The organism is Bradyrhizobium sp. i1.15.2 (genome assembly GCF_040548425.1).
In the GTDB taxonomy this organism is placed as follows: domain Bacteria; phylum Pseudomonadota; class Alphaproteobacteria; order Rhizobiales; family Xanthobacteraceae; genus Bradyrhizobium; species Bradyrhizobium canariense.
The window spans coordinates 55976-110100 of record NZ_JBEPRQ010000024.1 but is presented as its reverse complement, the minus strand read 5'-3'; the positions used below and the strand labels follow the sequence as shown (position 1 = coordinate 110100).

General features: G+C 58.6%; 49 protein-coding genes (1 of these 49 cut by a window edge). 31 read left to right on the top strand and 18 right to left on the bottom strand.

Annotated elements, in window-relative coordinates; all coding sequences use genetic code 11:
* Positions 1-968: 968 nt before the first annotated feature.
* Complete coding sequence (locus tag ABIB80_RS30825) at positions 969-1160, bottom strand: CsbD family protein (RefSeq protein WP_007595434.1); 192 nt, start codon at positions 1158-1160, stop codon at positions 969-971.
* Positions 1161-1452: 292 nt separating this feature from the next.
* On the opposite strand from ABIB80_RS30825, the gene ABIB80_RS30820 reads away from it, so the two are divergent.
* Complete coding sequence (locus tag ABIB80_RS30820) at positions 1453-1722, top strand: hypothetical protein (RefSeq protein ID WP_007595436.1); 270 nt, start codon at positions 1453-1455, stop codon at positions 1720-1722.
* Positions 1723-2172: 450 nt separating this feature from the next.
* On the opposite strand, the gene ABIB80_RS30815 is transcribed toward ABIB80_RS30820, so the two are convergent.
* A complete protein-coding gene (locus tag ABIB80_RS30815; RefSeq protein ID WP_007595438.1) occupies positions 2173-2421 on the bottom strand; it encodes a PilZ domain-containing protein in 249 nt (82 codons plus the stop codon).
* 528 nt (positions 2422-2949) lie between these two features.
* On the opposite strand from ABIB80_RS30815, the gene ABIB80_RS30810 reads away from it, so the two are divergent.
* The gene (locus tag ABIB80_RS30810) at positions 2950-3123 is read left to right on the top strand and encodes a hypothetical protein (RefSeq protein ID WP_354128945.1); all 174 of its coding nucleotides are present in this window, start codon (positions 2950-2952) and stop codon (positions 3121-3123) included.
* Between the two features lie 156 nt (positions 3124-3279).
* On the opposite strand, the gene ABIB80_RS30805 is transcribed toward ABIB80_RS30810, so the two are convergent.
* Complete coding sequence (locus ABIB80_RS30805; protein WP_035993372.1) at positions 3280-3519, bottom strand: hypothetical protein; 240 nt, start codon at positions 3517-3519, stop codon at positions 3280-3282.
* Between the two features lie 241 nt (positions 3520-3760).
* Between ABIB80_RS30805 and ABIB80_RS30800 the strand changes: the two genes are divergently transcribed.
* The 6 genes from ABIB80_RS30800 to terL all read left to right on the top strand — a co-directional run bounded on the left by ABIB80_RS30800 (position 3761) and on the right by terL (position 13281).
* Complete coding sequence (locus tag ABIB80_RS30800) at positions 3761-4027, top strand: hypothetical protein (protein ID WP_354128944.1); 267 nt, start codon at positions 3761-3763, stop codon at positions 4025-4027.
* Between the two features lie 4810 nt (positions 4028-8837).
* On the top strand, positions 8838-9002 hold the full coding sequence (locus tag ABIB80_RS30790) for a hypothetical protein (RefSeq protein ID WP_161494791.1): 165 nt from the start codon (positions 8838-8840) through the stop codon (positions 9000-9002).
* A 179-nt stretch (positions 9003-9181) separates the two neighbouring features.
* Positions 9182-10030 carry a hypothetical protein gene (locus tag ABIB80_RS30785; RefSeq protein ID WP_085359872.1) on the top strand — a complete coding sequence of 283 codons (849 nt, stop codon included), beginning with the start codon at positions 9182-9184 and terminating at the stop codon, positions 10028-10030.
* A gap of 59 nt (positions 10031-10089) precedes the next feature.
* Positions 10090-11436 carry a DNA modification methylase gene (locus ABIB80_RS30780; RefSeq protein WP_085359870.1) on the top strand — a complete coding sequence of 449 codons (1347 nt, stop codon included), beginning with the start codon at positions 10090-10092 and terminating at the stop codon, positions 11434-11436.
* Positions 11429-11845 (top strand): DUF5681 domain-containing protein, encoded by a 417-nt coding sequence (locus ABIB80_RS30775; RefSeq protein WP_354128943.1) that lies wholly within the window; start codon positions 11429-11431, stop codon positions 11843-11845. Before ABIB80_RS30780 ends, ABIB80_RS30775 begins: the two co-directional genes overlap by 8 nt.
* Positions 11842-13281, top strand: coding sequence for a phage terminase large subunit (gene terL, locus ABIB80_RS30770; RefSeq protein WP_354128942.1), 1440 nt, complete (start codon positions 11842-11844; stop codon positions 13279-13281). The genes ABIB80_RS30775 and terL overlap by 4 nt, the downstream gene beginning before the upstream one ends.
* A gap of 58 nt (positions 13282-13339) precedes the next feature.
* Here terL and ABIB80_RS30765 read toward each other — a convergent pair whose 3' ends face one another.
* A complete protein-coding gene (locus ABIB80_RS30765; protein ID WP_354128941.1) occupies positions 13340-13735 on the bottom strand; it encodes a hypothetical protein in 396 nt (131 codons plus the stop codon).
* A gap of 246 nt (positions 13736-13981) precedes the next feature.
* On the opposite strand from ABIB80_RS30765, the gene ABIB80_RS30760 reads away from it, so the two are divergent.
* From ABIB80_RS30760 to ABIB80_RS30740, 5 genes are all read left to right on the top strand, one after another.
* Positions 13982-14842: a YqaJ viral recombinase family protein gene (locus ABIB80_RS30760; protein WP_354128940.1), complete on the top strand. Its 861-nt coding sequence runs from the start codon at positions 13982-13984 to the stop codon at positions 14840-14842.
* Positions 14826-15968: an ERF family protein gene (locus tag ABIB80_RS30755; protein ID WP_354128939.1), complete on the top strand. Its 1143-nt coding sequence runs from the start codon at positions 14826-14828 to the stop codon at positions 15966-15968. Before ABIB80_RS30760 ends, ABIB80_RS30755 begins: the two co-directional genes overlap by 17 nt.
* Positions 15965-16534 carry a hypothetical protein gene (locus ABIB80_RS30750; protein WP_007595464.1) on the top strand — a complete coding sequence of 190 codons (570 nt, stop codon included), beginning with the start codon at positions 15965-15967 and terminating at the stop codon, positions 16532-16534. The genes ABIB80_RS30755 and ABIB80_RS30750 overlap by 4 nt, the downstream gene beginning before the upstream one ends.
* Positions 16535-16695: 161 nt before the next feature.
* Positions 16696-16995, top strand: a complete 300-nt coding sequence (locus tag ABIB80_RS30745; RefSeq protein WP_354128938.1) for a helix-turn-helix domain-containing protein — start codon at positions 16696-16698, stop codon at positions 16993-16995.
* A gap of 209 nt (positions 16996-17204) precedes the next feature.
* The gene (locus tag ABIB80_RS30740; RefSeq protein WP_354128947.1) at positions 17205-17915 is read left to right on the top strand and encodes a molybdate ABC transporter substrate-binding protein; all 711 of its coding nucleotides are present in this window, start codon (positions 17205-17207) and stop codon (positions 17913-17915) included.
* A 206-nt stretch (positions 17916-18121) separates the two neighbouring features.
* On the opposite strand, the gene ABIB80_RS30735 is transcribed toward ABIB80_RS30740, so the two are convergent.
* Positions 18122-18472, bottom strand: a complete 351-nt coding sequence (locus tag ABIB80_RS30735; RefSeq protein ID WP_007595479.1) for a hypothetical protein — start codon at positions 18470-18472, stop codon at positions 18122-18124.
* A 503-nt stretch (positions 18473-18975) separates the two neighbouring features.
* Between ABIB80_RS30735 and ABIB80_RS30730 the strand changes: the two genes are divergently transcribed.
* From ABIB80_RS30730 to gmd, 5 genes are all read left to right on the top strand, one after another.
* Positions 18976-19401 (top strand): cupin domain-containing protein, encoded by a 426-nt coding sequence (locus ABIB80_RS30730; RefSeq protein WP_354128937.1) that lies wholly within the window; start codon positions 18976-18978, stop codon positions 19399-19401.
* Positions 19402-19678: 277 nt separating this feature from the next.
* Entirely contained in the window at positions 19679-20662 is a 984-nt protein-coding gene (locus ABIB80_RS30725) for an ABC transporter substrate-binding protein (RefSeq protein ID WP_354128936.1), read from the top strand.
* A 936-nt stretch (positions 20663-21598) separates the two neighbouring features.
* Positions 21599-22069 (top strand): Cif family virulence factor, encoded by a 471-nt coding sequence (locus ABIB80_RS30720; RefSeq protein ID WP_035995222.1) that lies wholly within the window; start codon positions 21599-21601, stop codon positions 22067-22069.
* 59 nt (positions 22070-22128) lie between these two features.
* Positions 22129-22884 carry a transglutaminase-like cysteine peptidase gene (locus ABIB80_RS30715; protein WP_354128935.1) on the top strand — a complete coding sequence of 252 codons (756 nt, stop codon included), beginning with the start codon at positions 22129-22131 and terminating at the stop codon, positions 22882-22884.
* A 205-nt stretch (positions 22885-23089) separates the two neighbouring features.
* Entirely contained in the window at positions 23090-24181 is a 1092-nt protein-coding gene (gene gmd, locus ABIB80_RS30710; protein ID WP_007595490.1) for a GDP-mannose 4,6-dehydratase, read from the top strand.
* Between the two features lie 123 nt (positions 24182-24304).
* Here gmd and ABIB80_RS30705 read toward each other — a convergent pair whose 3' ends face one another.
* The 3 genes from ABIB80_RS30705 to ABIB80_RS30695 form a co-directional block, all read right to left on the bottom strand.
* The gene (locus ABIB80_RS30705; protein ID WP_354128934.1) at positions 24305-25612 is read right to left on the bottom strand and encodes a WcaI family glycosyltransferase; all 1308 of its coding nucleotides are present in this window, start codon (positions 25610-25612) and stop codon (positions 24305-24307) included.
* A 58-nt stretch (positions 25613-25670) separates the two neighbouring features.
* Positions 25671-26645: a GDP-L-fucose synthase family protein gene (locus tag ABIB80_RS30700; protein ID WP_007595492.1), complete on the bottom strand. Its 975-nt coding sequence runs from the start codon at positions 26643-26645 to the stop codon at positions 25671-25673.
* 753 nt (positions 26646-27398) lie between these two features.
* Positions 27399-28427 (bottom strand): ABC transporter substrate-binding protein, encoded by a 1029-nt coding sequence (locus ABIB80_RS30695; protein ID WP_354128933.1) that lies wholly within the window; start codon positions 28425-28427, stop codon positions 27399-27401.
* A 359-nt stretch (positions 28428-28786) separates the two neighbouring features.
* On the opposite strand from ABIB80_RS30695, the gene ABIB80_RS30690 reads away from it, so the two are divergent.
* The 7 genes from ABIB80_RS30690 to ABIB80_RS30660 all read left to right on the top strand — a co-directional run bounded on the left by ABIB80_RS30690 (position 28787) and on the right by ABIB80_RS30660 (position 38531).
* Positions 28787-30151: an undecaprenyl-phosphate glucose phosphotransferase gene (locus tag ABIB80_RS30690; RefSeq protein ID WP_354128932.1), complete on the top strand. Its 1365-nt coding sequence runs from the start codon at positions 28787-28789 to the stop codon at positions 30149-30151.
* A 47-nt stretch (positions 30152-30198) separates the two neighbouring features.
* The gene (locus ABIB80_RS30685; protein WP_354128931.1) at positions 30199-31692 is read left to right on the top strand and encodes a lipopolysaccharide biosynthesis protein; all 1494 of its coding nucleotides are present in this window, start codon (positions 30199-30201) and stop codon (positions 31690-31692) included.
* Positions 31689-33218 (top strand): O-antigen polysaccharide polymerase Wzy, encoded by a 1530-nt coding sequence (wzy, locus tag ABIB80_RS30680; RefSeq protein WP_354128930.1) that lies wholly within the window; start codon positions 31689-31691, stop codon positions 33216-33218. Before ABIB80_RS30685 ends, wzy begins: the two co-directional genes overlap by 4 nt.
* An 8-nt stretch (positions 33219-33226) precedes the next feature.
* Positions 33227-34288: a glycosyltransferase gene (locus ABIB80_RS30675; protein WP_354128929.1), complete on the top strand. Its 1062-nt coding sequence runs from the start codon at positions 33227-33229 to the stop codon at positions 34286-34288.
* Positions 34288-35379, top strand: coding sequence for an acyltransferase family protein (locus ABIB80_RS30670; RefSeq protein ID WP_354128928.1), 1092 nt, complete (start codon positions 34288-34290; stop codon positions 35377-35379). The genes ABIB80_RS30675 and ABIB80_RS30670 overlap by 1 nt, the downstream gene beginning before the upstream one ends.
* Positions 35380-35477: 98 nt before the next feature.
* The gene (locus ABIB80_RS30665; RefSeq protein WP_354128927.1) at positions 35478-37397 is read left to right on the top strand and encodes a right-handed parallel beta-helix repeat-containing protein; all 1920 of its coding nucleotides are present in this window, start codon (positions 35478-35480) and stop codon (positions 37395-37397) included.
* Positions 37398-37445: 48 nt separating this feature from the next.
* Positions 37446-38531, top strand: coding sequence for a glycosyltransferase family 4 protein (locus ABIB80_RS30660; RefSeq protein ID WP_354128926.1), 1086 nt, complete (start codon positions 37446-37448; stop codon positions 38529-38531).
* A 613-nt stretch (positions 38532-39144) separates the two neighbouring features.
* On the opposite strand, the gene ABIB80_RS30655 is transcribed toward ABIB80_RS30660, so the two are convergent.
* From ABIB80_RS30655 to ABIB80_RS30625, 7 genes are all read right to left on the bottom strand, one after another.
* Positions 39145-40005: a class I SAM-dependent methyltransferase gene (locus ABIB80_RS30655; RefSeq protein ID WP_354128925.1), complete on the bottom strand. Its 861-nt coding sequence runs from the start codon at positions 40003-40005 to the stop codon at positions 39145-39147.
* A 120-nt stretch (positions 40006-40125) separates the two neighbouring features.
* Positions 40126-40806 (bottom strand): hypothetical protein, encoded by a 681-nt coding sequence (locus ABIB80_RS30650; protein WP_354128924.1) that lies wholly within the window; start codon positions 40804-40806, stop codon positions 40126-40128.
* Positions 40807-40855: 49 nt separating this feature from the next.
* Positions 40856-43111 (bottom strand): polysaccharide biosynthesis tyrosine autokinase, encoded by a 2256-nt coding sequence (locus ABIB80_RS30645; RefSeq protein ID WP_354128923.1) that lies wholly within the window; start codon positions 43109-43111, stop codon positions 40856-40858.
* A gap of 279 nt (positions 43112-43390) precedes the next feature.
* Positions 43391-44017, bottom strand: coding sequence for a hypothetical protein (locus ABIB80_RS30640; RefSeq protein ID WP_354128922.1), 627 nt, complete (start codon positions 44015-44017; stop codon positions 43391-43393).
* Positions 44018-44159: 142 nt separating this feature from the next.
* Positions 44160-45644, bottom strand: a complete 1485-nt coding sequence (locus ABIB80_RS30635) for an O-antigen ligase family protein (RefSeq protein ID WP_354128921.1) — start codon at positions 45642-45644, stop codon at positions 44160-44162.
* Between the two features lie 28 nt (positions 45645-45672).
* The gene (locus ABIB80_RS30630) at positions 45673-46221 is read right to left on the bottom strand and encodes a hypothetical protein (protein WP_354128920.1); all 549 of its coding nucleotides are present in this window, start codon (positions 46219-46221) and stop codon (positions 45673-45675) included.
* Positions 46222-46409: 188 nt separating this feature from the next.
* Positions 46410-47612, bottom strand: a complete 1203-nt coding sequence (locus ABIB80_RS30625; protein WP_007595512.1) for a polysaccharide biosynthesis/export family protein — start codon at positions 47610-47612, stop codon at positions 46410-46412.
* A gap of 405 nt (positions 47613-48017) precedes the next feature.
* On the opposite strand from ABIB80_RS30625, the gene ABIB80_RS30620 reads away from it, so the two are divergent.
* From ABIB80_RS30620 to ABIB80_RS30610, 3 genes are all read left to right on the top strand, one after another.
* Positions 48018-48464: a hypothetical protein gene (locus tag ABIB80_RS30620; protein ID WP_354128919.1), complete on the top strand. Its 447-nt coding sequence runs from the start codon at positions 48018-48020 to the stop codon at positions 48462-48464.
* Positions 48465-48538: 74 nt separating this feature from the next.
* A complete protein-coding gene (locus ABIB80_RS30615; protein WP_007595516.1) occupies positions 48539-48814 on the top strand; it encodes a hypothetical protein in 276 nt (91 codons plus the stop codon).
* Between the two features lie 149 nt (positions 48815-48963).
* Complete coding sequence (locus tag ABIB80_RS30610) at positions 48964-50244, top strand: hypothetical protein (RefSeq protein WP_354128918.1); 1281 nt, start codon at positions 48964-48966, stop codon at positions 50242-50244.
* Between the two features lie 10 nt (positions 50245-50254).
* On the opposite strand, the gene ABIB80_RS30605 is transcribed toward ABIB80_RS30610, so the two are convergent.
* Positions 50255-50878, bottom strand: a complete 624-nt coding sequence (locus ABIB80_RS30605) for a transglutaminase-like cysteine peptidase (protein WP_007595520.1) — start codon at positions 50876-50878, stop codon at positions 50255-50257.
* A gap of 192 nt (positions 50879-51070) precedes the next feature.
* On the opposite strand from ABIB80_RS30605, the gene ABIB80_RS30600 reads away from it, so the two are divergent.
* Positions 51071-51808 (top strand): metallophosphoesterase family protein, encoded by a 738-nt coding sequence (locus tag ABIB80_RS30600; protein WP_007595522.1) that lies wholly within the window; start codon positions 51071-51073, stop codon positions 51806-51808.
* Positions 51809-51991: 183 nt separating this feature from the next.
* Positions 51992-52531: a hypothetical protein gene (locus ABIB80_RS30595; protein WP_354128917.1), complete on the top strand. Its 540-nt coding sequence runs from the start codon at positions 51992-51994 to the stop codon at positions 52529-52531.
* A gap of 40 nt (positions 52532-52571) precedes the next feature.
* On the opposite strand, the gene ABIB80_RS30590 is transcribed toward ABIB80_RS30595, so the two are convergent.
* Positions 52572-52967, bottom strand: a complete 396-nt coding sequence (locus ABIB80_RS30590) for a hypothetical protein (protein WP_007595526.1) — start codon at positions 52965-52967, stop codon at positions 52572-52574.
* A gap of 196 nt (positions 52968-53163) precedes the next feature.
* Here ABIB80_RS30590 and ABIB80_RS30585 point away from each other — a divergent pair, with 196 nt between their 5' ends.
* On the top strand, positions 53164-53556 hold the full coding sequence (locus tag ABIB80_RS30585; RefSeq protein ID WP_007595527.1) for a hypothetical protein: 393 nt from the start codon (positions 53164-53166) through the stop codon (positions 53554-53556).
* 323 nt (positions 53557-53879) lie between these two features.
* Here the strand turns inward: ABIB80_RS30585 and ABIB80_RS30580 are convergent, their stop codons facing one another.
* Positions 53880-54125 carry the 3' end of a hypothetical protein gene (locus ABIB80_RS30580; RefSeq protein ID WP_245285922.1) on the bottom strand. 360 nt of this gene lie beyond the right edge of the window, so 246 of the gene's 606 nt are visible here — the last part of the coding sequence; its start codon lies beyond the right edge, outside the window — the gene reads right to left on this strand; it ends in the stop codon at positions 53880-53882.

Below are 54125 nucleotides of genomic sequence, written 5' to 3'. Positions count from 1 at the left end.
CGCTGCGACGATGAAGCCGAAAACCGAGGAGTCCGACGAGCTCTAACGGTTAACTGGAAAGATCAGCGCGCTGCGGCCTACCGCGTAGGGTTACCGATCTGCTGGACGGTCGTCCGGAAATCAAAACCTGTACGTGCCTTTAGGTCCACGGCCAGTTTCCGGCGCTGCGTGCGGAGATCATCCAGAGCCCTCCGATTGTTCAAGCGAACGTAACCGTCCACAATCAGCTCGATTGCGTTTGGCATCCCACCCCCTGTCGTGATCGACCGGCGCCGAACCGCTTACCCAGCAACACGCTTCAAAACTTCAAAACGGCATCTCTTCGCAAATTGTGTGCAGCAGCCGTCAAATGAGACCCTATGATCAGACCCAAGTCGACCTCACGCCAGGAGAGCAAGGGGGCTGCACATTCAATGGAAGACCGGCTCCCAATATCGCAATTGCGCGTTGTTCATCCCTTTGGAGATCGGCACATGAGATGCCGTCCATGACGGGTCTCCGTCGCAAAAGAACTATTTAAAATCCAAACGCGCGACCGATCTGCCGCAGCATAGCCATGGCCGCGTCGGTGTACCGACCGTGGGTTAGGTATTGATCCACTTGCGCTGTACTGATCAGCGCAACAACGAAGACCGTGAAGCCCTTAAGCATTCGGGCGTCTCCTGAAAGAGACCGCCAACCGGGCGTGTCGAAGTAATAGACTGTTCTCAGAATGCGCTGCCGCATAATGCGACTGTATGTAAATGGTGACAGTGACCGGTAACCAATCCCTTAACCGGCGTTAGGTGCGCCGCCCCATGGACGAGGCGAAGGCGCTGCAAGAGCCGTTGCTCATGTGCTCAAGGTCGTGATGCGAGAGGTAGGAAAGGAAGATAAAGCCGCTGCACAGAGGCGCGCGGTTCCTCGATAGCGCAAACAAAACCGCCGCCCAGAAGAAGCGGCGAGTGTTAGTCCCCACATAAGGGAAGTCACTTCTTCATGGCGTCTGCTGCATCCCGCGCGGCATCCTTAACGTCACCGGCGGCGTTGTGCACGGCGCCCTTGGCCTTGTCGGCCCTACCTTGTCTTTGGAGGTCCTTGTCGCCACTCAGCTTGCCAGCACCTTCCTTAATCGTGCCCTTGGCCTTATCGGCGACGCCTTTCACGTGCTCGCGATCCATAACGCGCTCCTTCACTCTTTAGATCTTTCGATGACGCACAACGCGCGAGCAAGTTCAGCGTTCCGAGTAGCCCTGTTCACCTTGGAATTTCGCATCAGGCACCCGTGTGCGCTCCAAATCTAAATTCGACCTGGTGCTGACCTGTGTTTGCACCAGAACTCGTGGAACCTCGAAATCTCGGGTGAGTTACAGAACCGGAGAAGCGGTAATCTAACCATGCGCCCAGTAGCACGGTGGATTTCTGTTTATCCGTTCGTCCTCTATTGGGCAGTACTTAAACAGAGAGGTGACAATGAAAGCATCCCTTCTTGCTGGCGCGCTCATCGTCGGATGGGCTGCTCCAGCACTTGCTGACGAGTTCTACGTCGTGCAAGGACCTAGCCACAACTGTACGATTACCACCACGCGCCCGGCGGACAAGGAAGTCGTGACGCAGATCGGTCCGATGGCCTTTAAGAGCCGCGTCGAAGCTGAAGACCGCATCAAGCAGACCAAAGTCTGCGACGAAGGCACCGTTGGTAGCAGCACCAGCAGCACGACCGTTATCAAAGAGAAGCAATGAATTCCTGATCGAATTCTGGCGAACTTCGAGAAAGATCGCGCCCGGTGGGCGCGACCTTTTTGTTTGCAGATGCCGCGCTATTTCAGATCGTGTATTCGCCTCCCGCAGAGGGCTCGACAAATTGGTTGGCGGTTGCCTCTACATCACATCCATGCGGCATTTGGATGACTAACCGGCCCGCCGCGCGAAGACACGTCCGCTAGTGCGGCTTACTCGACCCTGCTGCTTATGGAAGCGTTGCAATCGACTGTAAACCGCAAGGCGAGTGCGGCCTAGCCACTGGCCGATCCCGCGTGCAGTCATGCCACTGTCGAATAGCGCAAGAAGTTGCGCTTCTTCCTCGGGGGACCACGAACGGATTTTCCGGTCTATTGTTTGACATCGCCCATCCATGCCAGCGAAACAACCGCGAATTCCATTGTAGGGCAGAGCTAACTGACCCTTCTCCGCCTAAAGATCATCCTCGAACGAGACCCCGATAAGATTTCCACTCGACCAGACTAGGCGGCAACTTCGGATGATGCGATCTGTCTCGAGCATTAGTTTGAATGTGGAGGCCACGTGCCGCTTCGACGGAAGCTCAACTGATGCCCCTTCTTCCGACATGTTGACCACGCGGCAGCGTAAGCTGGCGCCGTCGCCTGAAATGTAGGCGACCTCGTCCACATCGATGCGCTCCAGCTTTCGACGTTCTATCATTTCATTATAGCCGCAACGAGATCATCTGCGCCCGATGTGCACCTTGTCTCTAGCAGCCTAAATTGTCGCGCGATCTGTGTTGCTAGGTCTGATCGTTCCTTACCGAGAGCTTTTCTTTGCTCAAGCATGTCGTGTCCGTCACGCTCGAGCACCTGGATCAAGATGGTTTGACTTTCGATATAAAGCTGCTTGGTTGCGATTGCTCGAGCGATAGCCGCTAGTTCATCATTGCAATCCGAAGTCATTAGCAATCTCATGGCTGGCCTGCCGGCGAGTAAAGCTCCATCCTACCTGGCCTTACCTGCGAAAACGTTACACTTGATGCGGTGGAGTCCCAGCAGCCCGGCGCCTCCTTTGCCGACGGATTAGTCTGAAGGCGCACACGCGACACATTCTCCCGTTTGTGCGGCGCCAAAGGGATTTGCCGCCTTACGTTGTCCGTACTCTTACGGACGTTGCGCATCCGAAAGCTTTGACGTCTACTTCTGATTGTTTTTATGACGATCTTGTTTCCCGACGAGAGGGCCCATGAGCGTTAAAGCCATGATGGCGATGATCCTCCAGAACCAACTGGCCTTGCGAGGCGTGCATTCGCTGAAGGCGTCTGACTACGACCAGATCGTAGAACTTCTGATTGAGCAGCTCAGAGAGCTGGAGCTGAGCTTGGCTGTGCGAGAGATTGCCGACAAGCCCCGGGAATAGCAGCAGCACCCGATTTTTTAAGGGAGGACGAAGACGAATGCGGAGATTATTGTTCAGACACCGGTGCCCAAAGCCGACAACCGCTACTGGCTGATCCGATAGAACAGTGGCGGATACCCGGCCAATCGGGTCCAGAGCCACGCGTTGGTGCGGCCTTCAGTCAGATTTCGTCCGTGCAGCAATCTCTTTGACCTTTGTCAACGTTCGTTCGAATTCGGATTTGAGATATTGCTCGTGCGCCAGGTCTGTTGGCTTCAGCAGAAATGCGACTTTCACGAAAAAGCGGTTCAACAGCGAAGTAATTAAAAGATTGTCCGAGTGTTTCGACCGGAGCGCCGTAAGTCGGCGACGCATCTCGATGAGATCAAGCGTTTCGTGGTCCGGCTGCTCTCTCAAGTGAAGCTCGCGCGACTGTCCAGCGTCGAAGTCGCTGCACCGAATATAATGGTGCGGCGACTTCGCTGGGGTGGAGCGGACAAGGACAATGTCCCTGTGCGCAAACCTAGTCCTCTAGCGCGCGGCAGCAATCACGGTCTGGAATTAAGCTTGATGTTCGTGTTGCAAGTTAATTCTGGAACTGAGCGTAGGGCGAACAATAGGAGGTATTGAATTTCGGATGCACTGCCCGGGCTGTTCCATGTTGAGCGCAAAGTGGACACTCCCCATCTGCTGCTTTGCCGAGCTGTCTTGCGAATTCTTGTCTGAGGTCTTGCGTCTCCCAATGTGCACCATCGCTCCTGACGATCTTCTTGGCGCGCTCGAAGGCGTGGCTTTCGGCTGCATCGTCGCCGACGCGGACATCCTAAAGACGTTGGCCGTCTTCCGGCTCGGCCCCGGGGCGATCATCGGCGGCTCGTACGTGACGCCTTCGTCTCTCGTCAGAGAGGCAAGCCGGTCCAATTGATTAGCTAATCCGGTGAGGGTCCTTGCGACGCTCTTCAACAAAATTGCTCGTTCGGTGGAAATAGCGGATGATTTAGCAAGGGCCTTGTATTCAATCGCGAGTTCTTGACGTCGGGCGGCAACATACAACCAACGGCCGGTCTGTCCGGTAGCGGACACACCCACCTGACCTGAGGCCGGCTCGCGGCCTTTAAATAATAAAAGGAACTTAATTTGTTTAATTGCTTTAAATTTCGTTCGGCTTAATATCCGCACGCCACCAACCGGAGCTCAGCATGCCAAGCGCCACAGAAGACGAGGATCGCCGCGAGTTCTTAAAGACCTGCGGTAGGTTTGCCGTCGTGACGCCTCCAGCGATGACGCTCCTGCTATCAACATCGCTGACGTCTAACGCCATTGCGCGGTCTGGCGGGGGCAGCTCGCATGAGCATCACCACCATCACCACCATCATGACGATTAAGGCAGTGGCATTTCGATAGGCGGTGCCTTGGGCAACGCCGTAGGCGATCATGCCGGCCTTACGCCGTCGCCGGCATGGAGTGGGCGGCCCTGGGGCGCTCCTGAAGCCCCCCTGCGCTCCAGGGCGCTTTCCCCTCACAGGCACATGACCCTAGCCGGGCGAACATCACCGGCGCGCCTCGCTCCGCGACCAGCAGCACTTTCATTCTGGCCGATCGCCGACCAGCAGCCCACCTCGCTTGTTGGGCGCGAATCTGCGAACTGTATAGGCAGGCATAGGCGTGCAACAGGCTGGGGGCCGCTGGCGCGATGGAACAGTCACGCTACCCACTGGTGAGAAGGTGGACGCCGGAAGATCATCAGCGGCTGATCGCTCTGGCCGCCGCAGGAAATCGACCCGACGATATCGCTCGCGCGCTGGGATAGGAGAACTGCGCGGCTGGTGCACGATAGTTCGAATTTCCATAAGACGAACATCGAATCATGGAAATCGAACCCGTTTTCAGGCAACTCCCGCTAACTGGTGGTTCGGGAACAAAAATGCCCGATCGACGCGACGATATTCCGTCTCGGCAAGTTGGCAACGAATGTCACTCGTTACGCTTGATGCTACCGAGATGCGTTAAACCTGAAACTGCTGACCAGAAATGGATCTGCACGTGAGGCCGGCTAGCTATACGAACACGCGAGATCGAAAAGCTCCGAATACTGACGATGCCAAACCACGAACATAATACCGCAAATGTTCGTTGCGAGTTGCGGCCTTCTGTTTGAGCTGTGGAGAATAGTGAAAACCAGAAGAATTAAGAGCGCAGCTCGCATTTAATCCGACGCAGTGAGTCGGAGTCCCTGAAGTGCCGGACATTTGGTTTCCACTTCTCGCGACCGCCATCGTCGGCACACTCCTTTTCCTGGCGTTCCGACGATAGCCCGCCGTGTGGCAATGAATCCTCAGCGGCCGCTGAAATTGCGGTTCCCTACGTGATGCCTTTGACTGTGCATAAACAGGAAGGTTCACTTCCAAGACAGGAGGTGGACGTGAGTACCTGGTTGCTCATTTTTCTAGTTATTTTGAGCGTGGGCATTTTAATCGCCCACGCTATCGACGCGATGCGCTCCTGAATCGCCGGACGTCACTTGCCATTTAATTGGATTTTCGTGAAGAAGACCAAAATCGCGCACTTGTCTAATCCTAAGCGCTGCTCCGGCTCGAAATAGAGCGGCTGAGGGCTGAGTCTTCCCGCATCGCTCGTCAAAGAGGCAGACTGGTGAGTCGAGAAGCAAGACAAAGGAATGCATGTTGTTTTTGCACTAACGAGGCGAAGGCTGCCTTCGCGCAGCTATGCAAGTCGCAAAGCGTTCATTGTTCAGACGCCTAGCGGCCAAGTTTGCTCTCTCAAGAGAGAAGAAACCCCGTGGATCACCAGCCGGAGAGCGAGACCGACATCCGGCTCGCGCCTTACGCAATCGAAGTACTGCTACCAGAAAGAGGGAGAACCACCGCATGAAAGCCGCGCAGATCGGCCGGTATTCGCAATGCTCAGCAGATGCCCTGAAACTAACCTCCTGCGAAACGATCAACCGCCCGATGGCAAAGAGCCGCGCGAGCCGATATCCCGCGCCGGAGAGAGCCCCGTGTTGAGATCCACGCTCCTCCGCTTCCCCGCGCCAGCGTTTCGCGGCGCTCGCTTCCAGCTGTCGAACCCCGGGACCTTTCGAGATTAGGTAGCCAAGGCCAAGCAGAGATATCGTCGTCATCGGCCGAAACGCGCGATCTGCCGATTTTCCTTGGCGCGGGATACTACATCCGGCTGATCCAAGCTAACGCGCGCAGATCGCGGCGGTGCCGGGGCCGTAGACGGGCTGGCGGTGTTTTGTGCGATCGCGAGATCCAAGGCCCGGCCTTGTCTGCGGCGGCAGTCGCCTGGAAGTCGTCCATTTTGCGAATTCGAAAACCGTGAGGCCCGAGCGGCAGGCCAGCAGCAATATCTTGCTTGCCCCTCGCAGCAACTCGACGCGTGGCGATCCGCGGAGGGAAAGCATACAGCGAATGTGCGAAAGCGAACAGACCTGATGGGTCAATTTGACTAGTCTCGCGGTGGTCCCAATTGCGGGCCACGTCTTCTGGGGCAGTACCATAGAGGGGCGTGCAATGGACGCTCGTGCGCGACTGGATGGTTGTCATTTCGCTCTGCACCAACATTGTGAGGCACTCGCGTCTCAAGTATCCGAACTTGAGACCCTTAGAGACCGAGTAGCCAAGGCCGAGCGCAGAATCGTCGGTGCGACACGCGAAACTAGAGCTGGGAAGGCGGTTTATGAGGGCAGCGCGGTCGGCCCGGCCAGCAACGCGATCATCTGATCAGCGTAAGGGTCCGGGCTTTCAAGACTGACTTCGCTGCTACCCGCCCCAGCCGGGGGCCGGACTGTGGACATTCGTGATTACCAACCGCAATTTGAGCAGATGTCCCTCGATGAGTTGTGGGCTCTCTACACGGATGTCGATCAGATTCTCGCCGCGAGGATCGTTGCCAAAAAACAAGAACTCGACAGGCGACTCCAACAACTCCACCAAACTAATGGACCGGGCGGTTCATCAGAGCTCAATGTCCGCGCATCATCGTCGGGTCGCGACCGCCTCTGACAAGGGCGTCGCGCTTGCCGCAAACCCTGCGCGCGAGCGAGGCGCCCCGCCTACGGTGATCGGGCCATCGATCAATGTCTGCTGGCGGTCGCTTCAGCTTGTGGCTGCACCTGTCGTCCTGGCAACAGACCAAGAGACCGCGGCCCCGAACCAGCTGATGTCCATAACCGGGAGCAATGAAAATGCAACACCACAGCATCGCCGACGTCAGCTGCGTCATTCTTCAATGCCTGGATGCATATCAAGCCGCTGACGTTGAACCACTCGTGTTGAAGTGTTTCCCGGATCTCGACCGGCATACGCTTTGGCAAGCCTACAACTTAGCCTTGGTGGCATACACGTCAGGCACAGGCCTTCACCACCAACGACAGCAAGCGGCAGCCGCGCAATGACCGAATTTGGAAAAACGCTCGTGCCTGCGACGTGCTAAGCACCGCAGGACCGAACCGCATCACAGATCAACAGGTGGCGTACCAGCGATCCGGAAACGGTAGTAGAGGCCAGGTGCCTGCGTTATCATTCGCGACCGCAGGCATGACGTCGATGGTTGTCCGCCCACTCGAGGCACGCACCAGGCGCACGCCCGCGACGATGGGAGCATTGACCGGAAGGCGTCCGGCTCAGATCACGCCCACAATGATCAAAACTCCGACCTCGACCAATAGGAGCGTACCCGTTGCCGCGGAGATGAAAAACAAATCACCCAATGACAGGAACTGCATGATTCCCCTCCCAATTTGCCAAAGAAGCGGCCCCTACATCCTTTGGACGGCGTGAGCAGGGGCAAGATGATGGGGCCGCTTCCAAGGAGGTCCTTGACGCGTGCGTCCGGCGCCAAGCATTAGCATCTTAATCCAAATTTAAATCTCGTCCATTATTTAATTTGTTTAATTTCATTTTATTAGTTAATATTTAATCGGCGCGGCGAGCGATCTCTCTGCTCGGGCGCGCTAGTCGAGCGGCGGGCTCGGGCCTGACCTATATCGGGCGGCCTGCCGCATGGGGTTGGAGGGGTTGGTATCGAAGCACCGGGACCGCCGGTGCGGTCGGCAGAAGCACTGGCAGGTAAGAACATACAACATCCCCGATGTGCAGGAGAGCTTTGAGCCTTCGATGATCAGCGCTGTCGCCGAGCCCACGCGCTGGCTGGTTCGCACGCCTGGCGGTCTACGGGTCGATTGCAGCGCTTCCGCATTACGGACGTGTGTTCGCGCTAGGGGCGGGTTGGTCGTAGGTCCTGGCGATTAAACTCGCCGCCGCCCCTCCTGAAAGGGTGTGAAGACTAACCCGCTGCACTTGGGCTTCGCCGATGCAATCAAATCGCAGGTGTGCTGGTCGCCATCTCGATCCGTTCACGCTCATCTTCATGGCGGGCCGACTGCACGCGTCGGTGTAGCGCCGCCCGCGAGTCGGTCGAACTTGTCCCTGAGCCTGTTGTTTGCCGTCGACGGCAAAAACCTGGAGCTGGGAGCGGTCCAGAAATGCGCCACCCCGTGTAGGTTCGCTGCGACCGCCGCGGCCGCAAAGGCCCGCAACGTTTGGCTTGGCTCGCATGGGACCGGTCGTGCGCGAATATGCATACACGAAGCCCCGCAAGCGTCCGCAACGCTTGCATCCCACTTTCTCCTCGGTCTTCGGGCACAACTCAGGATGGCACCCGTAAATTTCCCAATGTCGCCCGTTTCGGGCCGGCCCGAAGATCACGCGATGAAAATCTCGAAGCCGAAGGAATGGAGCGACCTCGAACGCAAGAAGCTTTCGGCGATGATCCGCCGGCGGTACGGCGCGGCGGAGATTGCCGCAGCTCTTCGCCGGCATGTCGGCTCAGTAAAGCGCATGGCGCGAGAGATGGGGTTGCTCCTGAAAAAGTGACGAGCGGGAATTCGTCGTGCACCACCGTGTTTGTCCGGCCTTGCCTAAGCACGATTCTCGCGGAATCTTGTATTCTGAACCTGAGAGCTTTCACCTGATGCAGGGCGGTGGTAATGCTGAGGCGCGCTGATCCAAGATGGGGTTGGTCCGGACTGGTCCGACTAAACGGTTACGGACAAATGCACGGGCCGGGCAGCGCCTCCGACGGTTTTCTGCACAGCGACGACTTATTTGGCACTTTGATGCGGATATTCCCTGGCCGTTTCCACGACGGCCATGAGGCGGATATTCGCAAGGAGCTCGATTGGCTTCGCGAACTCATCCTGAAGGATGACAGGCGGTGGCGAGCTAAGCAACCAAGCCGAGCCCAAATTAACGCGGCGCTGGATGATATCGCTCGCTCCGTCCGCCAGTTTCTCACCTGCGCGCAGCACGTTGAATTCGATTGGCTCGCTGGGAATCCGCCGACCGAACCCGCAGGTCGCCTGAGCGTGGCCTACTCTTTTCCAAATCGACTACGAGCGCTTGTGCGCAGCGCCAGGCGGGCCGGCAACGCTGAGCTCCTCATGGTTGCCGATGCAGCCGATCGTCTCGCCGAAGATCTTACGATGCTGAACGAGCCTTCACAGAGCAGGATCTTTCGGTACCTGCCCAACACGTGGGACTACGAGGTGCGACAGTTCGCTGATACCGTGCGGATCGCGCAACGACTCGAGCTTGCGACCCGTACAGCGCTCGAAACCGGCAAAAAGTCCGGTGGCCCGCTCCCGCGGCCCATGCTGCTGCACGTCGTAATTTCGCTCGGCGAGCTGGTCGAGCGCTACGGCGGCACCTTCGCCCACAATCCCTACCGGGGTTTGGAGTATAAGGGCGAGGTCAATACGCCCGCCGGACATTTCGTCTTGCAATTCCTGCAGAGCTGTCTTCACATCACCGAACAAACTGTCTGCAGCCTGATGGCCGCTGCCATCAAGCGGCGAAATCGCACCCGCGATCGCAAATCGGGGATCAGGGCCACGTCCTTCTAAGTGCATTCTGCGCGCCTCCCGCCAATATGCCGATAGGCATATCGCACACGGAGGCTCTCTTGGAGAACTACACCCGACCAACCAATGGCGATGCACTTCGCCACGATTTGAAAGCCGTTCACGTTCGGATCGGCGACCTCAAGCCGCCGCCCGGCAACCAAACCCGTCGTCACCCCAAGCGACAAATCGATACGCTGGCGACAAGCTTGGGGGAGTACGGTCAAGTTTTTCCCATTCTCGTTGACGCGATGCTACGGGTGATAGCGGGATGGGCGGTCGTTGCAGCGGCCGCGCAGATCGGTCTGGATCATGTCCTCGCCGTCACCATTACCGATCTCAGCGAGGCTCAGCTGCGAATGCTGAGGCTTATGCTCAACCGCGTAACTGAAGAGGCCAGTTGGGACGTCGAGGCTCTGCGTCTCGAATTGAGTGAGCTCCTGACCATCGACCCACAGATCGACCTGCAACTAACCGGATTTTCGATGGGAGAACTCGACGTCGCGGCGTCCGATTCAGAAGATTGGGAGGACGACTTGCCCGCACCCGATGCCGAGCCACCAATCACCAAGCCCGGCGATCTCTGGGCACTCGGCGATGAGCATCGCATACTCTGCGCCGATGCAAGAAATGACGAAAGTTACCGTCGGCTCCTGGACGATGAGTTGGCAGACATGGCGTTCGCGGATGCGCCGTACAACCAGAGAATCGATGGCCACGTATCTGGCAAGGGGAGAATCACCCATGCCGAGTTTGCGATGGCATCCGGCGAGATGTCGACGACTGAATTCGAGGCGTTCTTAGCGACGAGCTTTGCCCTGCTCGCCAGCTTCACCAGGGATGGCGCCATTCATTTCCTTTGCATGGATTGGCGCGGGATCGGACCGCTGCTGGCTGCCGCCACTCCCATATACACGGAAATGAAGAACGTGTGCGTTTGGGCCAAGACAAACGCCGGCATGGGATCGCTGTATCGGTCGGCGCATGAACTCGTCTTCGTGTTCAAGAAGGGGCGCGCGCCACACGTCAATAACGTGCAGTTGGGCCGGAACGGTCGAAATCGCTCGAACGTGTGGAGCTATCCCAGCCAAAACACCTGGACAAATTCGGCCAAGGGCAAGCTCTCGCTGCACCCGACCGTCAAGCCAGTCGCGCTTGTGGCCGATGCAATCCGCGATTGCACCAACGAGCACGACATCGTGCTCGATCCGTTCGGCGGCGCCGGCACGACACTGATCGCCGCCGAACGGACCCGGCGCCGGGCACGGCTGATCGAAATCGACCCCAGCTACGTCGATGTCACGATCCGCCGCTGGCAGCATCTGACCGGCAAGGCGGCAGTGCACGCCGAGACCGGCGTGCCGTTCGGCCAAACCAGCCCGGCGAAGCTGGAGCGCGCCAGTGGCTAAAAAATCGGATAAGGGCTCTGGCTATGGCAAACCGCCCCAGCACACCAGGTTCAAGCCGGGGCAATCCGGCAACCCGCGTGGTCGGCCGAAAGGCAGCCTGAATTTTACCACCGACCTGAAAACCGTCCTATTGGCCCCGGTCGCGGTCAACGACGGCGGCAGATCACGACGCGTCACCACGCAAAAGGCGGCATTGCTTCGCTTGCGGGAAAAGGCGCTCAAAGGCGACGTCAGGGCGCTCGACAGATTCCTCTCCCTCGCGATGGCGATGAGTGTCGGCTCCGCGGAAGAGACCGCGACCAGCCTGCCGCCCGAAGATCAGGCCATCCTCGAGGCATATCGCCGAGACGTCTTGGCCAACGCCGATGCGACGACTGCAAGCCAACGCGACGAGGAGGACGCCACATGATGCCGGTGTTGGCGGCATTGCTGCGAACGGATGTGCGGTATTTCATCCATCGGGCCTTCGCGACCGTCTTTCCCGGCAGCGACTACCTGGCGAACTGGCATGTCGATGCCATTGCCCATCAGCTCATGCGCGTTTACGACGGCGATTGCCCTCGGCTCCTCATCAACCAGCCGCCGCGGTCGCTCAAATCGCTGTCGGTTTCGGTCGCGTTCGTCGCCTGGTGGCTGGGCCACGACCCCAGCCGCCGCATTATCGTGGTCAGCTACGCCAGCGAGCTGTCCGCCGAGCTGCACCGCCAGTTCAGAATGGTGATCGAGTCGGGCTGGTATCAGGAGCTGTTTCCGGCCATGCGCCCGGCCAAGGATACCGGCACTGAACTCGTGACCACGGCGGGCGGCAGCCGCTACGCAACCACGGTCGGGGGCACGCTAACCGGTCGAGGCGCGGACCTCATCATCATCGACGATCCGCTCAAGGCGGAGGAGGCGATGTCGGAGTCCGCGCGCAACCGCGTCACCGATTGGTTTGGCGGCACCTTGGTCTCGCGATTGAACGACAAGGAGGACGGCCGCATCGTCGTGGTGATGCAGCGCCTGCACGAAGATGATCTCGCCGGTCATCTGCTGCAAGCGGGCGGCTGGCATCACCTCGATCTGCCGGCCATTGCCATCGAAGATAGCGACATCGCCATCGGTCACGATCGCCTCTTCCGCCGTCGCACAGGCGACCTCTTGCACCCGCGGCGCGAAAGCAAGCCGGTGCTGGAGCGGATCAAGGCCGAAATCGGCAGCCTGCAATTCTCGGCGCAATACCAGCAACGGCCGGTGCCACTCGAGGGCAATTTGATCAAGCGCGCCTGGTTTCGCTGGTTCGATCAGTTGCCGCCGGCGGGGACATCCGACTATGTCGTGCAGAGCTGGGACACCGCCATGATGACCGGAAAGGCCAACGATTACTCGGTCTGCACCACCTGGCGCATGATCAAGAATGACTACTACCTTGTCGATCTCTACCGCGGCCGGCATCAATATCCCGACCTGCGGCGCGCCGTGGTCGCGCTGGCGATACGATATCACGCAGACGCGGTTTTGGTGGAGGACGCCGGGCCCGGCATTGCGATGTTGCAGGACCTGCAACGCAATACGCCAACCGGCATGCCGCGCCCGATTGGCATCAAACCCGAAGGCAGCAAGGCCGACCGTATGGCGGCACAATCCTTCCGGATCGAGGCCGGACAAGTGCATCTGCCGGCAGAGGCGCCCTGGCTGGACGACTATCTGTTGGAGCTGCTGGCGTTTCCCCACGGCAAGCATGACGACCAGGTCGACAGCACCTCGCAATTCTTGAAATGGGCGGGCAATCACCCGATGTTCGATGACATCGAACTCAACATCATTTCGGTCGGCCGGGAGGGTTATGGCTATGGTTTTCCATGACCGGTCGCCGGGCAGCTACAAGATCGAGAGTTTCTCCAGAACGAAGCCAATCGCAATTCTACACCCGCGGTGCCTTGAGCGAGTGAAGCGCGCGCTTCTGCGCGGCCAGCGCGCTACGCTCGTAGCGTTCCAGGCCGTTCAGCCGTCGTGCAATGGCGTCGATCGGACCATCTAAGAGATGGGCCAACAGCGCCTGGCGGACCCGTCGCACCCGCCATAGGTCGCACTTGGCATTCGCAAGGGCGGCTACCGTGTCCGATCCAGTGTCACAGCCGAGGCCCGCGCTAACTGCAATCATCAGCGTTGCGACCTCCGGCTCGTCCGGCTTGCAACTCCTGGCGAGCCCATGGCGCAACGCGTTGCGGCTGGACCTTGCCTTGCCGCCCGCCGTTGTCGGGCCCGTGCTGCGCTTGGCATTGGCGCGATTGGCTTCGCTTTGTCGAATTGACGACATGTCGAGCTCCTCGGCCGGGGGCTAGTTGCGGCACCTGGAAAGGTGGCCCTAAGATCCTGACTTCTCAAGGATTTTCCAGCCCAAAGAACCGCTAAATTGCTGCAGAAAGGACTGGCATTCCCGCGCCAAAGGAGCGTTAATCATTAAACCGGCCGGCAGGCCCTTGGCCCCGGTCTCTCCCCTCGCAGTGGCGGGGGTTTTGGTGGTGCGGCGGCAAGCCGCGTTTGCCAAACCAAGGAGAGACCGGTGACCCTGATTGCAACCGATGGCGCGGAGACGCCACATCGCATCGTCAAGTTCGACCCTATTGACCGGCGCGCCTTTGTCGGCGGCTCGGATGCCCGCATCATCATGGGCAATGATCAGGACGATCTCACGCGGCTGTGGCGCGAAAAGCGCGGCGAGATCGCGCCGCAAGATTTTGCGCACAACCTCATCGTCCAGCTCGGCAGCGTGACCGAAGACCTCAACCGCAGCTGGTACCAGCGCGCGTCGGGCGTGACTATTACGGATATTCAGAAGCGGATTCGCCATCCCGTCCACAGCTGGATGGCCGCCACCCTCGATGGCATCGTCGCAGAAACCGGCGCGGTGTTCGAGGCCAAGTTCATGTTGCCCTGGGCCTTCACCGAGGAAGCCGCGGCCGACAAACACATGGCGCAGCTGCAGCACAACATGTGGGTGGTCGCGGCGCGCGCGGCCGTGCTCTCGATCATCACCGGCGGCGGCAAATGGGTCGAGCTCACCGTGCATGCCGATCCGCTCTACCAACACCTGCTGCTGACGGCGGAAAAGAAGTTCTGGCGCTGCGTGCAGAGCGGCGAGCCGCCGCTGCTGTTTGGGATCGAGGCGCCACGGCCGCGGCTCGCCGCCGTCAAGGTCGTCGACATGAGCGCGTCCAATCTGTGGGCCGCATGCGCGGCGACCTATCTGCGCACCCGCGATGCCCATGGCGAGCACGAACTGGCCAAGACCGAGCTCAAGAAGCTGCTGCCCGAGGATGCCAAGGAAGCGTTTGGCCACGGACTTCGCGCCAAACGCTCCAAAGCCGGCGCGATCAGCTTTGATCCGGTTGAGATGGAGCGCGTCCATGCACCAGGCCAGTGAGCATATCGGGGCGATCGCGGCGGCGCTGGCCCGCGCCCAGGCCGAACTGACCAACCCGGAAAAGACCCTGACCGCTCAGATCCGCTCGCCGTTCCTGCGCGATGACGACCGCACCTTTCGTTACGCCTCGCTGGCGAGCGGCCTCGACATCGTGCGCAAGACCTTGAGCCAGCAGGAGATCGCCGCCATCCAGAGCACCCGGGTCGAACAGGTCACCGGCCACATCCATCTCACCACCCTGCTTGCCCATTCCTCCGGCGAGTGGATCTCCTCGGACTGGCCGGTCTGCGCCTCAAGGGACATTGAGGCGCCGCACCGCATGGGCGCGGCGCTCACCTACGCCCGACGCTACGCCCTGTTCGCGCTGGTCGGGATTGCCGGCGAGGATGATCTTGACGCCCCGGATGCGGCCGCTGGTCCTCCCGCACCACCTAACCCCAAGGCCTCGCCCGGCAAGGGCGCTCTCAACCGTGCCCCGGTGCTGCGGCCGGGCGAGTCCGCCGCACTCCGCGAGCAGCTATTGCGCCAGCTCGAAGCGCTGCCCGCCAGCACCGATCTGCTCAGCTGGGCCATGGCGAGCCTCCCGCTCAAGAACAGCCTGCAGGAGCCGGATGCCCGGCACGTCGAGGCAGCTTATCAGGCCAAGCTTGAGGACGCTGGCCGTGCTCAGGCCGAGCAGACGGCCGACCTGAATGGCACGCCAAGCCTGCCAGCAGCGCCTGCTGCTGACGCCGAGGCCGCGCTGCAGCCAGCGCTACCCGAGGCCGGGCTCGCCTATCCCAAGGAGCCGTCCCGCAAACGCAGCAAGACGCACCTGTTGTTTGTTAGGGGGCAGCCCTGCCTGGTGTGCCGGCAAACCCCGTGCGATGCCCATCATCTGAAATTCGCTCAAGCCCGGGCGCTCGGCCGCAAGGTCAGCGATGAGTTCACTGTCCCCCTGTGCCGCGCGCATCACCAGGAGCTGCATCAGCACGGCAATGAACGGGCGTGGTGGGCGAACCTGCAGATCGCGCCGCTGCCGGTGGCGCAGGAGTTGTGGGCGGCAAGCCCCGTCCACGATCCCGCCAACGTCGCCGTCGGCGCCGCGTCGCTTGCGGCAAACCTGGATTCGGAGGCCGCCGGATGAACGGTCTGTTCCAAACCGCGCGCGAGCTCACCGTCACGACGCTGCCGGTCGAGTTTGAGTCCTTGGCGTCCCCGCCACTGCTGCTGCCGGGCGAACAGCTCGAACACTACCAGGCGCTCCAGCAGGCGATTTTTACCGACCTCGCGCCGCGCTCCGCCATCGAATGGCTCCTCGCCATTGACGTCGCCGAACTGTCCTGGGATATCCAGCGCTACCGCATGTTGCGGCATAAATTACTCGAGACCTATCGCCAAAAGGCGGTTGAGGCGGCGCTGCGGCGCATCGACATGGTCGGAATTGATCCCGAGTTCGAAGCGGAGGCCGAGACCTACACGCTACAAAATGCCCTGAGCTGGCGGTGTGATCCCGTCGCTGCGTCCGAGATAGAGGCGCGGCTGAGGACCTATGGCTTCGACCAACGCGCCATCACCACCGAAGTCTACGTGCAGGCCCGCGAGGTCCTGGTCTTGTTCGAGGGGCTGCTCAACGCAGCACAAACCAAGCGCATGCTGCTCCTTCGCGAGATTAGGAATCAGCGTTTCCTCAGTGGACCGCTGCGCCGGTGACGCCGCTCGGTTTCGGCCGATCCCTTTGACGCCAAAACGTCGTGCCCGCTCGATCGGTGTGTGGGTGGCGTCGCAGCTACGGGCATGAATCCGCGCTGTGACGGCCGTTTCTACACGGCAGTCAGGACCACACGCGCTCGACAGTCGCGCGCGCCTCGAAATTGATCGATGGTGGCGCGTTGGACGACGGTTCGGTTGCTGCACTCGCCGATCGGCTCGGGGTAAGCTCGCGCCACCTCGCGCGTCTGTTCGAGCGGTATGTCGGGGCCAGCCTGCAGCAGGTAGCAAAGACCAGGCGTGTACAGCGGGCGAAGCGCCTAATTGACGAGACAAATGATCGATGGGCCCAGATCGCCTACCGGGCCGGCTTTGGCAGCGTGCGCCGGTTCAACGCCGCCTTTCGGGAGCTCTCTGGACGCTCCCCGTCCAGCATTCGCCACCGCCGCAAAGTATTCGCGTGAGACAGGCATCGCCAGCGTTGGTCAGCTTCTGGGCCCTTAGCCGACCCGCCGTGTGAATGCGGTTGGGGACTGCTTGTGACCCATCTGAGACATTAGGCGTTTAACCTAGAATGGCGTAGCGTCGACGTGCGATCAACGCTCAGTTCATATTGACTTGTGGGAGTCACATGAGGACGTTTTCTTTCGCGGCAGGGGGCATCTTGGCCGTGATGATGCTGTCATCGGCTACGACCTCAGCTGAGTTGAGGGTTCTGGCCGGCGGCGCCATGACAGCAGTGTGGGCGGGTCTCAAGCCGAAGTTCGAACAAACCTCGGGCCACAAGCTTGATATCTTCTTCGGCACCACTCCGAACCTGATCAAGGAAGCTACCTCCGGCAAGCCGTTTGATGTCGGTGTCGTGCCGGTTGAGGTGATGAGGGACGCTGGCGCGCGATCACATTTCGCAGCCGGGCCGACGCTGGACATAGCTCGTGTCGGCCTCGGTGTCGCGGTTCGCGCCGGTGCGCCGAAGCCCAACATCTCCACGTCCGACGCGTTAAAAGCTGCCTTGCTCAATGCGGAATCGGTCGCCTCAATTCCGGAAAGCGCAACCGGCTATTCAATAGCGAAGGTATTCGAGCGCCTCGGCATCACCGAGCAGATGAAAGCCAAGATGAAAGCGCAGCCGACGCCGGCACAGGTCGTCGCTGTGGTCGCCAAGGGCGAGGCTGAACTCGCGCTGTTCCTGATGAACGTCTTGACGGTGCCGGGCCTCGATGTGGTTGGCCCGTTCCCTGCTGACTTGCAGCAGGATGTCGTATTCACGGCCGCGCTCGGTGCGGGCACGAAGGAAGCCGCAGCCGCGAAGGCGCTCGTCGACTACCTGAAAACGCCGGACGCCATATCGGTGATCAAGAGCAAAGGTATGACGCCGGGGTGAAACAATCAGCTGCTTCGTGGGGCAACGACGTTCAATCGACGCTGCTACAGCGGATTGCTTAACCCGCTGGTGCATGTCGGCTGATGGCCCGTGGCTGACCCCAGCCCGGAGCGCGGGGATGTCCGCTTCGGGCAACTGATCCGACCAAGGCCATGCTGGCTGGAGAGGGCAGCCTTTGACCGAAGCGGACTACCTTTTAAAGGGCATTAAGTCATACTGCCAGGCATGAAGCATCGGACGCGCGGATGGCCGTCTATGTAGTGCCTCCAGACCATTGTGCGGCCGAAACGGTTTGGTTGTGTGATAACCGCGCCGTCAGGTACGATCACCCATTCGTCGTCAATGAGGACGCGGTAACGCCCACGAGTGGACTCCCAATCCGCATCGGACACTATGTATCCGTCGGCATCGGTACAGCACTTCCCAAATTCGCTCTGCAGGCTTTCGAACCATGGCTTCAGCGGAGAGTGGTCGTATCGGCCATCGTCACGTGCCAGTACGGGTGTCAGTAGCAACGCTGAGCCAAGCAACGATGCCGCAAGTTTCGCTGGAAACATCTCTTTGCCTCCGCGATATTCACCGGCCGATCCGCTGGCTTGGTGCGGCTTAGGCTGGCAACCCGGAAACTAAGTCCGTTGCAACTGCCGCTGATGAGTGACGGTAGCCAAAATCGCTCGACGCTGTGATGGGACAGTTCATCCCCATCGTCTACTGACGTGAGTCCGGCAATTCGAGCGAAGGTTCAAAAACGACAACAGTTCAACTAAAGGCCAGTGCAGCTGCTTCTTTGGCCCAGCCTGTCAGGACGGCTTGGGTCGACTCGGCCAATTGACCGCTGCTGGGCCATCGGCGAAGTAGCAGCGCACCGGTTGAGGTCCGCTCAGTGAGGCATGGCGGACCAGATTTGCTCGCGTTGAGTTCTTCGCATTTTGACCCATGCCAGACATCATTGCCCAATAGACATGCCCAAGGTCCGACCATAGGCTTTCTGCTGATACTTCGGTGCGGATGGGCTGAGCCGTCCCGCGATCTTTTCTATGGCGTCACGGAAGGCACGACAATGGCTGAACTTATCAAGGTTGGCGAAATGCAATTGCGGTTTCTGCGCACCAAGTATGATACCAGCGGGGCGCTTGATATGTTTGAGGTGGTGATCCCGCCCAACTCCCGTATGCCGGTCCCGCACCATCACCGTGACTGGGAAGAAACGATCTATGGTCTTGAGGGCGTCATCACCTGGACGGTCGCCGGCAAGCGCATCGAGATCAAGCCCGGAGACGATCTCTTCATCCCGCGCGGTGTTGTCCACGGGTTCGTCAACGAGACGCAGGCGATTGCGAAAATGCTTTGCGTTCTCACGCCAGGCGTTCTCGGGCCGGAATTCTTCCGAGAAATGGCCATAGCCATCGGCGGCCCTGCGCCTCCTGATCCTGCCCGGATGGGCGAGATCATGAAATGTCACGGCCTGATACCTGCGCCATCTTAATTAAGTAGGCCGGCTGCATTCGCGCTCTGCTCGCGAACCGCGTGCTATTTGTGAATGTCGCTTGTTGGCCCGAAGGCGAAGATCGCCATCGTGTCCCGCACGTCGGGGCCAGAGCGGACCTCGAGAACACGCTGGCAAATTGAGGCGAATGACCCAAAGCCGATCGGTCCTGCACCGCATTTGCGATGCAGCATTTGCATCGGGTGCGACGATGTGCACCGGCTGCCACAACTAACACCTGATAACATTTAACCGGCTCACTATCTTCGAGGCCCAAATGAGGCGACGGGAGCTCATTGCGCTTTTCATGATTGCAGTAGCGATGTCGCCGTGTGCGGTATACGCCCAGAAGAGCCCGCTTCCGATAGTAGGCTACCTTGGCTTCGATTCCGCTGAGAAAAGCAAGGAACTGCTCGTCGCTTTTCGCGGCGGGCTGCGCGCCAAGGGTTTTGTTGAGAATCAGAACGTCGCAATCGAGTACCGCTTCGCCGAGGGAAAGTATGATCGGTTTCCGGAGCTGATAGCTAACCTCGTCCAAGGCCGTGTTCAGGTAATTGTCGCCGCCACTGGCACCAATGGAGTCTTGGCGACAACTTCCGCAACAAAGACAATCCCCATCGTGTTTGCAATTGCCATGGACCCTGTATCCCTTGGCGTCGTTTCCAGTTTGAACAGGCCCGGAGGCAACGCCACCGGTGTGAGCATGTACACTCCACAGCTTACGGCCAAGCGACTTGAGCTCTTGGCCGAGTTGACGCCGGGAGGCGGTTCGATCGCCGTGCTGATCAATCCGACAAACCCTAACGCAAATGTGGTCGCCTCAGACGCTGAGGCTGCCGCTAAGTCGCTCGCGCGGGCGATTCACATTCTGAAGGCCAGCACAGACGAGCAAATTGCTGCTGCCTTCAAGGAGATCAGAGACCAGCAGCATGTTGCACTTCTCGTTAGCCCAGACGCATTCTACATCGCGCGGCGAGAAAGACTTGCCGCGCTGTCCGAGCAAGGTCGGATTCCTGCGATCTACGAGTGGTCTCTTTTCGTAAAATATGGGGGACTTATGAGTTATTCACCGCGCATCACCGATGTTTCCTACCAGCTTGGCGTTTATGCAGGAAAAATTCTGAACGGCGCTGCACCCGCCGATCTACCCGTCGAGCAGCCTACTAGGTTCGAGTTGGCGATCAATCTGAGAACTGCAAAGATAATCGGCCTTACCATCCCGCCCCATCTTCTCGCGCGCGCCGACGAGGTGATTGAATAGCGGGCAAGCTACGTCCGCTCGTGGGCCCATCGGCGACCTCGGAGCCCATCCGCTCTTCGGCCGATGTTGGCGGTAAACCGCACATCAGGCAGCCAGCCTCTTAATGAGTACCTGGGGCCGTTTTGAACTTTCGCTCCATCGTTCAAGCCGGTCCACAACCATGTTTAGAGGCATTGCCATCGCGCTATTTGGAATGGGCATCTTTTCGCAGCTTGATCGAGCGTTCTTCTATGGCCGCAATACCGACGCCGTGCTCAAGCTTGCGCGGTAGATTGGCCGAGGCTTTGGGCTGTAGGTTAGCCGCGCTGCGCTCAAGATCGCTCGGGGACTACTTCTTCAACAGCAGTCCCAACGTTCGCGCCATGCGCCTCACCGATCCGGCGTGGCGACCGAGATCGGCGGCTATCCTCGATGTGCCAACTCCCTGCCGGGCCAGCCTGACCAACCGTCGGACCTCCTGCTCGGCCCATTGCTTTGGCTTCGGTGTTTTCATGATGCGGCGCTCGATCCGCACCAGTTAACCAGCGAGCGTTATTACCGACACTTGGGAAATTTACGGGTGGGCTTCCTGCCTGAGGCCGGCCCTCGCCGTTGAACGGCAATTTAGGCGCCTTGGGCCGTAGCGAGCTTGTCGTTCGTCCTAACCATGATGAACAAGTAGGCCATCGTGGCGTCGAGCAAGACACTTTCATCTGTCAAATGCGTCAACTTGCCTGTCTTTCCCGACCGCATTCGCCGCATTCTCGAAGGAATGCCGCCTCCGTCGTCGATGATCAAAGTTGGCGCGCGCCAAGCCGTGCAAAGTGGCATATACTCGCAAGCCGGTAGTATTACAGCCTAACGAAAGAATGCCCCTCGGAACAAATGCAACGCGACGTCCTACGTCAGGAGGACGTCGCGATGCAATTGTGCATCACAACCAGAGGGGAAGTTGTTATGAAGCGACGTTCATTGCTCTTGGCATTGTGTTCTTCCGCTTTCATCTCTGCACCGGCACTGGCCGATGAGGTCAAGCAGGAGGCCGAAAAATTAGCCGTCGCCTACACCGACTGCGTCGCCAAGAAAGACGCGGGCTGTGTCGCTGCGCTCTATACAAAGGACGGGGTCCAGATCAACCCGGGCGGTGTGTTTTCCGATCTTAAGACCGTATACGAAAACAACTTCAAGAACGGCACCGATCATATAGAGATCAGAGTCGGCAACATGTCGGTCATCAACAACGATCTGGTCGTTGCCAACGGCGAGACCGACATCTTCGGTAAGGACCCTAAGAGCGGCGACGCCACCCAGGTCACAGTGTTCTGGGGCGGCATCGACATACGTGAAGGCGGCGCTTTAAAAATCCGCCAGTTGACCGTCGGCATGAAGCCGCCTCCAGCTAAGGAAGCCAGCGCCGAGAAGAAGTAGGACGTCATCCTGTCGTAAGTCACCACGCGCCCATCCTCTTTGAGGGTGGGCGTTTGATCTTGCTGCACGTCGCTCCGAAAGCGAAATACGTTGCCTCGAAACCCACACACCCACACCGCTCGCGCGATATCTGCAAGTGGCCCATAACGGCGCAGATTGAGGCATCGACTGCCTCACATTTGATATCGCGTTTTCATTATTGCGTCGCAATATACAAGGATCGTCCAGCCCATCATGAGGCCGATGCGATGATCCGACATGCTGCACGCATGCTGGTGCTGGCGTGTTGTGTTAGCAGCCGGCCCGCCTACTCCAATTTCGACACACAGGAGGTCGTCCCTCCGCTTTCGTTCACGCTGTTCTGTACAAAGTACCCTGAAGATTGCCAGGAACAGCAGGACCGTCGGATAACAGGCTTCCGCTTCCGAGGGCAGCGCTGGCGCGAGCTCAATCAAATCAATTCAATTGTCAATTCTAGCATCGCGCCCGAGAGTCTGTTGGTAAGCCGGAATGACTATGAATGGCAGATCTTTCCCTATGATGGAAACTGTGGCGATTATGCCGTTACAAAACGCCATTTGCTGCTCCAAGCGGGCTGGCCAACCTCGTCTCTCCTTTTGGCAGAAGTTGTTATTCGCAACACAGGAGAGCATCACCTCATTTTGCTCGTACGAGAAGGAAGAGTCAGTTTCGTTCTCGACAATCTGAGCGGGGCGGTCGTCCAGCTCAACGAAGCCTCGGATCAATACGTCTTCCTGCGCACGCAATCGGGTCTGAACCCTCAACTCTGGATGCGCGGTCTTGCGAGATCTTAGCTGCTCGCCTGCGGTTCGAATTCTGCCACGTTCGGGAATTCAGTCATCCCGAGAGCTTGGGGTATTAGGCCCTTAGCCGGCCCTCCGAAGTTGATACGGCTGGCTCGTTAATAATAGCGCCCAATCAGCTCAAAAATACTCTGCCGCGGGTAGCAACGGGACAGGCTATTGGGTAAGAACACGCATCCAGTCTGTGAGAATTTGCATGACCAAAAAGCGCGCATTAATTACCGGTGTTACGGGCCAGGACGGGGCCTACCTGGCCGAGCTGCTTCTAGGGAAGGGCTATGAAGTCCATGGCATCAAGCGCCGGACCTCCCTCTTCAATACCGATCGCATCGATCATCTTTATCTCGATCCACACGAGCCCGATCCGCCGTTCCGGCTGCACTACGGCGATCTGACGGACTCCTCCAGCCTCATCCGGATAGTTGCCCAGGTACAGCCTGACGAAATTTACAATCTGGCTGCGCAGAGCCATGTGGCCGTGTCGTTCGAGGAACCCGAATACACTGCGAATTCCGATGGGCTGGGGACGCTGCGGATTCTCGAAGCCATGCGCATCGTGGGGCTCGAGAAGACGGCCCGCTTTTACCAGGCATCGACTTCCGAACTATACGGACTGGTTCAGGAAATTCCGCAGAAGGAGACCACTCCTTTTTATCCGCGCTCTCCTTACGCAGTCGCCAAGCTCTACGCCTATTGGATCACGGTGAACTATCGCGAAGCGTACGGCATGTATGCTTGCAACGGCATCCTGTTCAATCACGAGTCTCCTGTTCGCGGTGAGACCTTCGTTACCCGAAAGATCACGCGAGCACTCGCGCGAATCCATTTAGGTCTTCAGGAGCGCCTGTATTTGGGCAATCTCGACGCGCTGCGCGACTGGGGCCACGCCCGCGACTACGTCGAGATGCAGTGGTTGATGCTGCAGCAGGAGAAGCCGGAGGATTTCGTCATCGCCACTGGTGTGCAGCATTCCGTGAGAGACTTCGTTAATATTGCGGCCAGCGAAGTCGGAATAAGGATTCGCTGGGAAGGCAGCGACGTCGATGAGAAGGGCTATGACGTCTCTACCGGCAAATGTATCGTCTCGGTCGACCCTCGCTATTTCCGGCCCACAGAGGTCGCAACTCTCTTGGGAGATCCCGCGAAAGCGAAGCAGAAACTCGGATGGGAGCCAACGACCTCCTTCGAGTCTCTGGTTCAGGAAATGATGAAGGAAGACCTCGAATCGGCAAAGCGCGACGAACTGATCAAGCAGCACGGATTCAGATACTTTCCGCGTCACGAGTGATCCTGAGGCAGATCAGCGCCGTCACCGCGAGCGGGCCGGAGGTAAGCGCTCATCGCGACGCTCACCTTTGGCTGCTCTTGTTCGTCAGCAGACGTCATTTCTCCGCAGTCGAGGCCAGACGCCTCAGGGCAACCGAACCGCATCCTCCACTGGAAGTCCAATGTTGTCGTTAGCGCTTGTCGGTCCGATTCCCATCGCCCCTGTCGACTTGCGCTCGTCCGCCATGACTTCCGACCACCGACGAACAATTGTTTGTCGGTCCCACCGATCAAGGGCTCGCTTTCTTCCTTCCTCCCCGTAATGTTCGCGGAGGGCGGATGCCTCACTAAGCTCGCAAATTGCGGCTTGAAGAGCGGACGAATCTCCAGGTGGAGTCACAAGGCCCGCGCCGATGACTTCCGCCGCAAGCCCCGTACCCTCTTCGGCCATGGCGATGACTGGCCGAGCGGACGCAAAGATCGCGCCAAGCTTGGAAGGCAACACCAGATCGGCCGCCTCCGCCTTCTGCGGAATCAGGTGGAAATCGGCAGTTGCCAACAACTCGTTGAAGCTTTCCTTGGGCTGAAGCCCGAAAAAGTGGATGTTGGAATGCCCGGCGGCCAATTGCTCGAGCCTCGTCTTATCTGGTCCGTCGCCGGCAAGAATAAACCGAATATGTGGATGGCTTTGCTCCAACCCGATCGCGGCCTCGATCACGAATTCAAGCCCTTGCTTTCTCGACATCGTTCCGGAGTAGAGCGCAACAATGTCGGTCTCGCCAAGCTTGAGCTGCTCGCGATATTTCGTCATCCGCGAGGCGGGGCAGATCGCCCGGGTATCAATCCAATTTCTGACCTCAACTGCTTTATCGAAGTCCACGCCTTTGAGGATCAGGCGATCCATCATCGGCTGAGAGATAGTCGAAACATGATCGAAGGATTTGAGGATCGCTGCTTCAGTTCTAAGCATCCATTTGCGCAAGGAACCATTGCGCAGCAGACCAAGATCGAACGCTGCATCGACCTCGAAATCCTGAATGTGGAGCCACGATTTCGCGCCGACGCGACGAGCAACGAACGAGACGAAGGCAGCGGACATCAGAGACGGGGCTACCGCGATCATGACGTCTGGTCGCCAGGAGAGCGCATTCGCGAGGGCCGGCACTGCGCTCGAGAGTGCGAAGGAGGCATGATGGATAAGTCGCTTCGCCCCTGACGGATGTTCGGGCACATAGATCGGCGTACGCGTGACCCGAACGCCATCGATATGCCTCGTTCTGAAGTAAGAACTACTGAAGCGGTGCGGAATCTTCCAGGCGGGATAATACGGCGGAGCCGTGATCACCCTGACCTCGTGACCTTCGGTGACGAGGCTTTCGCAGAGCTCGCTATTGTATTTTGCCACTCCGATCAGATCGGGGGCATAATTGATGCCGACCAAAAGAACCCGCATAAAGGCGCAATCCAAGTAAGTTTTTCAGAGATTAAACTATTGCAGCAGAATAGCTGGCTCAGCTGGTGGCGCTAACCTCCAAATGACGACCGTAGCCTTTTAGAAAATCCGCATACGCAGCAGCGAGACCGGCGCGCAAAGAAGTATTTGGCTGCCAACCAAGCGCCCGCACCCGCGAGCTATCGAGCAGCTTACGCGGCGTACCGTCCGGCTTGGACGTATCGAAGACCAGCTTGCCCCGATAGCCCACCACGTCTGCAACCGTTGCCGCAAAATCTCCGATCGACAATTCATCGCCGCTACCGACATTGATCGGCTGGTCGCTTGAATAGTTCTTCAGAAGGAAGATACACGCGTCGGCGAAGTCTTCGACGTTGAGAAACTCGCGAAGCGGCGTGCCCGTGCCCCAGACACTCACGCTCGGTGCTTGCGCGAGCTTTGCTTCATGGAAGCGGCGGATCAGCGCGGCCGGTACGTGACTGTGATCGGGGTGGTAGTTATCGCCACGGCCGTACAAGTTGGTGGGCATCACCGAAATGTAATCGTCCCCATATTGGCGACGATAGGCCTGGCACATCTTGAGACCCGCGATCTTCGCGATGGCGTACCATTCGTTTGTCGGCTCAAGCGGCCCAGTCAATAATTCACGCTCCGCAATCGGCTGCTTGGCATGCTTGGGATAGATGCAAGACGAGCCCAGAAACAACAGGCGCTGAACGCCGATGGCGTGACTTGCGCGGATCACATTGAGTTCGATCGCTAGATTTTCGCAGAGAAAGTCGACAGGAAAGCTGCTGTTCGCAGCAATGCCTCCGACTTTTGCAGCAGCGTGCACCACCGCGTCCGGACGGTTGGATTCCAGCCATCGCAGCGTCGGCTCTTCCTTCGTCAGATCCAGCTCGCGACGATCGGCAACAAGCACCGTGCAATTTTCGGAAGCAAGACGCCGCACAATGGCTGAACCGACCATGCCGCGATGACCCGCGACGAAGACCCGCTTGCCCGAAAGATCGTAGGTAGAAGCCCCTGTCATACATCCCCTCTTCGGTCACACCTATGCGGAAAAACCGACAGTACAGCCCATTCACGCGGCGCGCTGATGCGTCAAGCAAGACTCGTGCGCGTTCTCACTCGCTAACACAATCTTCACCATCGAGCAGCCCGCCTAACACGGCGAGGATATTAATGGTGAACTGCAGCAGGGTGCACAAACTCAAAGCAGGCCATTGGCGACAAAATAGACAAGCAGCCGCGCGAGCCGCACGGCTGCTTGTTCGATAAAACATTATTTAGTCCAGCGGATCAGTACGCACGTCGGAGGATGGGACCCTCGGGGGCGCAGACGCGATCCAAATACCAGCCGTACGGAGTCTCTACCCGAACGAGCGGACAGTGACGCGACGGCACATAACGGTATGGATAGGGTTGTGCCCAAAAGGTGATCGGCGTTACCTGGGCGGCGCCCGTGAGCAAAGCCGCGCTTGCAGGCATCTGCATGCCGGCACTTGCGCCGCTCGCTGCACACAGGGAAGTGGCCAACGCCAAAAGCCCGACCCGCGCAAACGTCTTGAACATTTGTAAAGCTCCTTTGCCCCAACGAACTCATCAGCGAAGCCACTCAGCCCTGCGAGAACTGCTTCGGCGGCACTGTGCTTCGTCAATCACCCCAGAAATCGCCGTGAAATAGCCGAAACAGATTACCAAGGCCCAGGGGAGGAACGCAACCGATCCGACGCACCGAATTTATGCTCGAAGCGATATGGCGCAGAACTGTGGCTTCTTGGCCCTAGTTGTCTCCGCTCCAGGCGCCGGGCGCGCCAAGATCGGGCGAGCGACGATAAACGTCCCGAAGAAACTGATAGTTGACTACCTGGGCGAGCGGCACCTCCTCCTCACCCAGCTTCGCGAACATCAGAATGTCCCGAAGCGTCCTCCAGCGGCTTTCGTCGTAGTCGGCGATGCGGCCACCGGTTGGCAAGATGAGGCTCCGCTGCTGCTGCAACTCGGCTTTCAGGCGGTCCGGTCCGAGCCTTTCGGGAGCAAAACTGGCGAGAACAGGCACGCTTCGTGCATAATCGCCATAGGCGAACTGCCAGCCGCGGATAAGACCTTGGAGCACGTCGGTGATCACGGATGGACGGTCATGAACAAGATCGTTGCTGGCGAAATAGACCAGCCCCGGGACATGAATACCGTAGTCCTGCGGCTTGATCACATTCAGCCGGATGGAGCCCACACCGGACGGACTTGGCTGGTCATCGAGGGCGGCAATGATGGCATCGACCTCGCCGGCGCGGAGCGCATCGAAGCTGTCGCGATCGATCACCTTTGTCACTTGACTGCGTGGCAGGCCGAGCTGCGCCATCATCGCATCGAAGATTACGTCTCCTTCACTCGCCCTGCGATAACCGACGCGTTTGCCGACCAGGTCGGGCGGACGGCGCAACCCAGAGCTTTCCAGGGTGAAAATCGCAATCGATGTGTCGAGGAAGCTTGCGGCGAACGCCGTCACGGGCACGCCGCGCCAAGCGGCCAGCAGAAACTTTTGGCCGCTTGTCACGCCAATGGCATGCTCGCGTGCGATCGTCTCGACGAAGTTCGGGTCATCAGGGTGCGGGCGCAACGCGATCTGGGAAGTGAAAAAGCCCTGCTTGAGCGCGATCAATTCGCCGGCAAAGCGCGCCGCGTAGGGTCCGTCGAGGAGCAGACTTGCCGCGGCCGCGGGGTTCGATGCCTGCCGCGGCGGCACCGAATCCGGGCGCAGCGTGATAAAGGCCAAGCCCAGCAGGGCAACGGTCGCAAGGCCGATCGCCACATAACGGCTGAACCTTCGCCTGGATCGCCGCCGGGACCGGGTCTGAGGCACTGAGAGCTTCCTAACGAACTGTGACATTTAACATATTGGGCAGGGGCAAAGATGCGCTACTATCAAGCCATTGGGGTAAGGTTACTTTTTCCTTCGCCTTGTTTTAATTGCGATTCTGCCCGATAGCACGGTGTATTCGGATAGTGAATTGATCGTAAGTGAGCATTAGCGCGATGACACTTTTATCGGCTCGACCGGCTTCCGCTCCTGATTCGGCTGCGGAAATTCGCGTGGTGGAGCCAATTTCGCCGGCACCCCAAGGTTTTGCATGGAATTTTCTTCGCCCACTGGTTGTGGAACGGCTGGTAATGGTCGTCGATGGCTTGCTGGTGGTGCTAAGCGGGCTCGGCTGCGCGGTCGCCTATCACCTCTACACGCAATCGGCGCTCGGCAAGGCGAACGTCTACGCCGCGGCCAGCGTCGTGGTTGCAATCAACTTCATCCTGCTGACCACGGTCCAGCACGGCTATCGCCTCAAGACCCTCACCAACCTGCCGCGCGCGTTTCGCATCACGGTGACGACCTGGACCGGGCTGTTCGGCGCGCTGCTGGCGATCGCCTTCACCATGAAGGTCAGCGAAGACTTTTCCCGCGGCACCACGATCTCGTTCTACCTGGTCGGCCTCACGGTGCTGCTGGCCTGGAAGCTAGCTGCCGGGCGCTGGACCGCCAGGGCGCTTGCCACCGGCGCGTTCGCCAACAGCCGCGCGGTGATGATCGCCGAATTCGGGCTGCCGGCGGCCTCCAACACCATGATGGACCTTGCCCAGCACGGCTATCGCCTGATGCGGATCATGGAGATCCGCTCCACCGACCTCGCCTCGCCGCTGTTGCTGTCGGCGATCGCGCCGCGCTTTGACGAGCTGATCGCCTATGCGCGCGAGAACCGGGTCGAGCACATCTTCCTGCTGATGAACTGGAGCCGGCAGCACGCGATCGACAGCATCCTGGACGCGCTGAAGGTGCTGCCCGTTCCCGTGCATCTGGTGCCCGATGCCCACGCCGCGCGCTTCCTGCGCTATCCGCTGCAATCGACCGGCCACACCTTTACCGCGGAGCTGCGCCGCGCGCCGCTGTCCTGGAACGAACGCGCGCTCAAGCGCACGCTCGACCTCGCCGGCACGGCCCTGGCGCTGATCGTGTTCGCCCCCGTGATGCTGGTGACCGCCGTGCTGATCAAGGCGACCTCGAAGGGCCCGGTGTTCTTCCGCCAGACCCGCCACGGCTTTGGCGGCCGCGCCTTCAAGATCTTCAAATTCCGCACCATGCGCGTGCTCGAGGACGGCCCGAAAATCGTGCAGGCGCAAAAGAACGACCCGCGCGTGACTGCAATCGGCAAATGGCTGCGCAAGACCTCGATCGACGAGCTGCCGCAGCTCTTCAACGTGCTCAAGGGCGACATGTCGCTGGTCGGCCCGCGCCCGCACGCGGCCGCCCACAACACCGAATATGAGCAGATCATCGGCAACTACGCCTACCGCCACCACGTCAAGCCCGGCATCACCGGCTGGGCCCAGGTTAATGGTTACCGCGGAGAAACCCGCACGCTCGACATGATGCAGAAGCGCGTGGAGTATGATCTGTGGTACATCAATAATTGGAGCGTGGGACTCGATCTCAGGATCATTGTTGGAACGGCCTTCACTGCTTTTCGTCAGCACAAGGCATACTGATAACTCTCCCTGCGCGTGATCTGATTCGGGCGGACAACCACCTTCCTATGAGCGGAACCAAATTAAATGCCATCGCGCTATACGCAAATTTTGTTGTGATGGCGCTGCTGGGACTTGCGATCAATCCGCTCCTCGTCCAGAGCCTAGGGGCAACCGATTTCGGAATCTGGAAATCTCTTCTGCGCTTGCTCGACCTTTCGGGGGTGGCCGACGGCAGAGCTACCCAGGCGCTGAAATGGATCATTGCCCATGGATCCAAAAGGGATGACGAGCTAAACCTACGACGAGCAATCGCCGCGGCCATCCTGATGTGGCTCTTTTGGCTTCCGGTTCTCCTGTTCGCAGTTTCAGCAGTGGTCTACTTCCTGCCCTCGCTTATCACCGGCATCACCGCTGATCATCTTACAATTGCGAGAGGGGCTGCACTGGTGCTCGGAATCAATGTCATTTTGAGCGCAGTTGTTGGCATTCCTGACGCAGTCTTGTTTGGCACAAACCAGGGCTATCGTTCGATCATTCTGACCACCGCATTTCTGATTCTAAGCAATGGACTGATGCTCGTTGTCGCGCGAGCAGGCTACGGGCTAACCGCTCTTGGTCTGGTTACCTTGGGCAGCACGGTTCTAAACGGCACGTTTACCTGGTGGGTGGCCCGAAGGCGGGTCAAGTGGTGGGGAATTGCCAAGCCAAAGCGCAGCGACGTTACACGCTTCGCCGGTTTCAGCAATTGGACGCTGGTTTGGGCACTTGTTCAACTGCTTCTGCTTTCAAGTGAACTTCTCCTCATCAGTGCCCTGTCGGGACCCGTCGCGGTCACAAAATACACGTTCACCTCCTATTCCATTCAATTCGCGCTCTCGATTTGCCTGATGACTGGCAGCGCGGTTACACCGAGACTGGGCGCGCTGATTGGAAGTGGTGATCTCAACGCGGCGGGAAGGCTTGTCGGTCAAACGCGCGAAATTTTGCTAACCGTGATGACTGTGAGTGGCGCGTGCATCCTGCTACTGAACAAGACATTTGTCTCGACGTGGATCGGACCTCAGTACTACATGGGTGACACACTCAACGCTCTGATGGTGATCGCTTTCCTGCAACTCGCACACATAAGATTGGAGGCACAGGTCCAGGACGTGGGACTGAACATTTCGAAGAAGGTTCTCGTTGCATTGGCAGCCACGCTCGCCAGCTTGCTACTGGCAGGTCTGCTTTACATTGCATTTGGCTCGCTTGAGAGCATCTACCTCGGCTTAATCATTGGCCGCTTCCTCGCTTCTATCCTGCTGCCTCGGCTTGTCTCCGGTCTTGTTCCGATATCTCCCTACTATTGGCGCGGGATTGCAGTCTTGAGCACTGCTGTCGGGGGAGCGATACTCGCTGCGCCCTTTATCAACCCGCACGGCTGGCTTGCCCTGTTGTTGACGGCCGCAGCGGCATTCATCGTGCTAGCTGGCATCGCTCTGGTACTCGTCGTCTCTCCGGAGACGCGATCTCTTGTCTATGGACGAACCTTCGCAGTTCGCGAAAGAATGATGCAATGAACCGTACTCGTCCAATCCCGCATAAGATGTCTCTCCTCGGTCAAGCCCTGCTACTCGGCTGCTTGACCTTCGCGTTATACGCGATCCCATCCGGAATTGACGCTTACGTCGCTTGGCCGGTCATTGCACTGTTCTACATCTACTTTATCCGTTCATTCTTCGCGACCGTACGGATAAGACCAGACATTCCTGTGTACACGACAATCGAAACTCTCTTTCTGATGTTCTATTTCTTGCTATTCATAAATCCATACCAGATGCATCTTCTGGGATGGTCGGACCTTCGAAATAACTCTTTTCTTCCTTTTGTATATGAGGACGGATCGAACCAAGCACTTGTGGCTTCAGGAATCGGGTTCGTCGCATTTCACCTAGGGATGAGCATCGCCACTGGTTCCAGGCCTAGACCTCCTACCGAGGCTAATGACGCGAAGGAAGGACAATACTACGTCGGTTTTGGATACATAGTTCTGATACTCCTCGCCGGATTCATTCTCATTTACGAAGGAGCGGGCTTTCAGAGCGCGGACGAAGGTCGGTACACCAAGGTAACGAACGGCGGCGCCATAGCCGATGGCATTTACTTGATCATCACAATGCTCTGCATTGTCGGTGGATCGCGAGCTATCGCATTACTCGCCCAGAGAAAATCGCTGGAATTTCCAATTCTACTCATCCTTCCAATCATTGCTTTTTGGTCGGCGCGAATTCTGATTCATGGAGATCGCAACTCATTCTTTCTGATTGCAATTGCAGCGGGGGGCGGCTTCTTCACGTTTATACGCCGCACATCCTGGATTGCCTTGATGGCATGCATCCTTGCGTCACTCGTGGTCTATGGCGCGGTTGAGACCGTTAGGCTGTCGCAGGATCGATCTTTTTCGAGTCTGCTGGAGAAGGTGTTCGAAGATCGCTCCAATGAGGAGGCAAACCGCAGCAGCAGCTTCAGTATCACCACAGCTACGCTGCGAGCTACTTTCGACATAGTCCCCGAGCGCCTTGACTATGGATATGGGAAGTACAAGTTGATCGGATTCGCTGGGATCGTCCCGTTAGTTCGCGGCCTCTTACTCGGCAGCGAAACTCGCCTGACCAACACAGCGGAGGTTCTTTCCAACTATATGCTGGGCCCCAATGCCGGCTGGAGTGTTGGATCGAATCTACTCACTGACGTGTATATGGATTTTGGCGTAATTGGCATTCCAACCTTACTTCTGCTGGCCGGACTGTTTGCCGGGGCAATCCAGAAGAATGCAATGCTCACGCCCTGTTCCACGCGCACTATCGCCTTCTATCTTCTTGTACTTGGAAATTTCGCAGAGCTATCGCGCTATACTCTCGACTTTCCGGTTCGGATGCTTACGTGGACCTTTCTGCTTTTTAAGGTATATGACCTCCTGATGTGGATGCAGGGCCGGGCCCGGCCCGACCGATCCCAAAGAGCGAAAACTCAGGGAACGCCCGCCAACAGAGCGCCACGTAGCACCGTCACACATCTGAGTCTGCATGCCGACCGCCAGAGATAATTGCCTCAATGAAACCAATTCGCGTCTGCTTTCTAATACAAGCCATGTCAGACGGTGGCGCCCAAAAGCAGTGCATCTATCTTCTCAACGAATTGGCTCGGAGAGACGATGTCGAATTGCATTTGCTCTATTTCTTTCCAGGCGTACACGATGCTCTCCTGAACCGAGAGAAAATCATAATCAAACAGATCCCGGTTAGATCGAACTATGATCCATTGAACATCCTTCGCTTGCGACGGGAACTTGAGCAAGTACGACCGCAGGTTCTTCTCTCCTGGCTACACGCTTGCGACACCTACAGCTTCTTCTTGCGATGGTCCATGCCTTCGCTTCGCTGGATCATGACCGAACGGAATTCATTTTATGTCCGAGATGTCAGATTTTGGCTCCGGCGTCATCTTGGAAGGTATGCAGACGCTGTCATCGCCAACTCACCCCAAGGAGACGCATACTGGCAGGCCGCCAACGCCCGCGGTCGCCGTTTTGTTATTCCAAATATCGTACAAACACCTCAGGTCGGCGCGATCGATCGCAGCAACACCATTCTTCACGTTGGACGATTAGAGCCCCAAAAAAACGTTGAGGTGCTCATACGAGCCTTTTGCACGCTTGCAAAACGTCGAGACGACCTATCCTTTCTGCTAGTAGGAGACGGGAGTCTTCGGCCAACTCTGGAAGCCGTCGTTCGCAAAGAGGGAGTGAGCTCTCGGGTCGCATTCGCGGGATTTAGAACAGACGTAGCCCGGTACATTGCGGCTGCCCGCGCGTTAGTAAGCATCAGCCACTACGAGGGCCTCCCTAACGTACTCCTCGAAGGAGTGTCAGCAGGTGCACCTATAATTGCTTCCGCTATTCCGGAACACGTTGAGCTACTCGGCTCGAAATACGCCTATTACGTTCACGATCGCAGTTCGCCGGAGGAATGCGCCGACACCATCGAACTCGCCCTCCGGGCTGCCGATCCAACCGTTGATCTTGAATTCGCCCTGTCGAAGCTTTCCTCGATGACGCCGGATAAGGTGGCAGAGAGGTACGTCGATGTTTTTCGATCAATCGCGGGTGGCCCCTGATGACTACGAGGCAGAACGAAATATTTGGGATACAGTATTTACGCGGTATAGCGGCCGGCGCGGTAGTTGCCGACCACGCAACGGGGATGGCCGCATTTCCAAAATACTTTGGTTCAGAAGCATTCTCTGGGGTACTCTTGACCGGAGCTCGAGGCGTAGACCTATTTTTCCTGATCAGCGGCTTCATCATTGCGGTAGTATCGCTCACACCTCGGTCGCTGGAAGCCCGTGTTTCACCTTACGAGTTCGCGCGGCGCCGCCTGATCCGCATAGTTCCTCTCATGTGGCTGGCAATTGGGAGCTACATGGCTCTTCGCCTTCTAGGAAGGGGCAGCTTCGACCTTTGGCCATATCTTCGGGCATTAACGCTCTGGCCCGCTGGCGACGTGAACCCATCTCACCTTTGGACCCTACGCAATGAGGCGTTCTTCTACTTTCTGTTTGCGTCAACATTCCTCGGAGTTCGAGGAATAAGATGGGCAGCAGCGCTCTGGGTAGTGGCTGCTGTGCTATATCCAACTTCAGGTATATCGGATGGTCCCACTCTGACTTATCAACAGTGGATGTACGCGTTTGCTCACCCGGCCAATGTCGAATTTGCCGCCGGACTGGGGTTAGCCCTAATTTGGCTTAGGTCGAACCGTGGCCAACCGTTCTCTCTGCGCCTTCTATGGCCAGTATGCGTCGTCTGGTTTGCCGTTACGATTCATTTTGTATCTAGCCTCTTAGGTGATTGGCCTCGCGTATACATTGACCTGATCTGGGCAGCAGCATTCTTGCCGCTACTAACTCTTGCCGTCCTTGCCAAGACGATTCCGTCGCGGCTCGGACTGCTTTTGGGCGACGCTTCATTTTCGATCTATCTCTTTCATCCACACTTCATTTCGGCCGTTCTGGGCGTCTGGTCCGCGGTTGCTCCATCTACACCAGTTTGGATCGTGGTAATAGCGACGAGTCTGATAGCGATTGGATGCGGAGTCATTATACATTTGACGGTCGAGCGCTGGATTCTGGGCCGACTGAAGGGAGTGGGAATGCGTGTCGAAAACTCTACGGGGCTTGCTCGCACCATCCAGACGGAATCTTCGTAATTTTGATAATGTTTCGATCGATGTGGCATAGATCTCTCATCATCGCCTTAGCAGCGATCCTATGGGACTCAAATTGCTTAGCCGCCACAGAAGCAGTTGTGTTTTCCATCTACGTATCACCCCATGGCAGCGATGCTGCTGACGGGACTGCTGCCCAACCAAGCAGCGGCGGTACAGTTGGCCCAGTGCGTACCTTAGAGCGCGCTCAATCGCTCGTTCGGGAAGCTCGCGCGCTTGGACTTCCCGGCACGCAATCCGGTGTTCATGTACTTCTTCGCGGCGGTCAGTACACCCTTGATCATCCGATTGTTTTTCGCCCCGAGGATTCCGGCTCGCCGGGTGCCCCTATTACCTATCGCTCCTATCCGGGAGAGACAGCTCACATCGACGGTGGCGCACGCCTCAAAGGCTGGCATCTTGGACAAGATGGCGTTTGGTCAATGAATTACCCGGAGTCGCAATCGCCGGCAGGCTGCCCCCAGCAGTTGTTCGTTGGAGGAGAGAGACGGTATCGCCCCCGCTTGCCTGCTATTGGCACGCTGAAAATCGAATCTATCCCAAAAGAAACACTGCAACTCAACGACCGTTTCATTGCAGGCCTCGGAGAATTGCCAGCGCGCCTAATGACTTTCAGCGACACAGAGATCGTTATCTTTGATGCGTGGACCGCGTCGCGCATGAGGCTAACATCCTACGATCCGTCCTCAAGGATTCTTCTGCTTTCGGGCAAGTTCGCTGGTCATGGCATTCACCACGACATAACGCCTAGCCTCCCCTACTTAATCGAAAACTACGGGGATGAGCCCCTTCCTGAAAAATCATGGCAGTGCGACGAACGACGGCGCGAACTCAGATATCGCCCCGCTAGCAAAGAGGCCTTTGCCTCTGAAGAAGTAGTTGCCCCGCGCCTCCCGAAGCTATTATCCATCGAGGGAAGCAGGAGCCAAAGCGTCCACGATCTTCATTTCGAGGACCTCTATTTTTCGACAACGGCATGGCACCTGCCTAATGATGGCTGGGCAGCCATGCAGGCAGAAGTCGGCCTGCCGGGGGCGATCGAGGTGCAGAACGCGAATTCCATCTCATTCACGCGCTTCGCCCTGGTTCATACCGGCGCTAGCGGCATTCGCATTCGAGAAAATTGCTTCGACATCGAAATCAGTCAGGGCGAATTGCGTGATCTTGGCGGCACGGGCATTGCGATCGGCTCCGAACAGCGTAGACCCGCTCAAGGAACGCCATGGAGCGATGGAGAGACCAGCTCGGCCAGGACACACGACGTGAAGATAACCGACAACCTCATTGCCTCTGTCGGCCGAATTCACTTTGCAGCGGTAGGCGTGTGGATTGGCCAGGCGGATCACGTCCTGGTGGAAAGAAACGAGATCCGCGATCTCTACTACACGGGAATTTCCGTGGGATGGACGTGGGAGTACGGCCCTAGCTTGAGCCACGACAACAAAGTTATCGGAAACGTCGTCTCCGACTTTGGACAAGGGGTACTCTCTGATCTGGGCGGTATATATACGCTGGGACGTCAATCCAACTCTTTGGTGGAAGCCAACGTCATTCGCAACGGCAAGGCTCGCACATATGGCGGCCACGGAATCTATGCGGACGCAGGAACGGCTGGGTTCACGTTTCGCAACAATGTGGTGACGAACGTTTCTCACGCGGGCATCCATATCCACTACGGGACGGACTTGCTGTTCGAGCGCAATTTCCTTTTCAACTTTGGAGAAGCCGGCGTTCGTTGCACGCGGCCATCGAAAGGCTCATCAGTCGTCTTCAGAAACAATGTCCTAAGATCGGACCGAGCACCTCCATTCTTCGGCGTCTGCACAGACCGATCTTACGTATTTGAGAACAACGAGATCACCGCCAGCGCCCGACAGTCGTCGTCCGGATTGCCGACGAACATCCAGGAAGCTGTCGATAGGATTCGCGCGCGCGCCGGACGCATCTCGGCAATCCGATTGACTGGAGATATGCAAGATGCCCCAAGCATTGTTCCTTAGACAGCACGTCTCCCGCCCACTAACACCGATCCGAAGCGACTCTTCGTTATGAACATCCAACGGCGTTTCATCGTAGTAATTGGACAAATTCCACCGCCAACAGACGGATTAGCCTACATCACGGCTGAATATGTCAAGCTCTTAGCCGAGGACCATGACATTGTTGTTTTGAACATCTCGCCTAAAGGATTCAAGCGCGGAATTGCCTACCACCTTTCAAGAACAGCCGCCGTTCTGCGTGCATCAATACATCTCGCGATCAACGCATGGCGCAAGAACCGCGTCTGCTATATGCCGTGTCAGAGTGATTTTGGACTTATCTATACGATCTATCTTTTAGCTCTTGCCCGACTGATGAGATATCCATCGTTTCTCCATCATCACAACTTCGGGTACATCAACGAGAAGCGCAGGATGATGGAGTTCGCCCTCCGCACGGGAGGCCCGAAGACCGTCCATATATTCCTCTGCGATCACATGCGAAGATCATTTGGTGAGACGTACTGGATGCCGGAACGAGCGATCGTGGTTTCGAACATTGCCTTTGTACCAACTCAAGCCGGCCGCGCACTTCCGACACCTAAAGCGAGCCTTCGGGTAGGATTGCTGAGCAATCTCAATCGCGAAAAGGGACTTTATCTCTTTCTCGACCTGTTGCGCGCAGCGCGAGACCAAGGTCTAAACATCCATGGGACGCTAGCTGGACCATTGCGCGAGGCGGAAGACCAACTTGCGCTCGAAGCCGCACAACAAGAGCTGGGCAATCTGCTTACTTACACTGGCCCTCTTTTCGGCGATGCAAAGCTTCAATTCTACGAGTCGATAGACGTATTTGTGTTCCCCACTATTTACGCCAACGAAGCCCAGCCAACCGTGCTGTATGAAGCTATGGCTGCGGGAAATGCTGTGATCTCCTACGAAAGAGGCTGCATTAGCTCTCAAGTCGGAAATTGCGGCTTAGTAATAGCAAAGGAGGAGCCGTTCGTTCCGGCAGCTTGTGAATGGCTACGGGAGTTTGAGGCGAACTGTGAGAGGACTGCTTCGCGGCGCGCGATCGCCCGCAAAATCACCGACATGCACGCTGCGGAGACGGCAAATGCACGAGAGGCGCTTCTTCGCTTTCTCCCATACTAGATCAAATAGTATCGAGAGATGAAGATAGCTACTTAGTAAAACTGTGTGGGCCAGGTACAGAGTGGCAGCGTTGTCTTCCGTTTTTGATCAGGCACAATGGTCGCCAAATCGCACTCAACGTATGACATACCTGAAGAATCTCACGTTCTTCATCGTTCCAATAATCACTTCCGTGCGCATATACGGTCGCAAGTCAACCGACGTGCATCTATCTGAATTGAAATAGCAAGCCTTCAACTTCAGCGCCTTTGTACAGTTGTTCTTGATGCTGATAATATGGTCGTAAACGTCCGGCTCGACGACATGAGCACGCGCGACTGCGTAAGTTTCGTAACACAATCGACCGAGCGAATCCCGCACGTTTGCGGCCGGAATGCTTGAAGACGACTCGGCCGGTCCTTGAAGGGTAAGCGGGGGACTAGCGCTCCCAGGCGCCGTCTGAGCGTCCGCCGGGACAAACGTGCTCAGGGAAGCACAGGCACTAGCGAGAAGCAGCGCTCTTACAGAACCAACAGCGGTCATTAGAAAGGCCCGTTCAGTCTGACACCAAGTACCTGCACCTTATAGCCGTTACTGAACATCACCAAGGTGCTCAAGAGATCTTTTTCCTCGATCAAGCCTGCTTGCGAGCGCAAAACATTACCATTCGGAAGGAGCTAACGTACTCGGCAAGGGGAAGGAGATAAGGGATTTTTCGTTGCAACCGACCTTCTACGTAGAGATGCATCATTCTCCTGAAAATGGGAGACAGACCTTCAGATTGGAATATGGTCTTGATCTCGCGAACACTCCTGTAGAAGGTCTCCTCAACTGAATATTTGAAAATTATCGACGTACGATCTCCTAGATCGTAGTGAGGGAAGAACTCGGTTGATAGACCGAGTGACAACAGGAATTTGATTGCCTGCTGACGAACTCGATTTTTCGGCAACCAGTGCACAAGCGGAAGCTTATAATGCGGTTCCACCAGCCGGTGGCGCGCTGGAAATTGATGGCAAGTAAGCCCACCTGTGCGAAGAAGCCTGAATATTTCTCTGGTGACACTTCTGAGATCAGCGACGTGCTCCAAAACTTGATCTGAGACAACGATGTCAAAATAACCTTCTGGGAAAATGCTTCTTCCGCTCGAATCGACGGTAGAAAGCAGCGGATAATCGTCTTGATATAAGCCACTTAAAATAGCACCGCTTTCGACAAATCGTGGATCGACTTCGATCCCATAAGAGCGCGCTCCTCTGTCGCGCAACGCCCCAACTAGCTCTCCACGACCACATCCCAGGTCCAAAATTTTGATCCCGGATATGTCGCCTGCGCTTACGGCCGAGAGAAACTCAAGCAATTGACTGATGTGCTTCGGCATTGGCCTAAAGTCACTCTCTTGAAGCGCTTGAAACTTCTTGTCGAAACCATGCTTCCGAAACTCCGGAAGTAAGTCCTGCGAGACCGTCGAAGCTTCGGGCATACTGAAATCCATCTCAACTATTCTTAACAAACGGCGCGCGGGAAATTTCACTGTCTACGTTGTACATATCCTGCTCGGGGACGCACTGGCTCTACCAACCATCAGCACCCCTTAGCGAATCAACAACAATCGTCACCAAGGCCTATCTGGTAGATCGACGCCAGGTATCTGCATCTTGTAGCCGTTGTCCGACAGCCACTTCGATAAGTTCTGTCGAGAACTGATATCAACAGGTTCCAACCCGTTTAAGAGCTGAGCACGGTGTTGCCAACCGACCCCGGTCAGGATCAATCCTGCCTCTCCGGTGAAATCGGCGTCAACGATGCTTCCGAATTCCGCCACTGCCCGATTTTTCTGAGGCTCATCGAGCAATGGAAATGCAGAAAGTGTGAGCCGATTCCGTCGTAAGGAAACCCACCCTTCGTAAGGGCCGGCGGCATACGACTGATCGAGATAAGTAACGACGTCCGGCCCGATCCCCTCTCGCGCAGTCACCAAAGAGTAGAGCATCAGCCACAGAAAGGAGTCGGCCGGGTTCACTGCCAGCGACGAGCGCACTCTATCCTGAGCAGCAGCCATTTCATGATCCACCTCTCCCGGGGAACCGCGCGCCATCGCGCCCTCAGCGACGCCAAGGCCCACGAACGCCTCTGCACGGATGAAAGCGGGCTGCGCCGTTGGCCTCTTCGGCTCGCGCTCCAACCGCGCTGCTACCTCGGCAAGCACGCCGGACTTGAACCGGCGGTCAGCCATCATGCGTTCAGTCACTTCGCGCCCCGGCGCGGTGGAGCGGAAGATTGGGACAACCGTCATCGACCACCACAGAACGGCTGCGCCGACCACCCAGAGCAGAAGCCTTACGCTACTCCACATACCCGTACCGGGCGTAGTACTTCTGATAGTAGTAGCGGCCGTGGTAGGATTCGTACCGCGCTAAAAGTTTGGTGTCCGCCTTGTTGAGAACGACGCCCAGAAGCTTGTCCTGGATCTCCGGCGCGCCACGCAGATTGTGGCGTACCACGTCGATTTTGGTCTTACCCCACTCCACGACGAAAACGAAAGAATCGACAAAGGACGAGGTGACACGCACGTCCACCACCGGCGCCATCGGCGGCATGTCGAGCACCACGTAATCATATTTGGAGCGTAGCAATGCCACCAGATCGCGCATCGGCTTGGAGGCGAGCACCTCGTTGGTGTGGAGCAGCTTCGAGGTAATACCCGCAGGCAGGACCGCAAGTCCGGTCTGCGGATCTAGGCTGACCAAATCCTCAAGGACCGCCTTGTGCGCGACGAGGTCGACGAGGCCGCCCTTCGCGTCCGGCCGCAACGCGCGCGACAGCGAAGGATTGCGCAGATCGGCATCGACCAGGATCACTCGAGCACCGCCGTGGGCGATGAGCTGCGCGAGATTGGTCGAAAGCGTGCTCTTACCTTCGTTCGGCAGGGTCGAGGTCACCGCCAGCACGCGATTTTCGCGAACGATGGAGTTGAGATCGATCGCCACCTTCAGCGAGCGCACCGCCTCCGAGAAGCGCGACAACGGGTTGTCTACGACGTAGCGCAGGAGGTCCGGTTCGGGATTGCTCTTCTTCTTTCCAAACCTGATTGGGCTGGGCGCGGCGGACCCTGTGGCGGCCAACGCCGGCAGGATGGCGATACAATTGGTCCCGAGCTGCTCTTCAACTTGGCTCGTCGTACGGAACACCTTGTCGGTCAGTTCACGCGCCATCGCAACACCAAAGCTCAGCAGCAGACCACCAAACAGAGCCGCGCCAACTATAATGAGGGATTTCGGATAGCTCTTAATCAGCGGCGTTGTGGCCGCACTGATCACCCGCGCTTCTGTGATCGGGAACGATTGCTGCTGCACGCTCTCCATGTAGCGCTGCAGGAAATTGTCATACATCGCCTGGTAGCTCTGCGCGTTGCTCTCGAGCTCACGCAGCTGCACCTGCGCCTGGTTGGTGAGCTGCGATTCCGAGACCGCATTGGCGAGGCTCGACTTGATCGCCTCCTCGCGCGTCACGGCAATGTCGTATTCGCTCTTATAGGATTCCTGGATGCGCTTGAGCTCGTCCTGGATGTTCTTCTTGATCTCCGCCATCTGACTGCGCAGGTTCACCGCAGCAAGGTGATCGTGACCGTATTTGGTCGACCAGATTGATTCCTTCGACGCCATGTCGACATATTGGGCACGCAGCTTGACGATGGTGTCGTTCTTCAGCGCATCGGCGACGTTGGCATCCGGGATGTCCTGCTTGAGCATGTTGTTCATGCGGTCGAGCCGCGCCCTGGCCTCGGCGGTCGACGCATGCGCAAGCACCAACTGGCTGTTGACTTCGGCAAGCTGCTGCTCGTTCATCAGGCGGCCGCCGGTGTCCACGATATTGTTGGCGGTCTTGAAATCAACAACCGCCCGCTGCGCGGCGGAAGCCTGGGTGCGCAGCTCCTTGATGCGGTCTTGGAGCCAGACGCTGGCGCGGCGCGTCGCCTGGTACTTCGCCTCCAGCTGATCGACAATATAGGCGTCCGCGATGGCGTTCGCGATCTGCGCTGCCTTCCGCGGATCCTTCGACGTGTAGCCGATCTCCATCACATAGGTGAGGCCGAGCCGCTTGATCGTCCGGTTCTTCTCGAAGCGTTCCAATGCCTTGCGGGTCTGCTCGAATTCTGACGGCGCATGGCCGTCGGAGAACAGACTGCCGACGAAATCCAAGACGGCGCCGAGCGCGCCGCCGCCGGCGCCGGTGAACTCAGGATCGTCAATCAAATGCAGGTCTCGGATCACGGCGAGGCTGATGTTCTCGGACTTCAGGATTTCGACCTGGGTTTCCACCGTTGCCGAATCGACCGCGATGTCGCCGAGCACGGATTGCTGCTGGAACAGCTGCACCTTGCGGGTGTCGATCACCATCGAAGCGGTGGAGGTGAATTGCGGCGCGGCGGTGAAGAGATAGAGCACCGCCAGAATCACGCAGGCCGAGACGATCGCGACGATGGTCGGGAACTGGCGCCTGATAATCTCGACATAGGAGGTGAGCGTCTGGGCCGGCGAGCTCTCTGCCTCGGAGTAGTCGCGGTTGATCTCCGACGACGGCTTATTCACCTGCAGCATTGTGCAATTCCTGAAATCGTCCAGCGACTGGCTCTGGAGGATGGCATCGGGGATAAGAAAATCACGCGAGCAAAAGCGCTCAAAGGGACCGACAGTTGCGGGTGAATATAACATGCGGCGACACGCGGCTGAACTCAATTGATGCAGCGCAACTGTGCAAGCACAGTATAATTTGCGTGGAAGCTTAACGCTGGAACGCAAAACGGCGCCATCAAGCGCCGCTTTGACTAGATCGCGAATGAGGCGGCCAGGAGGCTTATCGCCTCCAGACAATTACGGTCAGCGCGTGCTGATACGGTTGGCGGCATTGGTAGTGCCGGTCACGCCATTCGATGCGTTCGGCGACACCGTAGTCGCATAGTGTAGGCCGCCGAACGTGGCGAGGGTGCCGCCAGGTCCGCCGTTCGCGAACCCGCCGTTGCCGGTCGGTCCGCCCGCGCCGGAGCCACCGCCACCACCGCCGCCGCCGGTCGCGGCGATCGCGACGTCGCCGGTCGCGGCCTGGTAGGCGGCGATCACGTCGGCATTGCCGGTGTTGGCGATCGCGGCCTGGATCTCATTGGCGAAGGCCTGGTCGGCCTGTGCGGCCATGCGGGCGACCTGGGCGAGGCCGCCGACGATCGCGCGCATCTGGTCCTTGGTGGTCGCAGGATCCTTGAGCAGCGCGATCAGGCCCGGCAGCGTGGTCGGATCGGAGGCGCCGAGATCGCGCACGCGCGAGATCAGCTGCGGGCCGCCGGTCGGATATTGCTGCAACAGGCTGTTCGGTGCGGCCTTGAAGTCGGAAATGACGGTGGCCGGCAGCTGGCGCTGCGGCGGGTAAACGGCGGCGCTGGCGGCCGTGGTGATCGTCGCGGCCAGAGCCGCGGCGGCAGCCATGCGAAGCGCAATCTTGATAACGCTCATAAACAAACCTCCAAAAATCAGCTGCCCCGAATTGTTTCATTGGCCCGGGCAAATGGCTGTGCTCGTTGCCGGAACCTAGCGGAAGAGAAAAGAGCTGTCCACTTATTCTAAAGACTTCGTAAACGGCGCAACTGCTTCAAATCTAGACAGTTTTGTGAAATCGAGCCACCCGCGGCGCCGTCGCGCCCGCGGTTGCCGGAGCGCCCTCGTCTCGCCCGGGGGTAGCGACGGCATCGGCGGCCCTCAGGCCCTCTTTGCTGCGGAAGGATTGCGACAGGCCGGCACCGAAAAGCGCAAAGAATGGAATGCTGTAGCCGGGCACCTGCAGCGTGAAGTCGAGGCACGAATGCAGCAGCGACAGCGTCGCGGTCGCCACCGCCGCCAGCGGGATGATGGCATCGCGCCGGCGTCCGAACACGCCCCTCGCCAGCACCAGCAGCATGATCGCCCAGGCCGCAGCGATGAGGAGCGCCATCGGGATGCCCACTTCGGAGGCAAGCTCCAGCGGCGTCGAATGCGCAGCGTCCCAGATTCCGCGAATCGAGATGTTGGGGCTGCGGTAGGGCGGGAAGGCCCATTGGAAGGTGCCCATGCCGGTGCCGAACCAGGGATTATCGCTGATGATTTTGAGCGTGGATTTCCAGGCCTCGATGCGGCCCTCATCGACCAGGCCCTGGCTGTCGAACCGGCTGGAGACGCGGCCGCCGAGCAGCTGCATCAGGCCGAGCGCCACCACCAGGCCGGAGCCGAGCGAGATCCAGATTCCAGTCCGCGGCGGCAGGTCCTTGCGCAGGAACACGGTGAAGGAGGCGATCATCGCGAGCAGCGACAGGCTGACGCCGGCGCGCGAGCCGGTCATGAACATCGCCATCAGGCAAATCAACAGCGCTCCGAGATGCGGCAGGATCTGGCGCGGCGGGATCTCGGCCACGTCGCGCGACACGCGCTTCCACTCGATGTGCCGCTCAGGCAAGCGCCGGCGGACATCCTCCAGGATCAAGAGCATCCAGATCACCGCGCAGGACCCGAAATAGGCGGCCGCCGTGTTGCGGTTGATGAAGGTGCCGGTGACGCTGCCCATATAGGCCGTCTTGTCCCGCCACAGGATCATGGTGGGCTCGATCAGGAACGAAGCGACGCCATAAAGCGCGTAAAGGCTGCCGGAGACGGCGATGACCCAAAGCAGACGTCGGGCGCGCTCACGCTCGGCACCGACGGTGATGCCGAGGAGGATCGCCAGAATGTTGGCGAGCGGCGCGCCCAATGCGAAGAACGCCTCGTTCTTGACGATGGACGCCGACGGCGCGATCGGCACGCCCAGGAGGTCGGACGCCTGCTTCCAGATCGGATTGAACGGCGCGATCCAGGGATGATCGGACAGCTGCTCATGCAGCACGAAGGCGTATCCGGCCACGATCACCCCGATGCCCGCGATCATCCAGAAATGGGGGCGGCGCAAGTCGCGCGTCGGCGCCACGATCAAGGCGAGGCCCAGACACAGGCACCAGAACGCGATCGAGAGGTCGTTGGTCGAGCCGAACGGGAACGGCGCGCCGGCGGCGACGAAGAACAGGATGAAGGTCGCAGGCCAGCTCCACGACCAACGTATATGGGGAAGAAGGCGCATCGTCGGTTAGCCGGCCTCGGCTCTAGCTCTAGAGGAAGCAATCGATCGGATAGATCTTCAGATCCACGTTCACGCGGCTGATCCGGGTCTGCGCCCGGAAGCCGTAGAATAGCCCAAGGTTATCACTCCCCGCGTCGAGTTTTATTCCGGGGGTCAACTCATCCGGCGGGACCAGAAGCCCGATGTGGCGGTTGATGCCGGCTATCTCGATTCGCCCGTCGCCCTCGCCGAAATGTCCCGCGAGCTGGGTCACCGTCACCTTCGGCAGCCCGCGACGCTGATGGCAAACCTCTTCTTCCCATAGCGTGGTCTGCCGAACGAGAGGTTTGCTCGCGCCGTCGGGAACAACAATGTCTGAGAACGAGGGGTGCAGCATTCCGAAGAAGCGGCTCTCCTTCGCGTTTGCTGAAAGCCGGACGGTGAAGGCGAGTTCGCCCTTGGCCTCGCGCGAGTGCCGAAAAATTGGTGCATCAGGTTCAGCCGAGACCACCACGTCGATCCGGTGGCGGACACCGAGCTGTTGGGTTTCGCCGGCAGCCTTGCACGTCAGAGACGGCCCCGCGATGACGAGAGCCAATAAGCACCGAGCTGCTTGCCGTCCAAAGCACATGAAGACCTTGCAACCTGCGGGGTGACCGATCGGCGGTGAAACTAGCTCGGTGAAGCCTTGATCCACCCAACTGCACCGCCGGTGATTGCTAAATGAAAATGGCACCGGGACAAAGCCCCGGTGCCATCGTTTCGTGGATCAGGTTGGCTCCGGCCTTACGGCGCCAGCTTGATGTTGTTGCGGAAGATCAGCGCGTCGTTGGAGAGGTTCACGGCATCGCTGCCGGTCGCCATGATCACCCGGAGGAAGGTCAGGAACTTGGCAGTTTCGACGTTGCGCGAATTCGAGACATAGAGCACGTCGCCATTCTTCATCATGACCTTGGTGGCCAGGAAGAAGCCACCCGGATCGCGGAAGTTCACGTTGAAGATGACCGGGATCGTCTCACTCGTGTACTTGCTGACGTCGATGCCAAGCTGGGCAGCAACCTCACGCGGTTCGCGGCGATAGAGATACACCGCAGCCGGATCGGCTTGACCATCCAAAAGACCTCCGGCCTTGCCGACCGCTTCGCCGAGGTTGATGCGCCAGGCATCGAAGTTGAACTCGCCGCTCTGTCCGCTGGCACCGAACGCCAGGAACTTCTGCTGCTCGCGATAGACGTAGACGCTGTCGTCCGGACGAACATAGATATTGTTCTCCGGGCTCATGACCAGATTCTCGAACGGCACGGTCGCCCGCTTGCCGGCACGCTCCAGCATGACCCAGGTCTCGAAGCCCTGGCCCTTGATGCCGCCAGCGCGGGTGATCGCGTCGAGCACCTTGTCCTTGGCACCCGCGGCGCTCGCCGGATAACGTGCCGGCGCATTGACTTCGCCGAGCACGCTGATGAGCTGGGTGCGCTGCGAGGACATCGCAACCACGACCTGCGGCTCAATGGCGCGGTTGGAGATCTTCTCAACGATAGAGCGCTGAATTTGTACCGCCGTGAGACCCGCCGCCTTGACCTGGCCGGCGTAGGGCACCGTGATGAAGCCGTCGTTGTCGACCGACTGATCCGGAATGGTGACGAAGTTGCCCGGACGGACGCCGGCTTCCGCCGGGATGAACAGACCGCCTGCCGCGGCTTCGAAGATGGTAACCGCAACAACGTCGCCGATGCCGAACACGATGCTGGCAGGCGGACGCCGGTCGGTGAACACGCCGGCGAGCCCCTTGGGCTCATGGGTGTGCAGGATCTTCACCGTAGCCGGATTGAGCGGCACCAGTTCATAGGCCGGTGCATTCTCGGTCTGGATCTTGTTGTTGACGTCGTCGGTTAACGGGCCGGAGCCCGGGTTGGTCGAACACGCCCCCAGCGCCAAAGCGACGGCCAGGAAAGCCGGCTTGAATAGATACGTTTTGGCAAAGGTATGCATGAACGGCCCCCGTAGTTCCAATTGCATCGATTGGTACGGCCTAGTGGGCAGTGCGACAAGGGTTCCCAGCCCTGAGCGGATGGTTAACGGCCCAATGAGTCCCCAACTGTTGCGTGCAAGCCACGATCCGGAACCCGACTAACCCCTTGTGACTGTTTGTTGACATCCTTTTGCCCGATGTACGGGCACCATGCCCAGGAAGAGACCTTCTCCAAAATCCCCGCCCTTCTGCTAGTAAAGCCGACAGCACCAATTTGATGGATTTCCGACGTGCCGATTCTGGCTTTGGCCCTTCTTGGATTGTTGTCGTCCTTACTTGGGGGACTTTCGTCGGCTCCAGCTGGGGGCTCCGCCCCCTTGGGAGGTGATTGCGCCGTCGGGCCATCAGGATTGCACTCGGTCTGCATGTTTGCGGTGGCAAACCCATCCTCGATTTGGAAATTCGCCCGCACCCCAGGTCCCAAAGAGGGCGAGAGCTTCGCTTCCATCTCCAAGACAGCCGAGACGATGCAGTCTGACCCGGAGTTCGCCGGCCTGATCGTCCGCTGCGCTCCCAAAGGCAAGATCGACGTGTTGGTGGCCTTGATCCGCCCCTTCCCGCCACGGAGCCGCCCTAAGGTCACGATCGCCTCCGCTACGGGGGGCACCGTGACGGTCGAAGCCAGCATGGCAGCGGCCGGGGCCGCAGTCCTGTTACCGGACGAGGTCTCAGCCTTTGCCGCTGGTAAGTGGCAGACGACGCCCTCGCTTTCCGTGGTGGTGAAGGAAAGCGACAGCGAGATCAAAGGCGTGGTGGCCCTGAACGGGCTTCGCGAAGCCTATAATTCTCTGGCGGCAAGTCGCGGCCAATAGACAAAATTTAGCCATACGACTTAAGGGTCTTTTTAGGGTGGGGAACCTAAGGTCCGGAGCACGGAGTGTTTCGGATGACCGAGCTTTTGATCTTCAGCTTTCTGGTAGGCGCAGTTCTGGGCCAGCGTTTTCGCGTCCTGGTGCTCCTGCCGCTGACGTTCGTCATGCTGCTCGCCGCGATCCCGGTCGGCTGGATCGCCAATCTGGGCTTTCTTGACGGCCTGAAGGGCGTCGTGCTCGCGGCCATCGCGCTCCAGGCCGGTTATCTCTTCGGCTCGGCCGCCCGCTTTGCTCTCGCCGCGGGTCGTGCCGCCCGCGTGTTTGCCCGTCCGCTCAAGACCGCCCGCTGACCTCTGTGGCGCATCAAGAATCCGTCGATCCCGCAGGCGACGCTTCGTTGATGTGGGTGGGGTTGGGTTGGCTGCAGAGCTCTGTTTGAAAACTCGCCTCCGGCTTGTATGGTGGCCTGACCCTTTCAGGATTCCTTCCAGGCGCACGTTTGTCCTTCGCTTATTTTGCCCTCATCGTTTGCCTTGTTTCTGCATCCGCTCTCGACATTGCCGGCGCCAAATTCGGCGTTCAGCTCGGGATGACGGCGACGGCCCTGGGGCTATTTGCAGCGGTCTTCAGCGCACGAAAGGCCGACTACGAGCACTATCTGCGGGCCACCGTCTGGGGCCGCTGGGTCCTGATCGCCATTCCCCTTTGCATCGCAACCCAGCTGGCGCCGCTGTGGCTGAGTTGGGCGCATCCGATCTGGGCGAGCAGCCACGATGCTCTCGGTGGCCTATCGCTTGGGCCAGTGACGGCGGATCTCGGCCTCACCCTGAATGCGTTGTTTCAGGCCCTTACAGCGATCTCGTTGCTCAGCGTGACAATCGTCGTGGTCCGTGACCGCAGCCGTGCCGAACTGGTGCTGTTCGTGCTGAGCGGGGTAACAGCGGTGTCGGCTCTGACCTTGGATCTGCATCCGCTGTCGTCCGCCCTTGCAACCGCCGTTCCTTCCGACCTGGCGACAACGATGGCCGGCCTTGGCGTCATGCTTAATCTAGCCGTCATGCAGCTGGCCGCCGAGCGGGCCGAAACGCGCCACTCGCTCGTTCGTTCGGTCACCATCGGCCTTTGCGGCCTCGTGGGCGCTCTAACCAGCGCAGTTGCGGTTTTTGGCTTATCCGGGACGAACAGTGCGATCGCTGCGGCCTTTGGCCTCGTGTTGATCTTACTGATCCTTGTCATTCGAAGGATCGACCTATCGCCGTTGGCCGCGGGCGCGCTGTCCTTAGCCGCGCTGGTCGGAGCGATGATTGTCCTGAGCTTCCTGTTCGAAAAGAATGCGGGGCCGATTCTTTTGCGGCTTGTCCCGGATGTCGGGGCCGAAACCAGAGCCGCGCTGGAGCGAATGTTGGCCGACACCAGATGGTTCGGTGCGGGCGCAGGCACCTTTTCAGCCGTTGGCAGGATCTACCAAAGCGATGCCGGCGCGGCTTTGACGGCGCCCTCGACGGCTTTTGCCGTCTTCGCGGATACCGGATGGATCGGCTTTTCCGCCGCGCTGCTGGCGGGCATGTTGGCTTTGGGACGCTTGTTTTTTGGAGCTTTGCAGCGCGGCCGCGACTCGTTCTTCCCTGCGGCGGCCGCGGCCTGCCTTGTCTTCGCGCTGGTTGAGAGCTTCGCTGGTTCAGGACTGCTGCATCCGGCAGCAATCCTTTGTCTGTCGACGATCGTGGGACTCGGATTGTCCCAAAGCATCACCCAGTCCGCACGCGGCACGGGTCATTAGTTGCTCGTCGTTAGACGTCGCGATCAGCGAGTGACGCCCAGTAGGTCGGGTTCTTGGGCATTTGAATGCGGACCCACCGATAGGACTTTTTCGACCACGGCAGGATGTGCCCGGTGAGGTTATCCAGCACGAGGTCGCCGGAGAACGTGCGCACCACGACTACGAGATGATGCTCACCCCAGGTCGTCACGACCTCGCTGAGCAACACCGATCGCGCCGGAAAGCCCTTGGCGATCAGGTCATGGCGTTTTGTCACGGCATAGTCGTTGCAGTCGCCGCTGGTGGGATGCAGCAGCCACTTCTCGCCGCGCAGCCCCTCCAAATTGGGCTCGGGTCGGATCGCGCTGTTGACCCGCTGGTTGACCTCCTGAAGCTGCGCCAGGCGCTCGCCCGTAAGCTTTAAACGTCCGCCCCTGAACACGATTTGCTGCGGTCGCGGCTTACACTCGCCCTCGTACTTCAGGCAAAAGATCGTGAATGCCATCGGCGCCAAGGTCGGCTGGTTGAACTTGATGTACTGGATGGCGCCGCGCAACGCCGACGGCGCACCAACGAAGGCGGCCTCGGCCTTGTGTTGAGCCGCCCCAGCCAACAGAGCAGCGGCAATCGCCAGGAACTTTAAAGTCTTGCGCATGTCGCGCTCCCCATTTCTTGTTGGGGAAACGCTACGCGAGACGTCTTGAAATCCGGCTCAAAAGCCGAGCAGTCCTTTAATCAAAACCGCCGCGCCTTGGTTAGAAACAATTAAGAATACCGAGGCGTAACTTGTTCTGCTATGAGCGATCATGCCCTGCATTTTTGACGCCAGACCCGATTCGATGAGCTGATGGGCCTTTCCAAGCGCTTTCGTAAGAACGTCAAGCCTCGGCTTCCCGACGGCGTGAGGATCTATGCCATCGGCGATGTGCATGGACGCGCCGACCTGCTTCAGTCGCTCTTAACCGTCATCGACGCCGACCTTGCTCGGTCCGCTCCCAAACGAGCGATCCAGGTGTTTCTTGGCGACTATGTCGACCGGGGCCCGGACTCGCGTGCTGTGATTGATCTCCTGATCGAGCGCTCGAAGTCGCATGAGACAGTGTGCCTCAAGGGCAATCACGAAGTGTTCCTGCTCGAGGTCCTCAAGGACCCGGCACGGCTGGAGGAATGGCGTCGCTACGGAGGCCTGCTGACCCTTGTTTCCTACGGCATCAACCCGACAATGAATCCGACGCCGGAGCAGCAGATTGAGCTGATCGAAGGGTTGAGGCAGGCGCTTCCGCCGGAGCATCTTTCGTTTCTTCAGCAGCTCCGCCCGTCCTTCGCGTGTGGCGACTTCTTCTTTGTGCACGCCGGCGTGAAGCCGGGCGTCGCCCTGGAACGTCAAAAGGAGGAGGACCTGCTCTGGATCCGCGAGGAATTCCTCGAGTCCGAAAGACGCTTCGGCAAATATGTCGTCCACGGCCATACCCCGGTCAGCGTCCCGGATATCCGCTCGAACCGGATCAATATCGACACCGGCGCCTACGCGACCGGCAACTTGACCTTGCTCACGATCCAGGGCGATAGTCTGCTCGCAATTTAGGACTTTTGCAGAGTTGCTGGCCAACTCCCGCGCCCCGCCACACGGGCATCGAAATTCATCATGAGCCGCATGATCCTGCTTCGCATCGTTGGCGCCTGCATCGCAGTGATGTTGCTGCTTTACGCAACATTGGGCTTTTACGGCGACCTCACGCGGTCGAACTTTCGGGCGAGCGATTTGTTCTTGGGCGAGTTTCCGCCCGAGAAGGTCAAGGTAGCCGCTTCGGGCGTTCTGACGCCCCTTTCATTGGACGGCGACTTGCTGGCGAATTATGCGGCAGCCAAAGCCGCGGATTTTCTTCACCATCCCGCAGCCGATGCGACCAGCAGGGTGACCGAGAACAAGGCGGCCCAGGATGCCGTTGTTGCGGCCCTGAAAGTATCACCCATCCGGCCTGCGCTTTGGCTCACGCTCGGCACGCTGAAGGCGCAGTCGGGTGAGCTGGTGACGCCCGCAGTGAAAATGTCTTACTTGACCGGCGCGGTGCCGATCGCTGTTGCCTTCGCACGGCTCCAAACCGTCACCTCGAGCGCGGCGGCCGCCGACGAAGAGATCAAGCTGCTGGCGCAATCGGACGTTCGCTCGGCGCTTGCCAACCGCTCTCGCTACGAGCAGCTCCTGATCGCTGCCTACCTGCAGGCTACGCCGCAGGGCAAGTCGCTGCTTCTGGAGACCACGCAGGGGACCGATCCGAAGTTCAATCAGATTTTGCGGCGGTACTGAGCGTTCGAGCGCGACTTAGCCCGCTGGTTCGTCGTCAATTTCAACGCGTCGCTTTTGGCGCGATCGGCACAAAATCCTGCTCGCGGCGCGGTTGATCCGGTCGCCCCTGGTAGACGAACATGCCCTTCTTGGTCGAGACGATGTCGCCGCGCTGCAGGCTGTCATCGTTGAGGAGACGTTCGGTCGCGACAAGGTCCGGATCCTCCGGGACCGGCTTATAGAACTCGGGATGATCCCGCCGCTCGCGCGAGAGCTCTTTGGATCTTCGCCGCGCATCTTCGATACGCTGACGCCACTCGTCACGGCTGACTTCCGGCTCGCTTGGTGGGAGATAGTCGTTGACCGAGGGCTCCGGCTCGGTCTGGGCAAAACACGAGGGCGGATTTGCGAGACCGAAGCCGATCGCACCGGCAACGGTCAGGACCGCTCCCGACAACGGCCCAAGCCGCCTTGCATGAGCTAGTGAGGTGTGGGGTCGCGCGGTTCGCACGCTGTAACTCCAGGGCAGAGCAACAAGAACGAGCAAGGGCCGGAAACGTCTCGTCTACTCCATTCAATGTATACGTTTGCCGATTGCACGAAAGCCAAATCGCGGGCAAGCTTTGTGCTTTAGCGCGCGAGGGTATTGACCAGTGGTCCGCAACATTACTTTCCTGGTTCTGGCGATCTTTTTGGGGACTCACTTTGCAGCGGCAGGCCAGATCGAATACCCGCAAGTGATCCATACGCAATACGAAGCTGTCGATCAGAAGACCGGCGGTCACTTCGTGCTGTGGTCAGAGCGGGAAAAGATCTTCTATGGCCTCGACCAGAAGCTTTTCCCGGGAGCTCGGTTTGTCGACATCACCCAGGTAACCCCAAGCGTGGGTTCGATCACGCTGACCTATGTCGAGGTGCGGACCGTCAGCAGCACGACCTCGGATTATTTGTACCTGGCAGGAAATGTCCGCTTTCGCGTCAGTGGAATGGCGCTCAAATCCAGCAACTTCCCCACCGGCGGCGGAATGACACCCAACGCACAGTAGCCAGACTAGCGCCTGCTCGACCCACTCCCCCGCGTTCTGCTTCCATAATAGGGGCGTGCGCGCCCCCCGCTCACCAGAGGCGGCTGAATCTGGCTCGGAATATTCTGCGTAGCCGTGCTCGGCGCAGGCTGCGAGGGATTGACGATGATGACATTTCGGTTGGGCGTCGACGGATCATTGACCCCCTGGGCCAAAGCGCTTGGACCCCACGTGCTTGCGGTCACAAAAAGCGCAACTGCGGTCAGGACTAATCGTTTCATGAGATGTCTCCCAAGCGAGAACATCGGGGGGTCGATCACCGTTCCTTCACGCTTGCTTGGGCGTCATTGCCGAGGCACGGCGATCAGCTTGCCGTCTCTCCAGACCCCCTGAGCCGCCATCCCGCTCGGCAGCTTACCCGGCGCCAGGATCCGGACGGCTGTCGGTCGGGAGGCGCTCTGGGCCGTTTGGGTTTTCTTCGTAGGGGTGGTCACGATGCTGGTGCTCGTCAAATTGGCTTTGTCCTTGGTCCCTTGTGCAAAAGAAGGTTGCACCAGGAGAGCCACAAACGTGAGTGCTATGAAACCGTC

Coding starts and splice junctions, on each gene's coding strand:
- ABIB80_RS30825 (WP_007595434.1), bottom strand. CDS start 1,160: ATGGATCGCGAGCACGTGAAAGGCGTCGCCGATAAGGCCAAGGGCACG.
- ABIB80_RS30820 (WP_007595436.1), top strand. CDS start 1,453: ATGAAAGCATCCCTTCTTGCTGGCGCGCTCATCGTCGGATGGGCTGCT.
- ABIB80_RS30815 (WP_007595438.1), bottom strand. CDS start 2,421: ATGATAGAACGTCGAAAGCTGGAGCGCATCGATGTGGACGAGGTCGCC.
- ABIB80_RS30810 (WP_354128945.1), top strand. CDS start 2,950: ATGAGCGTTAAAGCCATGATGGCGATGATCCTCCAGAACCAACTGGCC.
- ABIB80_RS30800 (WP_354128944.1), top strand. CDS start 3,761: ATGTTGAGCGCAAAGTGGACACTCCCCATCTGCTGCTTTGCCGAGCTG.
- ABIB80_RS30790 (WP_161494791.1), top strand. CDS start 8,838: ATGAAAATCTCGAAGCCGAAGGAATGGAGCGACCTCGAACGCAAGAAG.
- ABIB80_RS30785 (WP_085359872.1), top strand. CDS start 9,182: ATGCACGGGCCGGGCAGCGCCTCCGACGGTTTTCTGCACAGCGACGAC.
- terL (WP_354128942.1), top strand. CDS start 11,842: ATGATGCCGGTGTTGGCGGCATTGCTGCGAACGGATGTGCGGTATTTC.
- ABIB80_RS30765 (WP_354128941.1), bottom strand. CDS start 13,735: ATGTCGTCAATTCGACAAAGCGAAGCCAATCGCGCCAATGCCAAGCGC.
- ABIB80_RS30755 (WP_354128939.1), top strand. CDS start 14,826: ATGCACCAGGCCAGTGAGCATATCGGGGCGATCGCGGCGGCGCTGGCC.
- ABIB80_RS30750 (WP_007595464.1), top strand. CDS start 15,965: ATGAACGGTCTGTTCCAAACCGCGCGCGAGCTCACCGTCACGACGCTG.
- ABIB80_RS30740 (WP_354128947.1), top strand. CDS start 17,205: ATGATGCTGTCATCGGCTACGACCTCAGCTGAGTTGAGGGTTCTGGCC.
- ABIB80_RS30735 (WP_007595479.1), bottom strand. CDS start 18,472: ATGTTTCCAGCGAAACTTGCGGCATCGTTGCTTGGCTCAGCGTTGCTA.
- ABIB80_RS30730 (WP_354128937.1), top strand. CDS start 18,976: ATGGCTGAACTTATCAAGGTTGGCGAAATGCAATTGCGGTTTCTGCGC.
- ABIB80_RS30725 (WP_354128936.1), top strand. CDS start 19,679: ATGAGGCGACGGGAGCTCATTGCGCTTTTCATGATTGCAGTAGCGATG.
- ABIB80_RS30720 (WP_035995222.1), top strand. CDS start 21,599: ATGAAGCGACGTTCATTGCTCTTGGCATTGTGTTCTTCCGCTTTCATC.
- gmd (WP_007595490.1), top strand. CDS start 23,090: ATGACCAAAAAGCGCGCATTAATTACCGGTGTTACGGGCCAGGACGGG.
- ABIB80_RS30705 (WP_354128934.1), bottom strand. CDS start 25,612: ATGCGGGTTCTTTTGGTCGGCATCAATTATGCCCCCGATCTGATCGGA.
- ABIB80_RS30700 (WP_007595492.1), bottom strand. CDS start 26,645: ATGACAGGGGCTTCTACCTACGATCTTTCGGGCAAGCGGGTCTTCGTC.
- ABIB80_RS30690 (WP_354128932.1), top strand. CDS start 28,787: ATGGTCGTCGATGGCTTGCTGGTGGTGCTAAGCGGGCTCGGCTGCGCG.
- ABIB80_RS30685 (WP_354128931.1), top strand. CDS start 30,199: ATGAGCGGAACCAAATTAAATGCCATCGCGCTATACGCAAATTTTGTT.
- wzy (WP_354128930.1), top strand. CDS start 31,689: ATGAACCGTACTCGTCCAATCCCGCATAAGATGTCTCTCCTCGGTCAA.
- ABIB80_RS30675 (WP_354128929.1), top strand. CDS start 33,227: ATGAAACCAATTCGCGTCTGCTTTCTAATACAAGCCATGTCAGACGGT.
- ABIB80_RS30670 (WP_354128928.1), top strand. CDS start 34,288: ATGACTACGAGGCAGAACGAAATATTTGGGATACAGTATTTACGCGGT.
- ABIB80_RS30660 (WP_354128926.1), top strand. CDS start 37,446: ATGAACATCCAACGGCGTTTCATCGTAGTAATTGGACAAATTCCACCG.
- ABIB80_RS30655 (WP_354128925.1), bottom strand. CDS start 40,005: ATGGATTTCAGTATGCCCGAAGCTTCGACGGTCTCGCAGGACTTACTT.
- ABIB80_RS30650 (WP_354128924.1), bottom strand. CDS start 40,806: ATGACGGTTGTCCCAATCTTCCGCTCCACCGCGCCGGGGCGCGAAGTG.
- ABIB80_RS30645 (WP_354128923.1), bottom strand. CDS start 43,111: ATGCTGCAGGTGAATAAGCCGTCGTCGGAGATCAACCGCGACTACTCC.
- ABIB80_RS30640 (WP_354128922.1), bottom strand. CDS start 44,017: ATGAGCGTTATCAAGATTGCGCTTCGCATGGCTGCCGCCGCGGCTCTG.
- ABIB80_RS30635 (WP_354128921.1), bottom strand. CDS start 45,644: ATGCGCCTTCTTCCCCATATACGTTGGTCGTGGAGCTGGCCTGCGACC.
- ABIB80_RS30625 (WP_007595512.1), bottom strand. CDS start 47,612: ATGCATACCTTTGCCAAAACGTATCTATTCAAGCCGGCTTTCCTGGCC.
- ABIB80_RS30620 (WP_354128919.1), top strand. CDS start 48,018: ATGTTTGCGGTGGCAAACCCATCCTCGATTTGGAAATTCGCCCGCACC.
- ABIB80_RS30615 (WP_007595516.1), top strand. CDS start 48,539: ATGACCGAGCTTTTGATCTTCAGCTTTCTGGTAGGCGCAGTTCTGGGC.
- ABIB80_RS30605 (WP_007595520.1), bottom strand. CDS start 50,878: ATGCGCAAGACTTTAAAGTTCCTGGCGATTGCCGCTGCTCTGTTGGCT.
- ABIB80_RS30600 (WP_007595522.1), top strand. CDS start 51,071: ATGGGCCTTTCCAAGCGCTTTCGTAAGAACGTCAAGCCTCGGCTTCCC.